General features: G+C 59.0%; 48 protein-coding genes and 3 tRNA genes (1 of these 51 only partly in view). 2 read left to right on the top strand and 49 right to left on the bottom strand.

Translation table 11 applies throughout. From position 1 onward, the window contains the following. From ABD890_RS25225 to ABD890_RS25460, 49 genes are all read right to left on the bottom strand, one after another. Nucleotides 1–277: the 5' portion of an HK97-gp10 family putative phage morphogenesis protein gene (locus ABD890_RS25225; RefSeq protein ID WP_345095824.1), read on the bottom strand. Its footprint begins 263 nt before the window's first position; 277 of the gene's 540 nt are visible here — the first part of the coding sequence; it begins with the start codon at nt 275–277; its stop codon lies off the left edge, out of view. Between the two features lie 2 nt (nt 278–279). Then, nucleotides 280–603, bottom strand: coding sequence for a phage head closure protein (locus ABD890_RS25230; RefSeq protein ID WP_345095825.1), 324 nt, complete (start codon nt 601–603; stop codon nt 280–282). Beyond that, the gene (locus ABD890_RS25235) at nt 603–1172 is read right to left on the bottom strand and encodes a head-tail connector protein (RefSeq protein ID WP_345095826.1); all 570 of its coding nucleotides are present in this window, start codon (nt 1170–1172) and stop codon (nt 603–605) included. Before ABD890_RS25235 ends, ABD890_RS25230 begins: the two co-directional genes overlap by 1 nt. A 4-nt stretch (nt 1173–1176) precedes the next feature. Then, the gene (locus tag ABD890_RS25240) at nt 1177–1623 is read right to left on the bottom strand and encodes a hypothetical protein (protein WP_345095827.1); all 447 of its coding nucleotides are present in this window, start codon (nt 1621–1623) and stop codon (nt 1177–1179) included. A gap of 3 nt (nt 1624–1626) precedes the next feature. Further along, nucleotides 1627–2004, bottom strand: a complete 378-nt coding sequence (locus ABD890_RS25245; protein WP_345095828.1) for a hypothetical protein — start codon at nt 2002–2004, stop codon at nt 1627–1629. A 58-nt stretch (nt 2005–2062) separates the two neighbouring features. Continuing rightward, nucleotides 2063–3424, bottom strand: coding sequence for a phage major capsid protein (locus ABD890_RS25250; protein WP_345095829.1), 1362 nt, complete (start codon nt 3422–3424; stop codon nt 2063–2065). 195 nt (nt 3425–3619) lie between these two features. Further along, nucleotides 3620–4567 carry a S49 family peptidase gene (locus ABD890_RS25255; RefSeq protein WP_345095830.1) on the bottom strand — a complete coding sequence of 316 codons (948 nt, stop codon included), beginning with the start codon at nt 4565–4567 and terminating at the stop codon, nt 3620–3622. Further along, nucleotides 4551–6233 (bottom strand): phage portal protein, encoded by a 1683-nt coding sequence (locus tag ABD890_RS25260; protein ID WP_345095831.1) that lies wholly within the window; start codon nt 6231–6233, stop codon nt 4551–4553. The genes ABD890_RS25255 and ABD890_RS25260 overlap by 17 nt, the downstream gene beginning before the upstream one ends. After that, on the bottom strand, nt 6230–7924 hold the full coding sequence (locus ABD890_RS25265) for a terminase large subunit (RefSeq protein ID WP_345095832.1): 1695 nt from the start codon (nt 7922–7924) through the stop codon (nt 6230–6232). The genes ABD890_RS25260 and ABD890_RS25265 overlap by 4 nt, the downstream gene beginning before the upstream one ends. Then, the gene (locus ABD890_RS25270; RefSeq protein ID WP_345095833.1) at nt 7911–8402 is read right to left on the bottom strand and encodes a P27 family phage terminase small subunit; all 492 of its coding nucleotides are present in this window, start codon (nt 8400–8402) and stop codon (nt 7911–7913) included. Before ABD890_RS25270 ends, ABD890_RS25265 begins: the two co-directional genes overlap by 14 nt. Before the next feature lie 203 nt (nt 8403–8605). Further along, nucleotides 8606–9358 (bottom strand): HNH endonuclease, encoded by a 753-nt coding sequence (locus ABD890_RS25275; RefSeq protein WP_345095834.1) that lies wholly within the window; start codon nt 9356–9358, stop codon nt 8606–8608. Continuing rightward, nucleotides 9358–9720 (bottom strand): hypothetical protein, encoded by a 363-nt coding sequence (locus tag ABD890_RS25280; RefSeq protein WP_345095835.1) that lies wholly within the window; start codon nt 9718–9720, stop codon nt 9358–9360. Before ABD890_RS25280 ends, ABD890_RS25275 begins: the two co-directional genes overlap by 1 nt. Then, the gene (locus tag ABD890_RS25285; RefSeq protein ID WP_345095836.1) at nt 9717–11204 is read right to left on the bottom strand and encodes a hypothetical protein; all 1488 of its coding nucleotides are present in this window, start codon (nt 11202–11204) and stop codon (nt 9717–9719) included. Before ABD890_RS25285 ends, ABD890_RS25280 begins: the two co-directional genes overlap by 4 nt. Before the next feature lie 5 nt (nt 11205–11209). Beyond that, nucleotides 11210–12148, bottom strand: a complete 939-nt coding sequence (locus ABD890_RS25290) for a hypothetical protein (protein WP_345095837.1) — start codon at nt 12146–12148, stop codon at nt 11210–11212. 3 nt (nt 12149–12151) lie between these two features. Continuing rightward, nucleotides 12152–12487 (bottom strand): hypothetical protein, encoded by a 336-nt coding sequence (locus tag ABD890_RS25295; protein WP_345095838.1) that lies wholly within the window; start codon nt 12485–12487, stop codon nt 12152–12154. Between the two features lie 72 nt (nt 12488–12559). Continuing rightward, entirely contained in the window at nt 12560–13174 is a 615-nt protein-coding gene (locus ABD890_RS25300; protein ID WP_345095839.1) for a hypothetical protein, read from the bottom strand. Nucleotides 13175–13270: 96 nt separating this feature from the next. Further along, complete coding sequence (locus tag ABD890_RS25305) at nt 13271–13717, bottom strand: hypothetical protein (protein ID WP_345095840.1); 447 nt, start codon at nt 13715–13717, stop codon at nt 13271–13273. A gap of 15 nt (nt 13718–13732) precedes the next feature. Beyond that, entirely contained in the window at nt 13733–14068 is a 336-nt protein-coding gene (locus ABD890_RS25310) for a DUF3310 domain-containing protein (RefSeq protein WP_345095841.1), read from the bottom strand. A gap of 397 nt (nt 14069–14465) precedes the next feature. Next, the gene (locus tag ABD890_RS25315) at nt 14466–15068 is read right to left on the bottom strand and encodes a hypothetical protein (protein WP_345095842.1); all 603 of its coding nucleotides are present in this window, start codon (nt 15066–15068) and stop codon (nt 14466–14468) included. Next, entirely contained in the window at nt 15065–15373 is a 309-nt protein-coding gene (locus tag ABD890_RS25320) for a hypothetical protein (protein ID WP_345095843.1), read from the bottom strand. The genes ABD890_RS25315 and ABD890_RS25320 overlap by 4 nt, the downstream gene beginning before the upstream one ends. Nucleotides 15374–15409: 36 nt before the next feature. After that, nucleotides 15410–16408, bottom strand: a complete 999-nt coding sequence (locus ABD890_RS25325; protein ID WP_345095844.1) for a helix-turn-helix domain-containing protein — start codon at nt 16406–16408, stop codon at nt 15410–15412. Continuing rightward, nucleotides 16392–16901 carry a GNAT family N-acetyltransferase gene (locus ABD890_RS25330; protein ID WP_345095845.1) on the bottom strand — a complete coding sequence of 170 codons (510 nt, stop codon included), beginning with the start codon at nt 16899–16901 and terminating at the stop codon, nt 16392–16394. Before ABD890_RS25330 ends, ABD890_RS25325 begins: the two co-directional genes overlap by 17 nt. After that, nucleotides 16898–17191 (bottom strand): hypothetical protein, encoded by a 294-nt coding sequence (locus tag ABD890_RS25335; RefSeq protein ID WP_345095846.1) that lies wholly within the window; start codon nt 17189–17191, stop codon nt 16898–16900. Before ABD890_RS25335 ends, ABD890_RS25330 begins: the two co-directional genes overlap by 4 nt. A gap of 2 nt (nt 17192–17193) precedes the next feature. Continuing rightward, complete coding sequence (locus tag ABD890_RS25340) at nt 17194–17751, bottom strand: hypothetical protein (RefSeq protein ID WP_345095847.1); 558 nt, start codon at nt 17749–17751, stop codon at nt 17194–17196. Beyond that, nucleotides 17748–18221 carry a hypothetical protein gene (locus ABD890_RS25345; RefSeq protein ID WP_345095848.1) on the bottom strand — a complete coding sequence of 158 codons (474 nt, stop codon included), beginning with the start codon at nt 18219–18221 and terminating at the stop codon, nt 17748–17750. The genes ABD890_RS25340 and ABD890_RS25345 overlap by 4 nt, the downstream gene beginning before the upstream one ends. 17 nt (nt 18222–18238) lie before the next feature. Then, nucleotides 18239–18469, bottom strand: coding sequence for a hypothetical protein (locus ABD890_RS25350; RefSeq protein ID WP_345095849.1), 231 nt, complete (start codon nt 18467–18469; stop codon nt 18239–18241). Nucleotides 18470–18518: 49 nt separating this feature from the next. Beyond that, nucleotides 18519–19232 (bottom strand): sigma-70 family RNA polymerase sigma factor, encoded by a 714-nt coding sequence (locus ABD890_RS25355; protein ID WP_345095850.1) that lies wholly within the window; start codon nt 19230–19232, stop codon nt 18519–18521. Nucleotides 19233–19247: 15 nt separating this feature from the next. Further along, complete coding sequence (locus tag ABD890_RS25360) at nt 19248–19745, bottom strand: prefoldin domain-containing protein (RefSeq protein ID WP_345095851.1); 498 nt, start codon at nt 19743–19745, stop codon at nt 19248–19250. Next, on the bottom strand, nt 19742–20086 hold the full coding sequence (locus tag ABD890_RS25365; protein ID WP_345095852.1) for a hypothetical protein: 345 nt from the start codon (nt 20084–20086) through the stop codon (nt 19742–19744). The genes ABD890_RS25360 and ABD890_RS25365 overlap by 4 nt, the downstream gene beginning before the upstream one ends. Before the next feature lie 74 nt (nt 20087–20160). Beyond that, nucleotides 20161–20370: a carbon storage regulator gene (locus tag ABD890_RS25370; RefSeq protein WP_345095853.1), complete on the bottom strand. Its 210-nt coding sequence runs from the start codon at nt 20368–20370 to the stop codon at nt 20161–20163. Between the two features lie 48 nt (nt 20371–20418). Beyond that, nucleotides 20419–20670: a hypothetical protein gene (locus tag ABD890_RS25375; protein WP_345095854.1), complete on the bottom strand. Its 252-nt coding sequence runs from the start codon at nt 20668–20670 to the stop codon at nt 20419–20421. Continuing rightward, nucleotides 20667–21851 (bottom strand): hypothetical protein, encoded by a 1185-nt coding sequence (locus ABD890_RS25380; protein ID WP_345095855.1) that lies wholly within the window; start codon nt 21849–21851, stop codon nt 20667–20669. Before ABD890_RS25380 ends, ABD890_RS25375 begins: the two co-directional genes overlap by 4 nt. A gap of 283 nt (nt 21852–22134) precedes the next feature. After that, nucleotides 22135–22347, bottom strand: coding sequence for a helix-turn-helix domain-containing protein (locus tag ABD890_RS25600; RefSeq protein WP_425548512.1), 213 nt, complete (start codon nt 22345–22347; stop codon nt 22135–22137). A gap of 225 nt (nt 22348–22572) precedes the next feature. Next, a tRNA-Val gene (locus ABD890_RS25385) sits at nt 22573–22646 on the bottom strand. A 50-nt stretch (nt 22647–22696) separates the two neighbouring features. Continuing rightward, the gene (locus tag ABD890_RS25390; protein WP_345095856.1) at nt 22697–23047 is read right to left on the bottom strand and encodes a Sec-independent protein translocase subunit TatA/TatB; all 351 of its coding nucleotides are present in this window, start codon (nt 23045–23047) and stop codon (nt 22697–22699) included. A gap of 104 nt (nt 23048–23151) precedes the next feature. Continuing rightward, nucleotides 23152–23364 (bottom strand): twin-arginine translocase TatA/TatE family subunit, encoded by a 213-nt coding sequence (gene tatA / locus ABD890_RS25395; protein WP_345095857.1) that lies wholly within the window; start codon nt 23362–23364, stop codon nt 23152–23154. A gap of 208 nt (nt 23365–23572) precedes the next feature. Continuing rightward, a complete protein-coding gene (locus tag ABD890_RS25400) occupies nt 23573–25645 on the bottom strand; it encodes a hypothetical protein (RefSeq protein ID WP_345095858.1) in 2073 nt (690 codons plus the stop codon). Nucleotides 25646–25681: 36 nt separating this feature from the next. After that, complete coding sequence (locus tag ABD890_RS25405) at nt 25682–26101, bottom strand: ExbD/TolR family protein (protein ID WP_345095859.1); 420 nt, start codon at nt 26099–26101, stop codon at nt 25682–25684. Between the two features lie 24 nt (nt 26102–26125). After that, nucleotides 26126–26989 carry a MotA/TolQ/ExbB proton channel family protein gene (locus ABD890_RS25410; protein ID WP_345095860.1) on the bottom strand — a complete coding sequence of 288 codons (864 nt, stop codon included), beginning with the start codon at nt 26987–26989 and terminating at the stop codon, nt 26126–26128. Next, nucleotides 26990–29944, bottom strand: a complete 2955-nt coding sequence (locus ABD890_RS25415) for a tetratricopeptide repeat protein (protein WP_345095861.1) — start codon at nt 29942–29944, stop codon at nt 26990–26992. Nucleotides 29945–30326: 382 nt separating this feature from the next. Beyond that, nucleotides 30327–30989: a 3-keto-disaccharide hydrolase gene (locus ABD890_RS25420; RefSeq protein ID WP_345095862.1), complete on the bottom strand. Its 663-nt coding sequence runs from the start codon at nt 30987–30989 to the stop codon at nt 30327–30329. Nucleotides 30990–31196: 207 nt separating this feature from the next. Continuing rightward, nucleotides 31197–32138, bottom strand: a complete 942-nt coding sequence (locus ABD890_RS25425; RefSeq protein ID WP_345095863.1) for a helix-turn-helix domain-containing protein — start codon at nt 32136–32138, stop codon at nt 31197–31199. 107 nt (nt 32139–32245) lie between these two features. After that, the gene (locus tag ABD890_RS25430; RefSeq protein WP_345095864.1) at nt 32246–32836 is read right to left on the bottom strand and encodes a hypothetical protein; all 591 of its coding nucleotides are present in this window, start codon (nt 32834–32836) and stop codon (nt 32246–32248) included. A gap of 343 nt (nt 32837–33179) precedes the next feature. Continuing rightward, on the bottom strand, nt 33180–34172 hold the full coding sequence (locus tag ABD890_RS25435) for a BON domain-containing protein (RefSeq protein ID WP_345095865.1): 993 nt from the start codon (nt 34170–34172) through the stop codon (nt 33180–33182). Nucleotides 34173–34490: 318 nt separating this feature from the next. Beyond that, a complete protein-coding gene (locus tag ABD890_RS25440) occupies nt 34491–34979 on the bottom strand; it encodes a hypothetical protein (RefSeq protein ID WP_345095866.1) in 489 nt (162 codons plus the stop codon). Nucleotides 34980–35414: 435 nt separating this feature from the next. Continuing rightward, on the bottom strand, nt 35415–35855 hold the full coding sequence (locus ABD890_RS25445; RefSeq protein ID WP_345095867.1) for a carboxypeptidase-like regulatory domain-containing protein: 441 nt from the start codon (nt 35853–35855) through the stop codon (nt 35415–35417). A 161-nt stretch (nt 35856–36016) separates the two neighbouring features. Further along, the gene (locus ABD890_RS25450) at nt 36017–37090 is read right to left on the bottom strand and encodes a DUF1559 family PulG-like putative transporter (protein ID WP_345095869.1); all 1074 of its coding nucleotides are present in this window, start codon (nt 37088–37090) and stop codon (nt 36017–36019) included. A gap of 481 nt (nt 37091–37571) precedes the next feature. Next, on the bottom strand, nt 37572–37853 hold the full coding sequence (locus ABD890_RS25455) for a hypothetical protein (protein ID WP_345095870.1): 282 nt from the start codon (nt 37851–37853) through the stop codon (nt 37572–37574). A gap of 172 nt (nt 37854–38025) precedes the next feature. Further along, entirely contained in the window at nt 38026–39933 is a 1908-nt protein-coding gene (locus ABD890_RS25460) for a redoxin domain-containing protein (RefSeq protein ID WP_345095871.1), read from the bottom strand. 299 nt (nt 39934–40232) lie between these two features. Between ABD890_RS25460 and ABD890_RS25465 the strand changes: the two genes are divergently transcribed. Both ABD890_RS25465 and ABD890_RS25470 read left to right on the top strand, forming a co-directional pair. Then, nucleotides 40233–40306, top strand: a tRNA-Ile gene (locus tag ABD890_RS25465). Nucleotides 40307–40352: 46 nt separating this feature from the next. Next, nucleotides 40353–40425, top strand: a tRNA-Ala gene (locus tag ABD890_RS25470). Nucleotides 40426–40710: the final 285 nt, after the last annotated feature.

The following is a 40710-nucleotide window of genomic DNA, read 5'->3' on the forward strand; positions in this document are numbered from 1 at the left end:
TCCACGTCGACCGCGACTTGCCATCCTGGCGTTTCTTGGCTCCAACAATTCCAACCTGCGTGCCACTGTTGGCATAGAACTTTTGCTTCTGGGTCAGATCTCGTTTCAGATCGCCCGAGTCTTTAGGAGCGTTTCGTTTAGCCGCCTTCACCAGCGGAGCGGTGCCTGCCCGGGTCGCCTTGCGGAGCACACGTTTGCCCGCCTTCTTTCCCAAGTGTTCGAACTTCCGGAGCAGTTCCTTATCACCCGTCAGGTCGGCGGTTACCTGGTTGTTCATGATCACGTCACCTCACTGGCAATAATGCGCAATTCCCGATTGGCCATCCCCACGTTCTCGACATAGCTAATCTCGAGAACGGAATCTCGCGTATAGATTCGCTGCCCGCGTTGGATGCGTGGCGAGTAGTGACAAACCAGCACGTAGTTGCTCGTGCCTTGCTGCTGCCTGGCCACCGTCGTTTCACCGCCGCCGGTTGGATCGATCCCAAACCAGACGGTGCAGACCTTTTCCCATTCGCCTGATCGCTGGCCGCGACTATCGAGCTGGGTCGGTGGGCATTTGACGATGCCTCGGTTTCGGAGCTGTCCCGCCTGCAGGGCCATCAGTACCTCGGTTCCACCCAGGGTGCCAGGTACGCCTCGACGGTCATCTTCACCTCGGCCGAGATCGATCCGTTGATCACCGCCTCGCGGTTGGCGTAGTTGTGCCCAAACAGAAACAGGCACGCCTGCTTGATGTCCGCGGGCACCAGGTCCGGCGATGTCCAGCCAGTCGTAAAGCTGATCGTCACCGCATTCACCTGGTGCAGGGTGCAGGGCCACAGCCGGCCGCTGTTGAGGAAGACAATCCCTCGATCGCTATCGAAGCCGTACACCTCCGGGGCGAGTGTCTGCAGACTGCCTGCCGGATCGAGGTAAGTGATGCTGGCGACACTTTGCCAGGGTGGATAGTCGAGTTGGATCTCGTCACAGGCGGGAAACCCACGGAGGGTCAATCGCCGGACGGTCGTCAGGAAGTTGCGGCGGCAGTACCGTTCACAGAACTGCACGGCCGCCGCTGCCTTACGATCCGCGTCGGCCTGGTCGTCGACCTCGACGAACCGCAGATGATCACGCAGTTCGTCGAACGAAAACAGCTTGGTGGACGCAGGAGTGACGAGATACGACTGCATGGGCCTACGCGATCCGATCGGTCGTGTTGCCATCCTTGCGAATGGTTGGTTCCAGGACGTAGGTCAACAGGCCTTCGTCTGTCGCCGTGGCCAGTTCAACATTCGCCGAGAAGTACTGCAGGTCGATGCCGGCTTTCGCGCCGAGTGCGGCGATTTCCTCGACCGAGCATTCCAGCCAGATCTGATCGTTGATCGCGTCGGGCTGGCTGGCGAGCGGGTGGGCCTTGATCTCGACATCGGTACCGCCCCCATCGGAGGCAGCATTGGCCAGGATCTTGAACGCGTCGACGTTGCCGGTGCCGACCGTGCGGGTGAACCCGATCAAGATCCGCTTGATGTCGCGGACGCTACGCCAGGCTACGTCGACCGGATTAACACCATCCGGGTCGAACTTGTAGTTCTGGACGATCAGGTTGCTCCGCAGGTGATTGGTTTCGACTGGCGATGCCATGGATTACTTACCTTTTCTGCGCGGCCGGCGTCGTGCCTGGCTAGGAGTCGATTGGGTTACTTCCGGGGCAGGGGGCTCCGGATCCGAGCTGGCGTCATGCTCGACGCCTTGGCCCTGCTCGCCTTCTGGTGGTAACGGCGGGCCAGTTGGTTCATCAGGGGCACTGTCATCGCCTGACTCGTCCTCGGGGAGCTCTTCGCCCTCCGATTCAGGCTCCGCACCAGGTGCCGTGAGCGGTGTCGACGGGTCGACCAGCTCGATCGCTTTGCGGCGTTGCCAGCGAGCCATCAGTTTGTCGGATAGCTCGACGACCGTTCCTTTCACGATCCGTTCGGGCCACTCGTATTGGTCGGTGTCCCGAATGAATTTGACTTTCGGCATGAGGTTACTTCTCAACTACGTCGCTTGATGGGCGACTGGGTTACCGATTTCTGGCGGACTAGCGAGCTTCCAGGGTCACAAACGGTGAAATGGTCACGTCGCTTTTCTTGGGCGTGAGAGGCACTTGCCACCATGGCTTGCCGTCGTTCATTTCCCAGAACATGAAGACCTGCTCCCGCTCCAGGAAGCGGACATGGATCGAGGTGTCCATTCGCATGTCCCGGTACTTGCCGAACAGGTACTCCGACCACACCCCGCACAGCAGGTCGCCTCGGCTACCCAATGTGTTCATGTGCTCGATGAAGTAGGCTGGACGACCGAGAATGCGATCGGGGACGTCGGAGCCGTTGCCAGGGGCAAACAGCGGGATGTCGCTGTTGGTCAGGGCCAGGTGAGCCCGGCAAAGCTGGTCGTAACAATCGGAGTTCGCCAGCCAGATCGCCCGCGACGAGTACTTCCAGACGCGGCTGCGCATCTTGGTAAGGTTGTCCCCCACGATCGTGTCGGGGTCCTGGCCGTCTTCCTTGGCCACGGTGATCGTGCAGCCCGCGTTCATGACACCGGTCATCTGGCCGCCGCCGGTACCGAACAGCTTTTCCTGCAGGCGGTAGCTGGGGAATTCCTCGTTCATCCCCATCTGGATCAGCATTGCCACGTTGACCATGGCCCCTTCGGCCAGTTCGCGGGTCACAAACGTGTAGCCCCCCAGTTCCTTAGCATCGAGCTGCAACTGGCCGAATTCTTGCCGAGTACCTTCTGGGGCCTGGGTTTCCTGGATCCGTCCCACCCGCAGGCCACCCGAGACGCTGCTGCTGTGATCCTTGTCCACGCGATAGGGGATCTTGTGCGTATCGGTCGGCATCGTGATTTCACGTACCAGGCTGGCCGTGGGATCTTCATCCGAAGAAACCGTCAGCACTTCGTTGGAAAGCGACGACGGCATGAGGAAGCCGCCATGGGGATCGGAGTAACGTCCTTGCTCGTCGCTGCCGGCGGTCATCGCTCGAAGCCGGTCGGGCATCTCTCCGGTTGTGTTCGAGATACGCACATCGCGGAGGAAGTCCTGGACGTTCCGGTAGCCAAACCGGGGATCATTCTGGCGATTGTCGCGGACGGTAACCGTGGTCGACGAACCACCACCGCTGCCTTGATCATCGGTCGGGTTCCAGTTGGCACTGGAGCGACGGCCGTTGCCTTGCGTGGCAGAGGCCTGCAATTCATTCGCAACACGAACGCGTTCGGCGTCGGCCGCTTGTTGTTCTTCCGCGGCCTTGATCTCTGCCTGGAGATCTTTGGCTTCCTTCTCCAGCTTGTCGAACTCGTCCCGCTCTTCATCGGTCCAGCCATTGTCCTGAGCTTTGCCAGCCAGCTCCGACAACCGGGCCAGGATCTTTTTTAACTTCTCGCGCTTCAGCTTCATTTGATACCTTCCTTGAATCCACAGGGAGCCGCCAACGCGGCCAGGTGACATCACAATTCCACAGCCAGCCGAGCGCGACGGCGCTAGCCGAGAGGGAAGCCGGGCCCGGAACGACGGCTCCGTGTGGGCCCAACCTTTCGCGGCGGTTTTGGTAGAGCGGCGCACAACTGTCAACGGCACCGATTCAGCAAGGATTTATTGGGACAATCGCCAGAGGGCGGCTCGAGCTCGGTCCGCGTCTGCCTGGTGTTGGTCCTGGCATTCGACCAGTTCGACGGTCGCTTCCTCGTCCCAGATGGTCTGCAGGTAAGCCGACAGGTCGGCGTCGGCGTGCCGATCCCGAGTCCCCGGAGCATCAGCCCCCATCTTGATCAGCAGGTTATTGAGCGAGATCACCCCGTCGATCATGCCGACCTGGGCGGCCTTGCTGGCGATCAACGTCCGTCCCTGGCCCCACGTCTCGCCGGTGACCACCGATTTCTTGACGCCCCGATTCCGAGCCACGGCCGACATGAACGCATCGTTCACCTCGTCCACTTCCTGTTGGGCATGCTCGATCGTTTCCTGCTGCAGCTTGTGATAGGGGGACCACTCGACTTTATTCTTCCCCGCATGAATGAAGGTCACCTTGATCCCGGCTTGCTTCATCATCTCGGAGTAGTCGACGTGGATCTGGTAGGTCCCCAGGCTGCCGACGTCGCCCGAGGGCGTGGCATACACCTGGCTGGCGGCACTGCCGATCCACATCGCGGCCGAGGCCATCAGCGGATTGCTGATCGCCACGATCGGTTTCTTCGCATTGCGGGCAGCGAAGATACGGTCCGATAGTTCCTGCGTGCCGTAGCTGGTACCGCCGGGGCTGTCGACATCGAGCACCACTCCTTTGATCCGGGGGTTATCGATGGCCGCCTCGATCACGTTGCCGAGGCGATTCGTGTTGACCCCCATCCACGAATCGAAATAGAGAATCATCCCTTCCACCGGAATGACCGCGACCGCTCCGTTGACGCGGGGAATTTTAGGAGTGGCAGTTTCCCGGCGTGAGGCGTCCGCCAGGAATCGCCCCAGGTGTTGCTCCGATACCAGGAGCGGCCCCGATTGGGCCAACTGCGTCAGGGCGGTGCGTTCAATTGGTTGCGACATGCGTACGTCCCTCCATGGATCGTAAGGTTTGCGAAAGTCTGTCCTCGGGCCACGAATCGACCTCGGCGGCAATCATGGCGGCGAATTGATCGCCGGCTGCCGCAGGATCAATCGCCTCGAGCCGCTGGCGAGACTGAGCGACCAGGTCGCTCGGATAGGCGATCGCCAGGTCGAGCAGGACCGCTAGACGGTTGAATGGCCCGACCGCCTCGAGCAGGACAGCCTGGTGCGAATCGTAGAAAGTCGAAAGCCACTCGGAAAAGGTCTCGGGGTTCTTCGCGGCGCGTTTGGCTGCGTTTCCTTCCTTGGTCCACATCCGCCGCAGGACGTCGGCCAATATCTGGCGAGCCGCTTGCTGGCGGTCGTTCTGATTTTGATCGCCGCTAGAACTAGCGGGCATGGTGGCCTGCTGCTTTTCCGCCTCGGCCGTGCCAGCTCGTGCTGCGGTGGTGACGTTCAGCGGAACGAAGTGTTTGTCCCCATCCGGACCGATCGGGTTGTAATCTTCCAGCTCCCGGATCTCGTTGATGGTGATCGCCCCCAGGCCCCACAGCAACCGATAGAATTCGCCTCGGGCCTTGCTGTCACCTCGGAGCAAACCATTTACGTTGTGCTTCACAAAATAGCCAGAGGCAACCTCGGCCGGCGTGAGCAACGAGGTTTCAACCACCTGGTCCCACATCTCGATCCAAGGGACCAACGAGTAGACGACGAACTCGGTCGACTGCATTTCGATGTTATTGAAGGTCGCCCGTTTCAGGATCTGGATCATATGGGGCGGCACGCCATACCAGCGGGCCACGTCTTCGTCGTTGTATTCGAGCGTGCCGAGGAACTGGCTATCCTCGTTGTTCCAACTGAACTGCTGCAGCTCCATGGTGCCGTCGAGCAGGATCGGCTTACCGCGCTGCGGTCCCGTCGTGGCCTCGGCCCACTCCTTTCGGAACCGAGCCCGAGTATCGTTTTCGAGTTTCGTCTTGTTGAGCTTCACGGCCACGGTGGGGCGGCAACCATTGGCAAACGTCTTGGCTCCATGCTCGCGGACCGCCATCCCCATCCCGATCGTCTCTCGGGCTTTCGAGATCGTGCCCATCCCACCAATGCCATCCTCGGCAGGATAGATCGACGGAATGTGCAACAGCTCGCAGCGGGTTGCCAGGTCGGGGCCGTTGGTGAACTCCACCACGCTCCCGCCATTGTTCTGAACGGTGTAGACAACCGAGCCGTCTGCCTGCTCCTGGTAGGTCACTCGGGAAGCGTGGATGGGATAGAGAGCGACCACCTCGCCGAACTGGTTTCGATCGACTTCCGCATAGAAGTTTCCCCAGTTGATCTGCTGCGCGAGCCCGTAAAGCCGGAAGTACATCGACGTCATTCTGGGATTCGGACGACGGTGCAAGATCCGATAGAGCGGATGCTCGGTAGCGTTGAGCGAGCCGCCACCCTCTTTCGGTCGCTTCAGATTCCAGGGCAGGACAGCCCCAGACGACGACAGAATCCGCGTACAAGCGAACGCGGCGGAGTGGTTCATGGCGTTGCGTTCGTCGACGCGGGGACCAGCGGCCGTCGGCAGTCCCATGAACTGCAGCATTGTCTGGCCGAACCACGAACCTCCGAAACTGCTCAACAGCTTGCCGGCGGCCCAACTTCCCAGGCGTTTGATCACAGTTCCAGTCCCTCTCCATCTTGATCGTAGATACTCTTCTGCCGTGGCTCCGCCACTGCTGCCAGGCCCCGGGCGATCGCACTGGCCATGGCGCCGTCGATCTTCCCCTTCGAGCTTTCCTTATCGAATCGGATATAGTCTTCGTTGGATCGTTTATCAGCGGCGGCATTTCGCATGCACCAGGTCAGGACCGGATTCCCTTCGTGCTCGATCCGTTTCTCTTCGATGTCGTCGAGCAGGAACTTGGTGCCGATGGTCATGCCTCGCAGCGTCTGCTGCACTTCCACCACGTCGACGTCGACCTCGATCTGCTGCACGATCGCCTCTGCGTTCCATTTGTCGTAGCCGATCAGCGCGATGTCGTATAGCTCTACGAATTCCTGCAGGTCGGCCACGATCGTTGGGTGATGGATTCGCTTCCCGGGAGTCACGCGGAGCCATCCATCATCGGCCCATTGTTTGTAGTGCAGCTTGCCGGCACGTTCTCGCTCGAGCAGCTTTTCTTCCGGACACCAGAACGTTGCAATCAGGAATCCCTTTTCGCCGAGCTCCAGATCAGGCTCGAAGTAAAGCACGAACGCAGTGAGATCCTCGACGCTGGCCAGGTCGAGGCCTCCGAACGCCCGGCGATCCTCAAGCCGATCAGGATCCTCCGCCTCGCACGCGTGCCACATCGCCATGTTGACGATGCGGTTGATCTGCGACGTGGGCAAACCGAATCGGTACCGGAGCAGGTTGTTGACTTTGCGGGGGCTGTTCTTCGCCTCGATCACCGCGGCCGTCAACTCGGCCGAGGTTAAACAGCCTGGTTCATCGAGCGATGGGTTCGCCTTCTTTTGCTGCACCGGGTCGAGCAGCATGTCGAGGTTATCGCGACACTCTTCATCGGCCTGGGCGATGTAAGCAAAGAAAGAATGGTCGGTGATTTCCCCCGCGAGCACACGCTTGGCATAGTCGTACTGCTCCCACCAAATCGCTTCCTCGTCCCAGACACCCACTGTCGAGATCGACAGAATCAGGGCTTCATCCTGCGCGGCGCAGGCGTAGGTAATCGCGTCCCATAGGTCGCGTTTCTTCTGGACGTGCAACTCGTCGAAGATCACCAGGACCGGATTGATACCCTCGGCCGATTCTTTGCCCGCTTCCCCTTCGCGAGCTTCAAAGAACGAATCGAGGTAGGGGACCGATATCCGATTGGCGGTCGGCGTCGACTTCGAGGTGCTGTTGAGGAAGTCGGAACTCTTGAGAAACGCAGCCGCTTCGTTGAACACGATCCGCGCTTGCTTCGCAGTGAAAGCGAAACCATACGCCTCGGCACGTGGCCCTGATAGATGCAACGCATCATGCACGATGCCACCAGCAAGGGTCGACTTGCCGTTTTTCTTAGGTACCCAGATCGATCCCTTGCGGAATCTGCGGTAGCCGGTCTCGCGGTGTCTCCAGCCGTACAGCGGATAGATGACATCCTCGCGTTGCCACGGCAACAGCTTGAAAGGCTTCTTGGCCATCTTGCCGCGGGTATGCTTCAAGATGCTTTCAAAGAAACGGCAATGCATCTCGGCACGCTGGGTATCGAACCAATACCCAGCCTCGGCAGCTCGCTCGTCGCCGATCGTTTTGACGTAAGGGAGCCAGCCTTCTTTTTTCGCCTGCCGGTACCAGGCCTGCTGCGATCGCTTACCCGCTGCCACTCTTGCCGCTTCCCATCAGGATCTCGGCGAGCTGCTCGGCCGGGCTCTTCTTGCCTTCGTTGAAATTCAAACCAACGCGCGAAGCGGGGGACCATCCAAACAGCGGACCGAGTTTGTGGATCCGAGACCAGGCCTGGTTCCGCAAGGTAACCGCGGGATGCAAATAGACGCCACCCTTTTCCGAGTACACGAAGTACTCGCCTTTCAATTCGGAGACTTTCTTCTCGCCCACGAAGAAGTCGCTCCATGCCTGGCAGAACTGCCAGAGGGCCAGCGCATCGAATGGCTTGACGAGATCCTTCGGAGCGTTGTCGAGCATCAGCCGCCACACCTTCATGCCGATGCGATCGAGCTTGAAGGGAGGTTCCACTTTGCCAGCCGGCGGCGTCGGTTCGTCGGTTGGCAACGCTCGCTTACCCGGATTGCCCTCGAAGATTTTGAGCGCGGTGGGTTTCGGTTTTCGTCCTCGCTTCGCCATTGCAAACGCCTCTCTAGTTGGCTTCCCGCCAAATGGCCTCAACAGGAAGACCCCCCGTATCGAATTTCGCGAAAAAACGTGAACGCTTAGAAGGGCGGTCTTATGTTGTCGGCTGGGAGGATTTTGGCCGCCCTCCCCCAGGGGGCAGGGGCCTGCCACATTGGCACCTGCCATTTTGGCGTATCATCCTGATACATCAGCACTTACGTCGAGTTTTCGGCGAACCATTGAGCGATCCGACCCTCGATTCCTTCTCGGTCGGTTGCTCGCTCTGGGCTTGCCTCGAGGCGGGCCAGGCAGGTGGCCTGGTCGCTGTGGATCAGCACTTGCTGGGCGGTTAGTTCGCCGCACCAATAGCGGCGCCGAGCAGGGTCGGGCTCGGTCGTCTCGACATACACGACACCCGCAAACGGTTTCCGCTTCAGCTCCTTGATAGCCGTCGTCCACATCGCAATTGCCACCCGCAACGCTGCCTGGTTGGTGACGTGTAGTGGGTCGCCGGTGATCGCCTGCTTGATCCGATCGAGGTCAAGCACCAGGTCGCCTGGCTGTCGACGCTCGCTCACCCAGGTACTCTTGCCAGAGCAAGGAGGTCCCGCCACGACGTACGCCCTGGCGGGGCCATGCTGCGTCTCTCGCATCGACTTGCTGCTGTGGCATCTATCACACAACGTCTGCAGGTTGTCGAGGTCATCGGCACCCCCTTGCTCGCGAGGTACCACGTGGTCGGCATGAAACGATTTGCCGGCGGGCTTGCCGCACGCCTGGCAGACATATCGGTCTCGATCACCACACGCCGCACGCAGCGACTTCCAGGCGGCCGAGTTATAGAAGCTCTTCGCCTGCCGATTCCGCCGGGTGCGATCGTACTGCTGGTGTCTCGCCTTAGTGCAGTGAGGGCAACGCCGCGCGGAATGGGTTCGACCACAGCGGCCGCATTGAATCAGCCTGGCCACTAGTGTCCTTCCACAATGACCGACCACTTGGCAACGACCGGGTTGCCAGAGGTCGGGGTGAAGGTGACGACGACGGTGAACGCGTCCTCCTGGGGGAAGAGCGTGTGCGGAGCGTCCCACTCGAAGTTGTAGCCGGTCTTATCAGGCTTCCAGCGAGCGTCGGTCTGCAGCACGTTGTGAATCACCTCGGCCGCCTCGAGCTCGTCGCTGCCGACCGCGTTCACGCCCCGCAACACCAGGTACTCGATTTTCTCGAGATCGGCCTGCTGGACGAGGCTACCGGAATTCAGGCCAATGCGGCCGAGCAGGACCGGGCCGCCTCCCAGCGGCACGCAAACGGCTTGCGCTTCGCAGCAACTCATGATCGATCGACTCCCTGGGTTAAGGCCTCACCATGATAGGCACCGCTGGCCTCCGGGCCACCGACGAACGTTCCTTGTTCGACCGCACCACCGACATAGACGCCGATCGCCTGGATCACCAGCTGCTTGGCACGCGTTCCACCGGCGGGCGTTTCCGCCAGTTGCCCATGCGGACCAGCGTCGATCGACAGCCAATGCGCCTGCCGCAGTCCACCGACCAGCGCGACCAGGTCATGTCGACAGGTCGCAGCGGCGAGCGAATGCGACTGAACCAAACGAGCAACCTGGCACGCCTGGCGATGTGTTCCCGAGGCGACCGCACCGACGATCGCCACCAGGCCGAGCGGCGTTTCGATCGCCTGCCCATGCTGGCAAACCGAGGCTACCAGCTGGTGAGCCTGGTCGAGCGTCACCACCGGTACCTGGCAGCGATGGGACAGCGGCTCGATCGGCAACGTATGTTGCTGCAGCAGACCAGGCACCGCGGCCGTTTGCGGCATCGCTCCCGCTTCGGCCGGCAGTCGCTGTTCCTGGAATAGGTGGGAAGCCGGAAACGCCAGGTGGTGCGATCCCACGTCCGCCCATCCTTGCACGCCCGTTTTGCCGGCGACCTCGTCTGCCTGGCTGCGGTGCTGGGTCGGATCGGCGACCAGGGGATGGTTTTGCCGCGTCGTTGGCAGATCACCTCCCAGACGATGACTCGCGCCGTCGACCGCCAGGGGATGATGCTGCGTCACGGCCGGCGACTCGGCCGCCTGGTCATGCCAGGCCGAAACGCTTACCAGGTGGTGCTCTTGCGACAAGGGAACCGCGTCGACCAGCTGGCCATGGCTTCCCGCCTCGGCCGACAGTTGAAAATGAACCTGCAGCAAGACACCCGGCACCGCCTGGCGATGTTGTCCCGAGTCGACGTCGACGACGTGGTGCTGCGTCAGGCTCGCCGCGGCCACCTGGTGCCGGTGTTGATCGATTGGTTCTTCCAGCTGGTGTTGCTGAATCAGGCCCACGACGTCGGCCGTCTTGCGGTGCTCGCCAGCGTCGACAGGCCCCGTCGATCCAATCGAGCCGTTCAGTTCGTCCGATCGCCAGGCGTGGGCGGCCGATTCGACATCAAGACGTTGCTGCTGGAAGAGCAGGGGAGCGACGGTCGTTTGCCGGTGCTGGTCGATCGACTCTCCCAGCCGATGGTTTTGCGTGAGCGACGGCGAGTCCGTTTCCGCGGGATGCAATCCGTCAGCGGCTACCAGCGAATGAGCTTGCGAAAGAAGCGGCCCCTCGGCGATCTGGCGATGCTGGCCGGCAGCAACGGCACCTCCGATCCCCAGGCTGCCGCTCGGCGTGTCGGCCGCCTGACGATGCCTGGCCGCATCGACCGCTCCGCTGTACTCGATCGAGGGCTCATACCAGCCACCGTACAGCGAGACGTCGGTTGTGCTGCCGGCAGTGGGCGAGGCCCAGGCACAGTAGAGATAAAAGGTGCTCATGATGGCTACACTTCCGCGGTAAGCCCTCGCAGCACCGCGCCCCCTCCCGCGACGTTATTCAGGTTGAAGTCTCCGGCGGCGGCGTTGTCGTAAGGGTCGGCGGTTAAGCTAGTCACGCTAATCGGTGCTCCAGCGTTGGTGTTCCCCGACGTGTTCCCATAGCCGGCGCAGCCGCGCATCACGATGCTTGTTTGGGCAACATTGAAGCCGTACGCCCCATTGCCCACCGCACAACAGGCGATCGTCTGCGCATTGGCTACCTGCAGAAAGAAGCCGTTGCTCCCATAGCCGTAGGCATGACAAAACGCCAACAGGGGTGCGTACTCGGTCGTCAGGCTGCTGCCCGTCAAAAAGCCGTTGCCCGATCCTCCTTCGGCAATGCAACTGACCACCTGCAGACGACTCCCAAACAGGGCGAAACCAACCGGACAGTTCCGGGCATGGCAGAGGGTCGCATTGCAGTTTTGAAAGCCGCGGCTCGAGCAACTATCGGCCAACGACTCTAAGGCGTTGACCTGGTTGAAACCAAAGACGCAGCGGGTTGCCACGCACCGCTCGACGAGATCCCGGAACGATGCCGCGAAGCCATGCACGCCACTATTGCTGTTTCCGTCGACCTTCAGGTTGCGGCAGCGACTGACCGAGAGGCTCCCGGCAGCCGAGACCAGGTTGACCGACGTAATCGCCCCGGCGAAGATCACCGGCGGCGTCCCCAGGTCCCCCGGCGTAATCTGGTACCCTTCCATGATGACACCTTGCGGCAGCGAAACCGGACCACCGGAACCGGCCGTCGAGGTGGTCAGCGTGTAGGTGCCACTCTTCACGTAGCAGACATCGCCGGTCGACATCTGCGAGGCAGCGTAGCCAGGATTGGCCCACGCCGCGCCTTCGCTGGTGCCGGCGTTGCCATTCGATCCCGAGGTGGTGACGTAATAGGTCGCCATGGATTACTCCACGACCGGGCGCACGCATAGCTTCAAGATCACCGGCAGCTGGGCGGCAAACGAATTGGCCTCGGTCACATCGGCAAACGTCCCGTTCTGAAACTTGACCAGGCCGTTGATAAACGCATTCCAGGCGAGCACGTCCGTCGGCGTGGCGAGGTGGGGCGGATGATCGTCCCGGCCATCGGTCCAGTCGGGAGCATCGGTCAGGTTGGCATAGATATCATCGATCGATGCGATGTTATCTTCCGACTGCGTGAAAAGGGCCCGGATCGCTTCACATGCAGGGCGAACCCGCTGATCCACATACTGCTGCACCTGCTCATTCGTCGCTGCCATTTTTAATGCGTTCCGCGTGGGTTAAAAAAATGAAAATCAGGTCAAACGTTCCAAAAGCGATCGGATACGAGGTTACGGGGCGGCGTCTTCGATCTCGATGTCCCAGGCGTCCAGGCCGAACGTGTTGCCGATGGTGACCTGCTGGCCGTAGATCTTGAACAGGCTGGTGGCCGTGGGATTATTGGCCCAGGCCGAGTTGACCGTGGCCACCTTGGTTGCCCCGACGTAATCGGTGATCAGCTTGGTCTCGACGTTGATCGGGTTGCCGTTGCCGTCGACGTTCCACTTCACGATCGAGCAGTTGTTGTAGAGGTCGTCCGTGGCACTGGCCCCCGCGTCGAGCGTGATGGCCGACGCCGCGCCGGCCTGGGCCGTATTGCTGCGGACCTGGTAGCAAGGGGTGACGTAGAGCAGCTTCGAGTTGCCACTATCCAAGAGGGCAACGTGATTGGCGTTGCCGCTCCCATCGACATCGGCCCCACTGATCGCGTCGACGGTCAGCTTGCGGCCGCTCACGTCCCCATCGGCCGGACCGGTGAAAGTGGGAACCGCATCGCCGAGGGCGTAGGTGGTGTTTGCCTCGGTGTAGGTCGTCGGAGCTCGCGAACAGATGGTCAGCTTGTCGCAGTTCGACTCGATGACAGCGAGAGCAGCGTCGAGAACATCGTTGTGGACGATCTTGGCCATGGTCGAGGCCTCCGGGTGAAGTGGCAGGGCGTGAAACCGAAAGCCGCCAGGGTGGTCCGCCGGTGCGAATCTGGCAACCTCATCGATCCGGCCCGCTTACTTCGCGAGATCTCGCTGGTCCTGCTCCAGCCGCCAGGCGACATAATGCTTGGCGATCGTCTCGACGTCGGCCCGGATCCGAATCAAACGCCGGCGACTGATCCCCTGAAGCGAGCAGAGTTCGGCATCGCTCGCCTGGTCGATATTCCCAACCGTCAGATAGCCGGCCACTTCCAACAGTTCCCGGCAGCGAGGATCCATATCGGTGATCGCCAGCGGCACGTCCCGCAGATAACGGTACTCAGACCAGCGAACCTGCGGATTCTCGAGCTGCCGAATGAATTCCTTGTGGGCTTCCAACGATTCGGCCAGAGCCCCCTGACGCAGCAAGATCTCGAGACGGCGACAGAGCTGCCCCGCCGCTTCCCGAGTCGCGGCGATTTTCTTGCGCGAAGGGCGGGGCGTTGGTTTCGCAGCCGTGCGTGTTTTTCGCTTCCGCTTCATGCGGTCACCGTTAGCCTAAGCTTCTGGTCGTTGACTGCCCTGTTTCCATCGGTGCATCTGGGCCACGATCTCGGCCGTATTCACCCCAGGGTAAAGGTCTCCTAGCAGGCAGAGAACTACCTCGGTCAGCTTCTCCTGGTCGGCCTTCTCGATGAGTCGATGGACGTACCAGGCCGCCTTCATCAGATCGGTCACGCCTCCTTTGTCCGGGTGGCGTGCCAGGTACTTGAGAGCGTTCCCCTCGCAGAACCCCAGGCCCAGACCTTCGATCGCGTCGATCACTTCCATGCTGCCGCGATTGTAGTGGTCTGGATGGTGGACCAGTTCCGGAGCGTTATGCTGAGGAGTCATCTAGCGGACCTCGTACCTGGTTGAAATTGGCTTGCGATGGATGTCGACGGGAAAAAACCAGGCGGCGGAGTTGCTGGTGATCCGCCGCCTGGCCCTATGGAGAGTGCAACACACTCGTTCAAAGCCAGGTTACCGGCGACCTGGTCACGCCACCCATTCCGCTTGCCTGGTTCGCCGGATTGGTAGCGAGCGAAGCGATCAGGGCCAGGGGCGGGCCAACAAAATAAAGCGAGGCGGTTAGGCGGATAACCACCTCGCCTATCTTGTGATCGATCCAGAACGCGGCATGCTCATCGCCCCAAAACGGGAAGATGTGGACTACGCACACGCGACTGTCCGAACGGCCGAATCATGGAAAAGCGGAAAGCATCTGTCTAGTCGCTGGGCGGTTTTTCTATCAAGCTTGCTCCTTGATTCGTTGCACCCGTTTGAAGTCTTCCGCACTGCCACCAGCGTCGGGATGCGTGATCCGTTCCGCCTGGCGAATCGCCACGGCCAGGTTGTAAGGTCCGGTGATTTCCGACGCTTGCACTCCGACCAGCTTCGCGAGCCACAAGACATCGGCGACCATGTCGGCCGTGGGTGCTGTGGTTGGTGGTGGAAGCCTCGACCAGCCCCGGTACTGCTCATTGCCTCGCGTGACTCCGTACCGGTCGACCATTCGCAACGCTTCCAGGCTCTTGGCGATTGCCCGCACGTTGTCCTGCCAGTTGGTGAACCGATCGCATGGAAACGACAGGGCACCTTTCGGCGTGTTAAAAGAGAGGACCACGGCCGACGATCTAGGGCGGGAGTTGGCTCGAATTTGGCCGTCCAGTCGGATATCCGAGGGGGTCACGTCGAGTTGCATCACGACCTGCGTGGCGCGTAGCTTCTGCAGTTCCGATTCCAGCAACGTGAGAGTCGCGGTCCAAGTGGAATCGAAGCGGCTTCGCTGCTGTTGATGGCGCGGCGTTCGCGTGCCGGGCCAGTCTTCAATGGGAGCGCACGTGATGTTCATTTCGCCCCCAAGGTCCCGAGGGTATCGATCGCCAGCTTGGCACGCTCCATGCCTCCGAACTGCTGCACGAATTTCTTCGTGGCCAGCAGGTCGTCGCTGGTCAACGGGCCCCGCGGAATGGTCTTGCCCGCCTTTCGTTTGTCCATCGACTTGATCGTGCTGACATATTGCGGGGTGACATCCTTGTAGCCCGCTTTGACCAGGGCTTCGGCCGTCACGGCCGGAGATACGCCTGGGTTCTCGGTCAGGTGCTTGCGAATGGCGTCCGCCTTGCTGAGTTTGAATTGTTTGGTTGGTTTGGTCATTGATTGACTTTCTGCGAAAGAAGTTTCAGGGTGAAATTACGTCGGTGAATCGATTTCCGCGCCGGCCGCCAGTTGAAACCAGGCACGGGCGACTTCGCGGGTTGTGAAAGGGCAGCCGTAGCGTGCTGCGATCATCGCCTGGTCGGGCGGAGCTCGCTGCGGGTCGGTCTGGGCAATTCGCTCGAAGCGTTGCCGTAGGTTTTCGGTCCAGCCCTCGCCGGGGGAATGTTCGGCCAGGGCAGCCAGAAGCCGGCAGGCCTTCGCCTCGCGAGCGGTCAGGGGTCTTGGCGGGGGCCAGGCGTGGATCGCTTCCGGGGGGACGTGCGGCGATGCTTGCCGCAGACGTTCCAGCAGGGCGCCGCCACCAAAGGCACCGGCCGAGGCCTCGACCATCGCCACGCAGGCCAGGACGTACGCCGGGCCGACGCCGGCATGCTGAGCCCGGTCGATCGCCTCCCGGACCCTTCCCACGTCACAGCGAGCCACCGCCCCCTCCGCTTCGTGCCAGGTTGCTTCCGCTTCCAGAGGCGGAGGAGGAGGCGTTTCTTGTTTCGTTTCGAAATACGCTTCTGTCGATCGGACATGGCGTCCTATCTGATCGGACACGGTGTCCACTCTGATCGGACATGGCGTCCTATCTGATCGGACATGGTGTCCGCTCTGATCGGACACGGCCGCCTCTTCGCGGGCCACCACGCGGGGAACATGCGACTGCAGGTTGGGCCACGAAATCTGATACATCGAGCTGCGACCAGTTCGCTTGCGGGTCACCACACCCAGCTCCTCCAGGGAAGCCAAGGCGCGACGAACCGAACGCGAGGTGGTGTTCACCTTGGCGGCGATCGTATCGCTCCGGACGCGGCAGCTGGTTTGCTCGCGGCAGTGACTTTCCAGACATCGCAAGACGGCCAGCATTTTCGCCGGCGTCGTGCCCGGCATCTTGGGAAGTTCCAACTCGTCCAAAAACTTCAACCGCTGGGCTCGGGTCCAGTCGATGGTCGTCTGTCGGGGATCGCTTCTAGCTTCCTTGCTCACTTTGGCTCCTGGGTGGGATTCGAGGTTGATCGGCATGCCAGACGAATCGAAAGGCATCTTCGTCCGGATCTTGGTAGTGGTCGCGCAGCACCTCGACCGCCTGGAAACCGGCCGCCTGGAAGAAGAGCTGCGAGGGCAAGTTCCGCTCGGGAACTTCGACGCGAATCGACCGGCGGGATTTGTGCAGGGTGCATTGCCGGGCCAGGTGGGCCATCATTTTCCGGCCGAGTCCCTGCCGGCGATGCACTTCCGCCACCGCCAGGCTGACCAGGTGATACTGCTCGGCCGAGATCTCGTAGAGCATGAATGCCAACGGTCCGCCGGTTTCCGCCAGGAGCACCTGGCCGATCCCTTCTCGCCGGGAAAGGAACTGGCGGAAGTGATCGCGGGCCCAGGGAACGCGGAACGATTCCCGCTCGATCGCGAGAATGCCGGCCATATCCTGAGCATGGATCCAGCGCATACGGGCCACGCGGGGTGTGATCTCGTTCATGCGTCTCCCTTGTCTGCGGCGGGATTTTCGGCGGCTGGCTCGGCGTACCGACGAGCCTGTTCGACAAGCATCTGCCGCACGTTGCCTTGCGCCGACTCCGATAGCTGGTCGATCCCTTGGTCCGGAATCGCCATCAAGATTCGGATCACGCTCGACAACACGTTGGCGATCAGGTGTCGATTCTCGGCGTCGGGGCCTTGGATACGGCCAGACAGTTCGCCGAGGACATCCTCGATGCGGACCTCGACCTCGCATTCAACGACGTCGGTCGTCCAGGTAGTGATTCGCATGGCTAGGCACCCCACTTGTCCGGATTGTCGGTCCCCAGGATCATGCGGGCCTGGTCGTACGCGTTGCGGGTGAGACCTCCCTCGGCAAAGACCTTGGTCAGCAGCTGCTCGATCGCCTCGACTCGATGGCGATGAATGAGGACCTCGGCCGTCGTCAGCTCCCCTTGCCGGCGACGGCGTTCGTCGTCCCGCATCATCGCGGCAGAAAGCTTTTCTTCCACGTCGTCGGCGCTGGTACCGAGCCGCTGGGCCTCGGCAACCAGGCAGAGACGTAGCGTTTCGGTCCCAGCCATCAGCCAGCTGAAATCACGCGAGGTTGCCACCCGCTGCAATATTTTGAGCACGGCCGTCTCGGCTGCGGTCATATTGCCTTCGTTGCTCGAGGGGGCCTGGCATCGCTGCAGGATCAGGCCGACCACCTGATGGGCTTTGTCGATCGCGGCCTCTTCGGTCGGAAGCGATTCCGAACCGACCTTCTCGAGATAGCCCGGCAGCAGCCGCGCGAGAAAGTAGCTGTGCAGCGTGTCGGGCTGCGTGTTCGTGGCGGTCTTGGCTTTCATTGCAATCTCCTTGCCAGGGTTAGAAGGTTGGCTGCAGGGCGTTCATGAACCAGGTACGCCGGCAGCCAGTGCGACGTGCGGGTGAAGTTGTGAGGGATCCCGCTCATCCGAAAGCAGACCAGCAGCTCGGAGCGATCGGGCAGGGCGGCGATGATGTCACCATTGCGGCGTCCCCGAGCATCGAAGTCGATCTCGGCGACCGGTGGGGGATCGTAGATGTAGCCAGCCTGGACCAGGCAAGCGAAGCAATGCCCCAGGACGACCGCTCCGCATTGGCCGCACCGCTGCCGCACGCCGCATCCGTGCGGCCCTCCGGCGAGTGGATTCTTTCCTAGTGCGGCAACGACCTGCGGGACCGTTCGCTGAAATTTGCTCGCGACCGCTTCGAGCGAGTTGCCGGCAGCGCGATGCGATCGCATTCGGAGCAGTTCAGCCGCTAAGATCTCGGAGGATGAATTGGGGATTCGCATAGCTTCTCCGGCCGGCATCAGCGAGCGTGACGAGGTGCGGCCAGAGCCCGCCGCAGGTCGCCTGCGTACTGGGGCAACTTGGCGGTCAGGCTGCCGTCGAGATCTTTTCCTTCCTGGATCAGCTCGATGGCCAGGCGATAGCCAAACAGCAGCGATTTCACGTTGTGGATATTGGCCCCGGTGGTCATCGTCTCCGCCTCGACGATCAGGGCCCGGTCGATCACGACCGCGGTGCAAGTGGTTGTCACGGTTTATCTCCATGGAAAAGTTAAAGGGAGTTGGCGAGGGGTGGCCTCGTTACGGTGGTTGTCGGTTCGCGGAATAGCGGTCGCGGGCGAGCTGCAGGGCGTGGGCAATCAACTGGCACGCTCGCGACTCGGAAACGCCCAGCAGCGTGCCGATCTGTTTAAGGTCGAGCCCGCTCACAAATCGAAGCCAGACCGCCATTGCCGACCGGAAGTCGACCGTGCGAACCATCTCGGCAACGCCCGCCCCGGTGTCGGAGTCGGCCGGCCGATCGGTGAGCAGATCGGCATACGTATCGCCCCAGGCCCCAGGCACCGGGTCGTCCAGGCTGATCAGTCGCAGCTCGGCCACGTTCCGCAGTTCGTCGGTCAGGGCGTCCTCGATATCGGCCTGGCATGCCTGGCCGCGGGATGCTTGTCGCAGCTCGTCGACCAGGCTCGATCGCTGTTTGACACGTGACCGGCTCTCTTGCGACAGCGGATCGAGATCTCGCAGGTGATCGAGGAACGCCCCACGCAGCCGGCACGTTGCAAACTGCTCGAACGATTCCCGTCCTGGGTCATACCGAGGCAGGGCGAGCAACAGCCGCTGCATGCCGACGGTCACCAGGTCCGCCTCGAGCTCGACCAGGTGAGGCAGCCGGCGAGCCATCCGCCGGGCCAGTCGCTGAGCCAAATCGAGATAGAGGACCAGGACCTGATTGCGGTGGTCGTCGCTGGGGTCGGCAAAGTAGGCCGCCCATGCTTTGCGTTTGTCATCATCCATGAACGTTCGCCTTGCTTAGCTGTAATCGATCGAGATCATGCCCGTTTTCGCTCGCGAGAATCGGGAGCAATTCGTCACGCAGTTCACGACCGACGCCGGTGTCGCGGCGACCTTGGCTGCGATCGTGGCGGCCGTCTGCGGTCCCCCTTTCTGCAGCACGGTGAAGACGCGTCGCTCGAAGTCGGACATCCCGTCGTCCGGAGCAGCGGTCTTAGGTGCCGCTGATGGTGCCGGCGGCTGAGGAGCGGAAACTTCTGGAGCGACAGGCCCGGGCGTTGTGTGCCCGGTTCCGCTCGCCTCTCGCCCCTTGCGAGGCTGACGCGGTTTTCGCTGCGGCTTGCCATGCAGCCGTACGTCGATCACCCGCCGAACCTTCTGGAGGGCGTCGATCTGGTTCTGCAAGTTGACTTGCTTCGCCTCGAGGTCGGCGATCTTGGCGTCGATGTCCTTCAGTTCATCTGGGCCGGCACCGCAGATCTGATCGACCAACGATGGCGAGGGGGTAGCGGTCATGGTTCACTCCGTGAAAAGGAAGGGGAGGGGACAAAGTCGGCTAGCGTGTACCAGTTGATGCAAACGGTCATCTGGCCTCCGCTTCGCATGCGAGTGATCACGCGTAGCGATTCGAGGGCGATGATCGCCTTGGTCACGACACGCCTGGCGGTACCGATCGACTTGGCGATTCGCAATTCGTCGAGCGGACGAAACTTCGACTGCAAGCCATCCCGCACGGTCCTGGCCGCCAATGCTTCCAGCACTTGTCGCATCGATCGCGACGTGGTGCCGGCGATCTTGGGGAATCTCGCCTTTTCCAGAATCGCCTGGCGGTTGTGGCAGTGAAGGGCTGCATTCATCGAGCATCTCCTGCGATGAATCGTGAAGTTCACCCTGCGGCTACTAGCAGCCGCAGGGTCGATTGACGTGGGACCTACGCGGCAACGAGATCAGCCGGGGGAGGCAGCTGGGGAACGGGAGCGGGCCGGGCAGGTTGGTTGCCGTCGGCATCGTCGCGGCGGATCGGTATTTCGCGAGGGGCTTCAATACCGAGCTTGATACGGCCCCCTGGGCCTTTCAGCACAAAGACGCGGGCATTGCCGATGGTCACTGATTGGCCGAGGTTGCGAGTAATGATCAACATGGGACTCTCCGAAAAAAGGAACGGGGAAAACGGAATGGGCATGAGCGGCTACAAGCTCCGCTCGGTGGGGACAGCCCGCATCTCGCGGAGACGCCTGAGTCCGATCTGGCGATCGCTGGCGGCCCCGACGGTGTCTTGCGGGTTGTCGGCGTTATCGAGGGCGGCGATCTGCAGCCAGGTGACCGCGTGCCACTTGCGGCAGCGGTACCCACGCATGCGAATCCCTTGGGCGGTGATCTCGATCACCAGCTTGCCGATACGTCGTCGCAGCGGCTGTTCGATCTTGGTAACGCGGCTCATCGAAATAGCCTCATCTGCTGGGCGTGATGGATCTGGGCGAAGGCAGAGGGCTGCGGAAATCGCTCGACCGCTTCGACCAGGCGGCGTTCCCGATTGGCATAGTGCTTGCCGCTGACCGATCGCTCGGCATGCCCGGTGATGATCTCGCCAATGCCGGCTCGGCCGTCCCCTCGTGAGTGCTTGTCGTGCCACGTCTCGCAGCTCTTCCGAAATATTTTGATGTTGAGGGGCGGCCGATCGCCCGTCTCCAGGTCCTGCTTCAGCCGGGCACCGGAGGCGGCGACGATGGCACGCCAGGTGGCATAGAACGAGTCACGACTGAAGGGGGCCGGAAAGATTCGCCCGTCGAGATCGAGCTCGCCGGGCGGCATGATCGATCGCAGATGCTCGGCCGTGGTTCGATTGAGCGGCAGCACGAGGGGAGCGGGTTTCTTACGGCGTTGTTTTTGGGGGACGTAAAAGAACCAGCCGGCATCATTCTGGGCACTTCCTTCCGGAGCTGGGGTCTCCGCTTCCCAGCTCACTTGCCGCCAGGTGAGGGTTCGCTGGTGGCGGCCGTAACTCCAAAGCTCCTCGGTCCGCTGTCCGTAGTTGAACTGCAGGACGATGAACGCTCGCCAGTAGGTCGGCGCTGAATGTGGGAGCGATTGGCCATGGCGATCGACGGCGGGCCACTGGGCCACGTCGCACGCCTGGTAGAGGGCGTTGACCTGGTCGTAGGTCAGGTAGGATTTCTGGGCGGCCGCTTGGTGCTCGAGCGGCTTAATGCGGGGCGGGCTGTCGTGGGCGTCATGTTCGCCGGCGGTGGCCAGGATCGACTGGATGGAGCCGACATGTTTGTTGGCGGAGCGGTTGGTCGAGGCGATCTCGTGGGCGAGCAGCCAGCTCCGCCAATCCCTCAGATCGGTGGCGAATATGGCCGAAATCGGAAGTACCGGATTACTTATCCGGTACTTTTGCTGCCACTCGAGCCAGCGCGCGACGTGCAGGCGATAGGTGGCGATGGTATCGGGAGAGCGTCCCTGCTCGAGCAGCTCGGGCTCTTTGTGCTGGGTGTAGAACTGGGGGAGAGAAAGGGATCGGATCGCGTGCGAGCGGTTGCCCTGGTTTGGGATCCGGCCGGCGCCCCAGCCTTCTGTCTGGGCGCGCACATCCAAGAGAAATCGCGGCTGCGAAATCATAGCGCATCATCCTTTGACATCTTCAGCGCAGCGACCAGTCCACCGGTCACGGCATGAAAAAGCCCGCGACAGGTCAGGGCAGAGCCTATCGCGGGCACAACGAAGCCAGCGCAAGCGCGACGGCTCGAAACGTGTTTTGAGTTGTGCCCTGATTAACGGAGAGCATCCGAGCCAGAAATGGCCGAGACGCCGGCGGTTGACTCACCGACGATCATTTAGAAAGCCGGCTTGTTGTTTACGCCGGCCAATTTACACGAGCACGTAAAAATTGCAAATGGGATTTTTACGACTTCGAATCTTTCTGCAGATTTGGGTTTCCACGCGGGCGTGGCGCGAAGTGCTCTAGGTCAGCTCGAAGGATGTACTTACGACCTCTTTCGTCGATCGCTTCGAGCTGTCCGCTTCGGATGTAATGTCGAACGCATTCTTCGCTCTTGCCAAGAATTTCTGCCGCTTCTTTTGTTGTAGCGTAGTTTTCAAATGTTGACATTATCATGCCTTCAATTATAACGAGCACGTAAAAATTGAAACGCAAAAGAAGCCCGCTCCGTTGTAAACAACAAGCCGGGAAGGTTTGTTCGGAGCGGGCCACTGACTCGTCGAGTTGTCATACAAACGCCGGTTAGGGGTTTGCTCGACGAGACAATTTTCGATCTGAATGCAACAATCGAGATCTCCAAACACCCCTTGTTTTCAGGGTGAAAGTGATCTCGATTTGAAGTGGGCGATATTGGATTCGAACCAACGACCCCTGCCGTGTGAAGACAGTGCTCTAACCAACTGAGCTAATCGCCCGACGTATTTAACTTGTAAGTCGGACTTTACGTCCGAAAGGTTCGCCAGAATCAGGCAAGTTCCGATTTCTCCGAACTCGACGATTGGGGTGGGGGCTCGAACTTAGGCGCCGAGGCCTCCTCGAAATCGTCGTAGTCGTCGAACTGCGCCGGCGAACTCTTGGAACTATACCCGCCGTTGACCGAATCCTCAACCTCCCTTGTGGCATGGTTGAACTCGTTTTGGATATCGGACAGGCCGCGTTTAAAGTCGCCGTAGTGCTTTCCAAGGGTTTTCGCCACGCCGGGGAGGTTCTTGCCAAACAAAAGAATGGCAATAACTCCGATGATGGCCATCTCCTGGAAGCCCATCGAGCCGAAAAAGCCCAGTAGTGCTGCTGATGTGCCTATTTCATGCAACATGGTGATGATCTCTCAACTCCATGGAGAAGCGACCGCCAAAACCGCGGCCGCTGGGTCCATTGAATGCTTGCACGGGAAAAAGAAGAACGCCGAATCGAGCTCGCTTAGTGCGTTTCACTCTTTTCGTGGTCGGAAGTATCGTCCGACTGATCGTTCATTCCCCGCTTGAATTCGTTCACGCTCTGTCCCATGCTCCGCATCAAACCGGGCAACTTGGACGAGCCAAACAGAAGCAAGCAGATCACCAGGATAATGGCGAGTTCCTGGACGCCTGGCATACCAAAACCGAGCATCGCTAAATCATTCATACCGATCATGCTATATCCTCACACTCAAATGGAGAGCATTGAAAATACACGCAAACAAGTCGGCGAAAGCGAGCCAGCACCCAGGAGGGTCTAACCAGAACCAAACTCGTGCGGTTCCCAAGACAGAAAGCGGAAAGTGTTAGATTGAATTCCGACTCCCTATTCTATGCAGGGAGCCATCTATGTCAAAGGGATGAAATTCGCCCCATCCCCAAGGCTACCGCGGAATTGCGACCGATGGTGACGGTTTTTCGGCAACGCGCGGCTCTTCAGCCTCTAATTCCCGGTAAATCGGCAGGTAGCGGAAGTAGACTTCCAGCGAAAGAGTTGCCATGGCGGTCGAGTAGACCCGGCCTCCGTAGCCCCCCCAACGACACCTGGGGTCCCAGCTTCCGGTCAAATGACCATCTTTCCGCTGCATCTCCAACAGCTTCGGTTGCAGCTTGTCGGCCCATTTTCGCCAGGCGTCGTCCTGCATCTGATACATGGCCAACGTGCCGTAGTACCAATAATAGAGGTCGATATCGGCCTGGGCGGGCTCGTTCAGCATGACAAAATCGGTCGCTTCTTCGATCTGCCGGGGGGAATTCTCGATTCCTAAAAAGAAGCGGCACGTCAACGCTTCGGCAGTCATCGTGGGGTTGGCTTTCTCGCCAGGGCGATAGGCCGCCAAACCATGCGAAGGGCCAGCCGAGGCCTGATCGAGAAACCGCGTCATCAGTTCGCGGGTCTGCTTATCGATCTCGATTCCGGATAGGGCGGCGCTGTGCAACGCCAAAACCTGCCAACCAAACTGGCTCATGTCTCCCTGATCGCCGGGACTATATCGCCAGCCGCCGGTGCGTGGATGCTGGGCCGTTATGGTGTAAGCCAGCCCGCGATCGAGAAACGGTCGGATGCGTTCGTCCTTAGTCATCGCGTACGCCTCGCTGATCGCCAGCAAGGCCATCGCGTGGCAATACATCTTGGCGTACATCCCGGCCTGACCACCCAGGCAGCCGTCGTGCTGCTGATGGTTCACCAGGTACTCGAGCGCCTTCTGAACGCAGATTCGGTGTTTGCCTTCCAGATGTGTGTGTCCCTTGCCCAGAAACGCCAGCGTTGCCAGGCCGGTGATTCCCATGTCGGCATTGTTGCCAGCCCCCTGACGATCGTGACCGGCGACCTTGTTTTCCTGGCCGGCACCATGCTTCACCGCATCCCAGCGGCCATCGTCTTCCTGATTGGAAGCCAACCATTCGAGCGCCGAGTTAACCGCCGGTTCGATTTCCTTCGAGCCCCCCATCATCTCGATCCACGCACTCGAATCTTCCACAACGCGAGCCTGCATGATCAGTGGCAACGGCTGGGTGTCCATCCGGGTACGTGTGGTGCGGGGCAAAGGCAAATTGCGAGCCGCCATTCGGCTGGCCCACAACTCTTGCATTTGATTGCCCTTCAGCGAAGCAAGCGTCGCATCGAGCGCAGTCGAACTTGTCCGAGCACCTTCTCCGCGAGCCATTGCTTCTAGCTGGTTAGTCGAAGCCAACAGCTGATCGCGTTCCCCTGGCAATGCATCGGCGGCTTCGGTCGAGTTGATCGGATCGCGAAGCATCTGCAAATCGTTCGACGGATCGGTTGCCATCTCGGTCGGCTGTGGCAGGCTACGAAGCTGCGGCATGGCAGACTCGATTCGCTCTAACTGCGGCATCGGTAGCGGAGCCGGCATGCTCTGGGCCTGGGCGGTTGCGGAAGGCGTCGCCGGCGGAGCAATCGCCTTGGCTTCCAGCGGCCTGGCGTTGTTCTCGGCTTCCAGTTGCGGACCGGTGGCTGGCAACTGGCTTTCCGCGATCTGTTGCGGTGGCAACTGCGGTAGCGGCAAGTCCCACGGTCGCTGCGACTCGCTTGGTTGCGGCAACTGAGGCATCGTCGGGGCAGGGCGGTCGAGGGCCGGCATATCGACCCGTTCGAGCGGCGTCATCAGCCCTTCAACCGGCGCTGGCGACATCGCCAGTTGATCCCAAGGCTTGACTTCCTTCTGTGATTTGGAATCTTCGCTTGGCTGAAATTCGATCTGGCTGAGACGAATGTTCAGCGGTGCCGAAACACCCGGCGATGGAGGTGCGAAGAGATCGGTGATTTGGGCATAGGTCATTAGCAGAAGGTGCGCGAAGATCGACAACACGACACACTTCGAGACCGGGCGAGCCTGCCCCCAGCGCGTCTGCATCAAGATCAGCAGCGACAGCGTAATGAACGCTAAGCCACCCCAAAGGATGCCCCACACGACCTGTGAGGTGGTTTGGCTCATTTCTGCAATCAGACCGAGCGAACCTCCAGGCACAGGCTACCTCCGTTCGTTCGCAAGACGAACCGAAATAGCCATCTCGGCAATCCCTGCCTGCCGGACCGTGGTCAGCACCGTGGCAACTTGTTGAAACGGAACGTCGCTATCGCCGCGTACCAGAACACCAAGATCCTGGTACTGTGCCTGCGAGGTGGAGAGTTCCGTTTTCAGATCTTCCAGGCTGACGACCTGGGTTCCGAGCATCACGCGGCCATCGCGGAAGATGTTGATCACCTTCTTTTCCGGCGCGGCGGTCAAAGCCCCAAGATCGTTGACTTGCGGCACGTCGAGATCAACCGAACGTTCCATCTCGGTGAACTTCGATCCCACCATGAAGAATATGATCAACAAGAACAGAATGTCGATCATCGGCGTCAGGTTCAGCGCCGGAGCGTCTTCGGGGTGCGTTTTAAGCGGCATGACCTTCTCCCTGACTGGGCCTGGTTAAGCCGCTTTCGCGGTGGATCGGCTGGCACGACGCGACGCCGGTTTGCGTTTATCTTTCCAACCGTCCGAGGCGATCGCATTGACCACATCCTGACTGTGGGCGTCGATCTCGAGGATCAAACGATCGACCCGCCCCGAGAAGAACAGGTACGCGATCAACGCCGGCAGAGCGACCGTCAAACCAGCCGCCGTCGTCAGCAGGGCCTGGCTGATACCGCTGGCCAGCAGTTCGCGCTGACCGGCCGCTTCGCCCTGGGCGGCAATCGCATTGAAGGCACTGATCATGCCGAGCACTGTCCCGAGCAGCCCGAGCAGGGGACTGATGGTGCTGATCCCGTTGAACAGTCGCAGGTATTGGCGAAGACGCGACGTGACACGCTCGCCAGAGTCGAGAATCGCTTGCTCGACTTCAACGCAACTGCGTCCCCATTTTTTGACCGCAGCCGCGAACACTTCCGCCACGGGGCTTTGGTTTTCTTCGCACAAGGCGAGGGCCTGATCCTGGTCGAGACGACCATCTTTGACTTGTTCGATGAAGCGTTTGACGAAGGGACGCGGAATCACGCGACCACGACGCAGGCTGATTGCTCGTTCAAAAACGAACACCATCAGAATGATCGAGCAAAGCCCGATCGGATACATCAGCAAGCCGCCATCACGAAAGACCTGCAACAGGTTTTTCGTGGGGATCGGGTCCCCTTCGGTCAGACTTGGCAGCGTCGGCAGTGGTGCCGGTTGCCCAGGCCCTTGAGCCCACACATCCGCGGCGAAGCAGCTCGCCACGATCAATAACAGCGCACCCCAAGCCAGAGACCGGTAAGTGATTGAGGCGCGAATCCATTCTACCCCAGAGATGGTCATTTATTTGGTCCTTGTTGTTCCTTCTACCTGAGCTTGCTGGGTGCGTTGCCGCACGACACTCAGCCGCAGTTCCGCCTCTGGGGCAAAGGGCGTCGCTTCGTAGTCAGTACGTACTTCCGTGTAGTACTGGCTCGCTTTCTCCCAGTCCTCTTGGACTTCGTGGCACTTACCAATCTGCAGCAGAGCAGCGGCTTGCCACTTCGAGAAGTTTTCGTAATGGGTGGCAACCTTCGCGTAGGCACGGATGGCTGCGTCGTAGTTCTTTTGATGGAAGTAGGTTTCGCCGATCATCCACTGAGCCATCGCAGCCGTTTCGCTTTGGCCGGCGACGTTCGACTGGCAAACCTTGTTGTAAGCCGCCCGGGCTTCCTGGAACTTGCCTTGGCGTGCCAGGCAACGTCCCATCAGGTATTCCAGTTCGTGGACCTGCGAGAACTGGGGATAGTTCTTGCCGATTTCGACGGCTCGCTCGTAAGCGAGATCCCAGTTCCCCTGATGGGCCTGGATCTGAGCCAATCGCATTTCAGCGACCGGCAATGTTTCCAGCGGACGTCCCATGTTCTCGGTCAGCATTTGCTCGAAACGCTTTTGGGCGTCGGCAAACTTTTCGCTACGGAAACGGGCTTCGCCACCCCAGAACATCGCCATGCTATGCAGTGGTTCGTCCGAGATCGAATCGGCGACTTGATCCATCTGCGGAATCGCAGCTTCCCAGTTGCCGCTCTGTACTTCGACCTGTCCCAGCATATAGCGACCAAACATGGCCACCTTGCTTTCGGAGTTCACTTCCAGCAGCTTCTGCAGATACTTGCGAGCTTGATCGAGCTTGCCCGCTTTTAGGGCCGCTTCGGCCAGACGATAGGTCGAATCTTCCCAGATGGCACCATCCAGGAATCGCTGATGGATCTGCTGGAACGCTTCGAGGGCTTCCTTTTCCTTCTTCTGATCGAGTCGGACCCAGGCCAGACGGTACCAAAGGTCTTCGGCAGCCAAACCAGCCGGCGGATTCTTGGCCATATCGACGAGGATCACTTCCGCTTCGCTATCCCGGCTGAGCTGATCCAGGATGGTCGCACAACGCAAACGAGCATGGGCGGCAAGTGGATCCTTTGGATGATGTTCGGCCAACTGGCGATAACGGGTCATCGCCAAATCGACGTCGGTTGCTTCCAATTGCTGAGCTTGCTGGAACAACGCTCCGACAGCCAAAGGACTGCCAGGGTTCTTTTCCATCAACTCGTCGAGCGTCTTGTTCGCGGCGTCAGGATCGGCCGTCGCCAGTTGGCACCAGGCCAAACCGGCCAGACCTTGTTCGATGAAACGCTCTGGGTTGTCCCCTTGAGCCATCTCTTGATAAAGCGATTCGGCCCAGGCGATCTCGCCCTTGCGATACGCCGTGCCAGCGATGTGCGAAACTTCGGTCAGGTAGTTGTCGACCGAGAGTCGCGAACGATCGACCTGGCTCCAGGCCTGCTTGGCATCGGCAATCCGATCGCAGTGGAGCAGGGCATTGGTACTTCGCAACTGGGCAATCGTGCGATGCTCGGAAGTCGAGATCTCTTCGATCGCTCCATTCAAAGCGGCAACCGTGCTGCCCCAATCTTCATTCTGACTGTGGATCATACCCAGCAGCATCAGCGACATACCACGGTAATTTCCATGGCGGTCGGCGGCCGTGTCGACGATCAACTGCTTTGCTTCTTCGGTCTGTTTCAAAGCGAACAGCGAAACCGCTTTCAGGTAGACGTAACGATCGGCCTGACTTGCTTCGCCGTCGAGCTCTGGGAAGGTCACGGCCAGGACCTGGAGAGCCTTCTGGTGTTCGTCCTTCTGCTGCAGCGCGGAGACGAGAGCCAGTTGAGCTCGAACCGTTAGTGCGGTGGCTGGCGTGCACTTAGCCAGGCGATTCCAAGTCTTTTCGGCCTGATCCAGGTTATCCTGCTGCAGGCGAATATTGAGAAGTTGATAGAGTGCTTCGTCGGTCCAGGTCGAGTTCGGCCAGGTTTCGAGCTGATCTTGCAGGACGGCAACGGCCTGGCTGGCGTTGCCTTGTTCGATGGCAATCTTCGCGATCAGATAGTGGATCTCGTCCTGGAAGTCGGGCAGTGCCTGGGTGGTTTTGAGCGAGGTCAAGCGATCCAACGCATTCGGCCAGTCACGCACCTGATAGTAAGTCTTGGCAATCCAGAAGCTGGTTTGATCGTTCAGCTTGGGATCTTGCGTCGCTGCCAACTCGAAACGTGCCACGGCGCGGCGGTAGCTGCCTGCCTTGAATTCCGCGATACCGGCTTCGAGTGCGATCGAACCGGCCGGGTACTTGCCTGGCAGTTCTTTCAGGTCGATCAGCAACTGTTCGTAAGTGAGGCCGGCTTCCTTCCAGCGATTCGATTCGCCATAGGCCCGGGCCAACCCGAGTCGCGATTCCGCCGTGGTGGCAGGCGAAGCGGCCAGCTTGACCGACTTGTTGTACATCAATACCGCTTCGTCCCAGTTCTTCTGCTTAGCAGCGATCTCGGCGAGGTATGGATAGATGTGGGGAGTCAGTTTGCTCCCTTTATGTTTCGATTGGAATATCTCGAAGGCGTTCTTTGCGGCATCCAACTGATTGTTCAACGCATAGCACTCGGCCACGCGGAACTCGGCATGCTCGGCAAAGCTGTGTCCTGGTGCCTTACTCAAGAAGAGCGTGTAGGCCCGCAGGGCTTCGTCGTGACGATTCAACTGAATCAGCGACTCGCCGCGATAGAAGTGGATCAGTCCGATACGTTCGTGATCGGGATGATCCACCAGGAACCGGTCGAACGAATCGACCGCCTGACTCCAATCGCCTCGCGAATAGTGAAACGACCCCACGCGATACTGCTCGGCAGCATCTTCGGCGAAGGCCATAGGACTCCACGTCGCAGCGAGGGCGAGAACGGTAATCAACAAATGCTTATGAAAAGGGGGTTTCATTCCTTGAACCCGTGCGGCAGTCTCGATCCTTGAGAACTGAATGCTAGTGTTGCGGCGAATCATATCCGCAAGCGTCGCCTCAGGTGAATAGCGGTCCCCAACCAAGAACGGGACCCAACCTGTATCCTTGTTAAAAATCGACCTGCCTGAACACCGGAGTTTACCTGAATTGCCCGACGGATCTTCGATTTCAGAGATCACCGTGAAAACCGAAGCTAACGCTAGCGATCGACTGCGAAATCATCCCACTCTCAGGACGTAATCTGCCAGCACATTAGATTCTCGATTGATGATCTGTGCGTGCTCTATGACAGCATAAAAAAAGCAGCCCATGGAATTCACCACAGGCTGCTTCGCTGGAGAGCTCGGTTTGCTGGCAAGCTTATTTCGCTGGCAGCTCTTTGATTCGCAGGTTCTTGAACTCGACTTTGTCGCCATGTCCCAGGAAACCGATGTGGCCGGTTTCGCGATCCAGACCTGGATGCTTCTGGCCATCGAGAGTTGGCTTGCTGCGGATTTCATCGAGATCGACGTCAAGGATCGTGGTACCGTTCAGCACAACAGTGATCTGGTTGCCGTCGACGGTCACTTCCTGATGGTTCCATTCACCGATCGGCTTCTGGAAACCACGCTTGGCTGGAGCCAAGCCATAGAGCGAACCGTGATACTGGTAAGGGGCCAGCTTTTCGTAGATCTTCGCTTTGTTATCGAGGATCTGCAGCTCGAAGCCGGCGTAGGCAGCGTTGCCTTCCAGCGGAGCACGGATGCCGAGACCATTGTTGGCACCTTCGGGAAGTTTGAAATCAAACCGCAGTACGAAGTTCGGGTATTCCTTCTCGGTGTAGATGTTGCCACCGCCAGCGGTCGGATCGCAAACGATCGCACCATCTTCGACTTTGTAGCCAGCCGTGTTACCGACCCAGCCTTCGAAGTTCTTACCGTTGAAGATCGAAACGAAGCCCTCTTCGGTTTCCGCGGCCGAGGTCAGCGAGGCAGGCAGGGCGACCATCAGGCCCAGAACAAGTGAAGCCAACAGTTTTCGCATAGTGTGGTTCTCGTCAGGAGGTGTGAGATTGGAAGGCAGGATCAGAATGCCTTCTTATTCTGCACGAGATATCAGGTGCCGTCAAAGTAGTTCGTGCCCTCATTTTTAACCTTTACGACTTCGTTTTCGCTAACACACCAGCCCCATGCGCAGCGGCAGCTCAGACGAAGGAGGTGATTTGCCACGAATAAAACGGAAGCGATGCGTTTAGTCGGCGCGGGAACGTCGCCAGGCACTTGGCGTAACATCGCGCATCTTGCGGAAAGCGCGGTAGAAGGTCGAGAGTTCAGCGAAACCACACTCGAACGCGATCGAAGTGATCGGCCGATCGGTCGTTTCGAGCAACTTACAGGCATGCTCGACGCGAAGTTCCTGGACGTAGTTCAACCAGGTCTGGCCAGTCACGCCACGGAACAACTGCGTAAATCGCCGTCGCGGAATACCGACACTACTCGAGGCTTCGTCGATTGTGGTGGCTTCAAAGAAGTGTGTGTCGAGGTGGCGGATGTACGCGACCATTTCGTCGACGCCTGGCTCTTGCGACAGATCGGCCAAGCCTTCGGTCTTCTCAACGCGATGGTTGGCGATCAGCGAGAGGATCTCCAGCCCGTTGGAAACCATGGCCAGCGGAGTCAGCGGGCTGTTCTGTAGTTGCTGATACAACAAACGGCGAAGGCGGCGTTCGATCCGCTGAGCAAAGTGAGCCTGGCGAGGGAGCAGCCCCAAGGGCAGGGCCGAGATAGCCTGAGGATCGAACGTCAACAACGATCGATGCACGCACAAGACATAGCACGAGATCGGCGAATTCGGCGAATCTTCGATCCGGTTCTTTCGCCCAGGCAGCACCACCACCATATCGCGGGGGCTTACTTCGTAACGATCTTCACCGACATGAACCGACCCACTTCCGGAAATGACATACAGCACCTTCACGAAGTCATGGACCCGAAACTCCATTTCAAAGTCGGGACCGTGATGACTTTCCAGGATAAGCACACCCCACGACGGAAGGGTCTCATCCAGAGGGCGATTTGTCAATGAAGGGGTCAAATTCAGCATGGGCCCTAAATGGCTCGATGGGGAGTAAGTTTCCCTAACCTGTTTCAAATCGGGATTACTATAACCCAGATTAGGCGACAGATGAAACATCGAGGAAACGTTTTCCGGAAGATAAATCGCCCCTGTTTACGAAAAAAGCGTCGCATCCGCGGGGGATACGACGCTCTTTTGGGGATCAGATTCCGACCGGGCCTGAACTACAGAGCCATTTGGGTCGGACCAACCGGGCCTGGCAGGTCTTCTTGGACGTTGCCAACTCGGTGGAGGTGGTTATGGTCGATGTAGATGACCTCTTGGGTGTCCTCGTCACGCAGGGTGTGAGGGAAAGGCCAGCCTACTCGGACGATTTCGGTGTAGTAAATCGTGCACTTGTAGTGAGCGTGGTGCAGTTGAACGGGACCAACCAGTGGCATCACACGTGGAGGATCGACGTAGTCGGCGATCTTTTCCTTCTTGATGCGGACGTTGTTCCGCTGCACTTCATGCAGGAACGGCAGGCCACCCTGAACCGGGCGAGCACGTTCCAAGGCACGCATCACTTCGTCATCACTTGGCGGATCGAGTGCCACATGCGGAGCACCAGGCGGAATCGCTGGCAGAACCGGGGCACGATCGTATCGCTCGTGATCGTGAAACTCGTCTTCCTTCTGCTTCATATGGTAAGGAGAGACGGGAATAGGAAACAGCAGCGGGCCAAGATACGGCCCCTGGGTCGTGCAACCAGTGCTGCTCATGGCGGCCAACCCGACACCCAAGATTAAGCTGAGCTTCAGAATGCTTCGTTTCATCGTTTTCCTCAATGCCTTCCAGGGCGATTTAGGGCTGGGCCCCTATGAATCCGACCCACCGGACAACCACTTCCTCCATGAAGTGGGCGCTTATCTGTACTTAGTTATCGTGTGAAGCTGTAACAAACTTGCGGCTTTTTCCGGCTGGTCCGAAATTTCCAGCAATGATGCCGCTAGCTTGCCTTGCTCCACCTGCTATCCATACCGCTGGGCGGCCTGGGCGAGCCTCTGGCAGCTGGCGCCCAGGCAACAAAAAAGCCTCCGCCGAGTCGCGAAGGCTTTTGAGGGGATCGGATGTGCCAAGGCTTGCCCGCAGTCACGAGCGAGCCCTGGCCTCTCTTCTTTAGAAGGAGTTGTGACGGCGGGCCTTGAAGTCCAGCGTCCACCAGCCATTTTTCCATTCCATTTCGACCTTACGCCATCCCAGTGGGACTTGTGGGTAAGGATAGAATGGGCCGATGTATGGCCAAGCCTGTGGCGAGTACTGACGTGGGTAGGTCACCGCGGCGTAGTTCGGATGAGCCGCGTAAGCTGGCCATGCGTAGCCAGGCATACGTGGGTGATCGTAGCGAACTGGGCGGTAGTAACCACCGTAGCCGTACTGGGCTGGGTAGTAAGCTGGAGGAGCGACCATTGGCTGCTGGGCAGCGTTCATGTTCGCGTTCATCGCAGCGGCGTTGTTGTTGTTCGCGGCAACCTGGTAGGCAGGTGCAGCAGCCGGCATTGGGCGTGGTTGAGCAGCCGGAACTGGCTTCAACTGACGCAGTGGCGCGGCAGGTGTTGGTTCGCCAGTCATTGCCGACTGATCGGCACTTGGGCGTTCTGCACTCGCAGGCATGACCGGCGAGAAGCTGAAATCGCCCTGCGGTTCCAGGGTGACTTCTTCCAGCATCTGCGGAACGGCAGGGACCTGCTGAGCGTAAGCTTCTTCGATCACTGGCTGCGTTGCAGGTTCCAGCGAAGGAGTATACTTAGGAGCTGGCTGGGTGATATCGCCAGCAGCCAGATCGCGAGGAGCAGTAACTGGGCCGGCCAGTTCTGGACCACCAGCGGTGCCTTCGATCCGGATGCCATCGACGACGCGGGCAACACCCGAGACGCGACGAGCAACGTCGATCGCCATGTCGTGCTGTTCTGGGCTGGAAACATGTCCTTCCAGCAGCACAACCCCTTCTTCAACTCGCAGACCAATATTAAAGCCCTTCAGGCTTCCTTCGGCTTTCTTGGCTTGCAGCTGCTTCACAATGGACTGGGCAATTTCGGTATCGCCACCCATCGCGATCGCAGGCACAGCCATAAAGGCAGCCATGATCGCCAAATGCATTAGACGTGACATCGTCCCCCCTCCTAGGAAATTCATCTTCACGCGTTGATTGCTGTAAACCCGGACGTTCTCGGTTTTGCTACGGGAAGCAGGAGAAGCCGGAATCGCTTTTCAATCGAACGGTATCTGCCAGTAATGACGCAGACACCGATCACAACGGTTCTGCCTTCCCTTCATTCGGCTAACGATTGGTCTTAAAGGCAGTGTTTTTTCGATTTTGCCAGTTAAAACGCCCGAAACTCGCCGCCGAATCTTACGTAACCGGAACAACCGGCGCATTAAAAAAGCCCTCGCAAACCAGGGCGAGGGCTTTGATATTTTGATCGAAGCTTAGTGATGCTTCGCTTTCTTGTTCGACATGAAGTCGAGGTACCAGTAGCCATCATCCCATTCCAGGGCGACCTTCTTCCAGCCTGGCGGGATCTGTGGGTACGGGTAATAAGAACCCGTGTACGGCCACACAGCCGGAGCCTGTTGAGGCGGATAGTTCATCGCACCAAAGTTAGGATTGCCACCGTAATTTGGTTGGGCGTATCCCGGCAGGTTCGACTGATGGTGGTGCTGGAACATGCCATGGTGGCCTTGCCCAGGTGGGCAGTAAGCCTGGCCGTAGCCTTGTGGCATGGCAGCTTCGTGATTCACCAGAACCGATTGCCCTGCGGCTTGCGGCATCATCGCCTGCTGCTGCATGGCTTGTTGCTGCATCGCCTGCTGTTGCATGACGTACTGAGGCATCGGCATGCCTTCTTGCGACATGGCTGTCGCTGGCAATGCGAAGGCACCCAGCACCAACGCGAATTGAAGGACCGACAAACGCATCGCATTCTCCCGATAGTGCGCGGCATAACTTGCGCGAAACCGAGCGTCTCAGGGCACACCTGCTGGCCATCGAAACCAGCCAATCACCACCGCTCGGGTCATAGACATAAATTGACCTAGAGGGTGTTTCGGCAAAAAGAAGCTGCCGAAAGAAGGAAATTTTCCAATTCTGCCAGTCGTAACACAATTTCCGGCCGCGGGACCAACAACGACTCGCTTGATCGGCGGAGCAGGGGAGGCCGAGAAGCCGCCAGGCCCAGGACGCTAGCAGAGATGCCAGCCAGCTGAAGAATCCCGCGAGCAAGCAGGCCCGCATCGAAGCAAAGCGAGAGGCGGCCTTAAACCAAGCTCATCACCAGAAAGCAGGTCAACCGAAGCAACCTGCTTCCTGGTGATCGTATCATTCGCTTGGTGAACTAACAGCCAGAGCCTCGATTAGCGGCTCTTCGCTTCTTTCAAATCGAACGAGAGGTCGTTCATGCCGTCGGCAACGTCGACCGTCGTCGGCCAGGAGTATTGCTTGGGAATTGCTGGCATCGAGGTCTTGCTGACCTGATTCGGAGCCATGCCCCCTATCGGCTGCGGGGCCGACATCGACATCGTGCTGATTTGCACGTCATGCGAACCGACAACCGCGCCGGGAATCGATTCGCTGTATTTCAAGACATAGTGACCGTTCGAGTCGGTCGAGCCATACGAAGGACGGCCATCGGCTGGATAGAACGTCACCTTGGCATTAGGCACCGGCTTACCGTTATCCAGAACCGTTCCTTCCACCTGGCCCACCTTCGGACCAGCTGGTCCGAAGCAGCCAACCGCTGAAACCAGGACGGCTACTGCCAGGAACGCCATTGCAGGACGAAATTTGCCATTCATCGTGTAGATACCAGAGAAACAGATATAGATGGAAGCGAACTCGCACATTCGCTGGCCTGGGTAAAAACCGAGGCCAGCGAAACGCGAAGGGAGAAAGAATCCGTAAGAAACCGGAAGGAAGTGCCTGGACGTCGATCCGCTCCAGGCACACATGCCTTCGATTACTGGTTGCCCTGGACGTTACCGTCAGCTCGGTCCATCAGTGCGGTGTAGTTTCGGAAGCTGATCGTATCCGGAATGAAGCGAACCGAACCGTCGGTCATCGCGAACTGGGCACCACCTGGATGGGCGGAACGGAAAGCGGTGTTCACCCACGACTCGGTGTTGTCAAACCAACCACCGGTGCACCACCATTCTTCCCCCTTGTAGTTGATCGGGAACTCGGTAACTACGTGGTTCGAGATACTGACATCTGGAGTACCGGTACCGCATGACCACAGGCCGCCCGAAACTCGCGAAGCACGCGAATCTTTGTGATCGTTGTACGAGTTTTCGTGGAAGTCTCCCTGTTCGCCCAGCATGACGGTGTTCGAGGTTCCGTCGGTGACGTCCTTGAACCCGATCGTTCCGCCTGGGAACGCAGGAACTGGGTAGTCGCGATACTGCATCGTGATCACACCATTCTGGGCGTTATGCCCCGATCGAGCCCAGAAAGCTTCTGGATGAGGATCGAGCGTACCACCGATGTACGTGGTTCCGCCGTTGCCGGCATAGTCGGTCACCTGAATCGGAATTTCAGCAGGCGAACCGAGCGCCTGGGTACCGCCATTTACAGGCCAGGTCAGCTCGTTCGGCAGCGGGCTCGATGGACAATTGAAAACTGGAGCTCGCATGTTCATAGCGGCCGCCCAATGCTTGCCTGGGGCAGCCCAACCGGCGTTCACAAAGTCGAACGACGAGTTGACCATTGGGGCACCATCGTAGGCGGTCTTCAATTCCAGACCTGGCATGATGCGAACGATCCACGAAGCCTTACGGCCCCAACCTTCAGCCGTTGAGTTTTCGCCGAAACCGGAAGGTGGCAACTTGTTCGAGGTGTCGTGATAGATATGACAAGCCAATGCCATCTGCTTCAGATTATTGCTGCAAGACATGCGTCTAGCCGCTTCACGGGCCTGTTGGACGGCAGGCAAGAGCAGGGCGATCAGTGTACCGATAATGGCGATCACCACCAGCAATTCCACGAGGGTGAAACCGCGACGTTTTCGCCTATGACAGTCGATAGAAACAAACATAATAGACTCTCTCCCAGGACATCCGATGGATGAAAAATGAATAAACGGACGCCTCGCGAACGAGGCCCCAATGCATGATGGGGAAAGAACTTAGCGATTTGCTTGACGATGGGTGGTCGTCATTTGACGTTCACAATTTTGCATGAAAAATCGAACTTCGTCTTGAATGAAATCAACCTAGCCCATGCAGAATTAATACAAATTCGCACCTAAAGACGAACAATTTCACTGAGAACCAGCAGATCGGGTACGGCTAAAGAGGTTTGGATCAACCAACGCCGATTCGCCACAATTGCGGGGGAGGAGGGCGCATATCGAGCCCAATGTGCGAGAAAAGCAGCGAGGCATCGCTAAGCAAGAAAGAAGGCCCATCGGGCTAAATTGCGATGCCGAAACAACACAAGAGAAGCTGAAAGCACTCCTCAAATAAGCCAGTAGCGTTGAAAAATTGCATACTGGCCGAAGCAACGATCGCGGCGGCTTAGATATGGCGCGTCGGGCGATGGGGACCTGGCTCAAAGACGCAGATGACCGCGAGGATGACAAACACAATGCTTCCCGCCAGCCAGAATCCAGAACCGCTGGTGATCTCGTGTACTAAGTGAACCGTCAGCACTACGAAGCTGGTCACGGAAGCAACCTGAGCCAATTGCTGATTAGCGGTATCTCGGGCAAAACGAACCCAGATAACGCTCAGGATCGCACATGCGTACAAAATCGCAGCAAACCACCAAACCTGCAGTGGAATATGAAAGGGAAACATTCAGGGTCCAATCGTTGGAGCTATTTTTCGAATTCATTTCGAGAAGGCCAAGTTTTACTAAAGTCGACCCATTTTCCAAATACGAATTCGACAAGCTGGCATCCACAAAAAAAGGCACGTCCCGAACCACGAGACGTGCCCTATGTCATCTATCGACATTCGTCGTTGAAAACTATTTGATCAACTTGCCAAGCTCGGTGTCCAACTGCGAAATATGCAGGCTGCGGCTGACGACTTTGCCGTCCGGTCCAATCAAGATCATCGTTGGCAAAGTCAGCACGCCCATCTCCAAAGCGTAGCGGCTATCGAGGCCACCTTCTTCGTACAGTTGCGGCCACGACAAACGATTGGCAGTCAGAAACTGCTTCAGTTCGTCTTCCGACGAATCGAGGCTGACACCAACCAACTGGAAGCCACGAGCACCATACTTGGCCTGCATCTGACGCATGATGGCCATGTCGTCTTTGCAAGGCTCGCACCAGGTAGCCCAGTAGTGAACCAGAACAGGGCGGCCCTTGAAGGCGGACGAATCGAGGGCTTTACCATCCATCGTCTTGCCACGAATCGCGAATGGTTGCCCGACGGCATCCAGACGGCGGATCGCACCGTTGGCCTTATCGGCCAGGGCAGTGCCAGAGAACTCGCCACGAATTCGACCAAACCACTTCTTGGCATCGTCTTCTTCGCCTGCGAACTCGTGAGCGATTGCCAACTGCATCATCGCCTCAGCAGCTTCCGGGCTCTTAGGATAGGTTTCGATGAACCCTTCCAGCTTTTCGAGCCAAGCATCCTGAATCTTGGCGTAGTCTGCCTTCGGATCCTGGAACTGCAGCGCGTATTCCGCCGACATCTCGCGGAAGCGGACATAAGCCGCCAGTTCGGTCTTTGGTGCACGAGCTTCGACCTGATCGGCCAGCGATTGCAACTGATCGAGTCCTTGGGTCAACTCACCAGTCTGGATCCCGCCACTCAAGGCGTCGGCCAACTGCTTGATCCAGTTCTCTCGCATTTCATCGTCGTTGGCGGCAGCGATCACTTTCTTGATCACTTCCACACGCTGCAAAGCGATCTGCTCTCGCTGCTCAGGCGTCGCGGCCTGACCCATCTTTTGATCGAGGGTTTCCAGCGAGTTCAGGATCTCCTGCATTTCGGCGCCCATGCCCATGCCACCCTGACCAGCCGCCGGCGAACCGCTGTAACTGACCGAGAAGAAGTAGCCCTGCGTATTGGCAGCCACGTCGCCACTGCCACCGGTGTAGACCGGCGAACCGATCAAACGCCAGGCATCACCAACGCGAACCAACGTGCCAAGTTCGACCTGGCCATGCTCGCCACCACTTTCCAGCACGGCGATCGCGTTTTCGTAGACAACCAAATCCTGGGTGACGCCTTCGGCACCCGCAGGAACGACACCGGGACGCGTGGCCCCGAAGTGAACCCACTTGGTTCCCTTCCCAATGGCCTTTTGCTGACGTACCCAGGCCGAAAACTCCTGGACGCCGTTTTGAACCTTCTTAGTAACGTCTTGAGCTCGGGCACCGGTCAGGCCCAACGCCTTCAATTCCGAGTCGCTGGGCAGTAAAGCCGCAAATCGATCGGCATCGCCAGCCTTGGCCGCTTCGACCAGTTCCGCCGAGACTTCTTCGGCCGAAATCATCTTCCACTGGTCCACGACGCCATCTTCGTCTTTATCCAAACCCCAACGGGTTCCAGCCATGCCCAACCAGCGATACTGGTCTGCTTTGCCGTTGAAGTCGGTATCGATGTCACGATAGACCTCGACGCCGTCCTTATAGTACGACCAGAGATCGACCTTCTTATCGTTATTGGTATCGAGGAAGACCCGCAGCCGCTCGCCACTTGGCCCAGTCACGACCCAACCGGTCGCTTCCCCGACCTTTTCCGCGGCAATACTGCACTTCGGAATCTCGTTGGGCTCGGGCCGCTGAAAGTCGACGTTCGCTTGAATGGGCTGCAACGCTAAGGCCTGCTCAGCGGAAGGTCCGGCCGCGACGGCCGAAGAAGAGCAAACCATGCCTACGCCCAGGGCCATCGCCCATCGAGCCTTGTGACTCATCATTCCATACTTCCTTGTCTCTAAATGCCGCAAATGCTTTTGACAGCAACTGTTCATTGCTTGCGATAGCTGCAGGCAATTATCCATAAAACAGCCGGGGGAATCACCATCAGTTTTTTCGGCATCTCACTGGTGGTTTAGCCTGAACTTTTAAGCGGATTCAACCTCTATGGCAGTGTAGTTTCAGCCATTTCTAATCGCATTTTCCCGCAAGTGTCGCGAAAATGTCCAACCCCCGTTTGACAGACGCTTGGGGCTCGATAGAATTTGCTACTTCCCGTTGAGGCACTGTCCTCAACAGGGGGCATATAGCTCAGTTGGTTAGAGCGCGTCGCTGATAACGACGAGGTCCCAAGTTCGAATCTTGGTATGCCCACTAGCCTGACTTAGAAAAGTCTTCTAAGATAGGCGACCCGAGTTTAGGGGCTGTAGCTCAGCTGGGAGAGCATCTGCTTTGCAAGCAGAGGGTCGCAGGTTCGATCCCTGTCAGCTCCACTTTCGAGGCCAATAATCCAAGCGATTTGCGGCCTCGAAAAAATCTCTCGAAAGTTTTTCGAGGGGCCCTTTACAAAGCAAACTTGCTGAGTAAACTTTGGCACTTCCCCACTGGGAAACACTTTAACTGACCGCAATGAAACGGAGACCTTTGAGCTCCTTTTCATTCCGCTCAGCGGAAGACGACAAGGCCTAGCCGAGTCGAAAACGATCTTTGACAATTTGGTTGGTAGATGGCATTTTGCGTGACGAAGCGATGCCGGGTTTGAGGTTTTTGACCTCGGG

Source organism: Bremerella cremea, assembly GCF_039541315.1.
Classification (GTDB): Bacteria; Planctomycetota; Planctomycetia; order Pirellulales; family Pirellulaceae; genus Bremerella; species Bremerella cremea.

Excerpts from the sequence above, each read along its gene's own strand:
- ABD890_RS25340 (WP_345095847.1), bottom strand. The coding sequence starts at position 17,751 with ATGAAAGCCAAGACCGCCACGAACACGCAGCCCGACACGCTGCACAGC.
- ABD890_RS25355 (WP_345095850.1), bottom strand. The coding sequence starts at position 19,232 with ATGGATGATGACAAACGCAAAGCATGGGCGGCCTACTTTGCCGACCCC.
- ABD890_RS25370 (WP_345095853.1), bottom strand. The coding sequence starts at position 20,370 with ATGTTGATCATTACTCGCAACCTCGGCCAATCAGTGACCATCGGCAAT.
- ABD890_RS25255 (WP_345095830.1), bottom strand. The coding sequence starts at position 4,567 with ATGTCGCAACCAATTGAACGCACCGCCCTGACGCAGTTGGCCCAATCG.
- ABD890_RS25455 (WP_345095870.1), bottom strand. The coding sequence starts at position 37,853 with ATGTTTCCCTTTCATATTCCACTGCAGGTTTGGTGGTTTGCTGCGATT.
- ABD890_RS25270 (WP_345095833.1), bottom strand. The coding sequence starts at position 8,402 with ATGGCGAAGCGAGGACGAAAACCGAAACCCACCGCGCTCAAAATCTTC.
- ABD890_RS25600 (WP_425548512.1), bottom strand. The coding sequence starts at position 22,347 with ATGATAATGTCAACATTTGAAAACTACGCTACAACAAAAGAAGCGGCA.
- ABD890_RS25445 (WP_345095867.1), bottom strand. The coding sequence starts at position 35,855 with ATGAATGGCAAATTTCGTCCTGCAATGGCGTTCCTGGCAGTAGCCGTC.
- ABD890_RS25430 (WP_345095864.1), bottom strand. The coding sequence starts at position 32,836 with ATGAAACGAAGCATTCTGAAGCTCAGCTTAATCTTGGGTGTCGGGTTG.
- ABD890_RS25415 (WP_345095861.1), bottom strand. The coding sequence starts at position 29,944 with ATGAAACCCCCTTTTCATAAGCATTTGTTGATTACCGTTCTCGCCCTC.
- ABD890_RS25410 (WP_345095860.1), bottom strand. The coding sequence starts at position 26,989 with ATGACCATCTCTGGGGTAGAATGGATTCGCGCCTCAATCACTTACCGG.
- ABD890_RS25295 (WP_345095838.1), bottom strand. The coding sequence starts at position 12,487 with ATGGCAGCGACGAATGAGCAGGTGCAGCAGTATGTGGATCAGCGGGTT.
- ABD890_RS25450 (WP_345095869.1), bottom strand. The coding sequence starts at position 37,090 with ATGTTTGTTTCTATCGACTGTCATAGGCGAAAACGTCGCGGTTTCACC.
- ABD890_RS25405 (WP_345095859.1), bottom strand. The coding sequence starts at position 26,101 with ATGCCGCTTAAAACGCACCCCGAAGACGCTCCGGCGCTGAACCTGACG.
- ABD890_RS25290 (WP_345095837.1), bottom strand. The coding sequence starts at position 12,148 with ATGGCGACCTATTACGTCACCACCTCGGGATCGAATGGCAACGCCGGC.
- ABD890_RS25240 (WP_345095827.1), bottom strand. The coding sequence starts at position 1,623 with ATGGCATCGCCAGTCGAAACCAATCACCTGCGGAGCAACCTGATCGTC.
- ABD890_RS25245 (WP_345095828.1), bottom strand. The coding sequence starts at position 2,004 with ATGCCGAAAGTCAAATTCATTCGGGACACCGACCAATACGAGTGGCCC.
- ABD890_RS25345 (WP_345095848.1), bottom strand. The coding sequence starts at position 18,221 with ATGCGAATCCCCAATTCATCCTCCGAGATCTTAGCGGCTGAACTGCTC.
- ABD890_RS25360 (WP_345095851.1), bottom strand. The coding sequence starts at position 19,745 with ATGACCGCTACCCCCTCGCCATCGTTGGTCGATCAGATCTGCGGTGCC.
- ABD890_RS25335 (WP_345095846.1), bottom strand. The coding sequence starts at position 17,191 with ATGCGAATCACTACCTGGACGACCGACGTCGTTGAATGCGAGGTCGAG.
- ABD890_RS25305 (WP_345095840.1), bottom strand. The coding sequence starts at position 13,717 with ATGAAGCGGAAGCGAAAAACACGCACGGCTGCGAAACCAACGCCCCGC.
- ABD890_RS25315 (WP_345095842.1), bottom strand. The coding sequence starts at position 15,068 with ATGAACATCACGTGCGCTCCCATTGAAGACTGGCCCGGCACGCGAACG.
- ABD890_RS25420 (WP_345095862.1), bottom strand. The coding sequence starts at position 30,989 with ATGCGAAAACTGTTGGCTTCACTTGTTCTGGGCCTGATGGTCGCCCTG.
- ABD890_RS25250 (WP_345095829.1), bottom strand. The coding sequence starts at position 3,424 with ATGAAGCTGAAGCGCGAGAAGTTAAAAAAGATCCTGGCCCGGTTGTCG.
- ABD890_RS25330 (WP_345095845.1), bottom strand. The coding sequence starts at position 16,901 with ATGAACGAGATCACACCCCGCGTGGCCCGTATGCGCTGGATCCATGCT.
- ABD890_RS25285 (WP_345095836.1), bottom strand. The coding sequence starts at position 11,204 with ATGAGCACCTTTTATCTCTACTGTGCCTGGGCCTCGCCCACTGCCGGC.
- ABD890_RS25310 (WP_345095841.1), bottom strand. The coding sequence starts at position 14,068 with ATGACTCCTCAGCATAACGCTCCGGAACTGGTCCACCATCCAGACCAC.
- ABD890_RS25400 (WP_345095858.1), bottom strand. The coding sequence starts at position 25,645 with ATGAGCCAAACCACCTCACAGGTCGTGTGGGGCATCCTTTGGGGTGGC.
- ABD890_RS25375 (WP_345095854.1), bottom strand. The coding sequence starts at position 20,670 with ATGAGCCGCGTTACCAAGATCGAACAGCCGCTGCGACGACGTATCGGC.
- ABD890_RS25460 (WP_345095871.1), bottom strand. The coding sequence starts at position 39,933 with ATGATGAGTCACAAGGCTCGATGGGCGATGGCCCTGGGCGTAGGCATG.
- tatA (WP_345095857.1), bottom strand. The coding sequence starts at position 23,364 with ATGATCGGTATGAATGATTTAGCGATGCTCGGTTTTGGTATGCCAGGC.
- ABD890_RS25390 (WP_345095856.1), bottom strand. The coding sequence starts at position 23,047 with ATGTTGCATGAAATAGGCACATCAGCAGCACTACTGGGCTTTTTCGGC.
- ABD890_RS25280 (WP_345095835.1), bottom strand. The coding sequence starts at position 9,720 with ATGAGTTGCTGCGAAGCGCAAGCCGTTTGCGTGCCGCTGGGAGGCGGC.
- ABD890_RS25230 (WP_345095825.1), bottom strand. The coding sequence starts at position 603 with ATGGCCCTGCAGGCGGGACAGCTCCGAAACCGAGGCATCGTCAAATGC.
- ABD890_RS25320 (WP_345095843.1), bottom strand. The coding sequence starts at position 15,373 with ATGACCAAACCAACCAAACAATTCAAACTCAGCAAGGCGGACGCCATT.
- ABD890_RS25380 (WP_345095855.1), bottom strand. The coding sequence starts at position 21,851 with ATGATTTCGCAGCCGCGATTTCTCTTGGATGTGCGCGCCCAGACAGAA.
- ABD890_RS25425 (WP_345095863.1), bottom strand. The coding sequence starts at position 32,138 with ATGTTTCATCTGTCGCCTAATCTGGGTTATAGTAATCCCGATTTGAAA.
- ABD890_RS25300 (WP_345095839.1), bottom strand. The coding sequence starts at position 13,174 with ATGGCCAAGATCGTCCACAACGATGTTCTCGACGCTGCTCTCGCTGTC.
- ABD890_RS25440 (WP_345095866.1), bottom strand. The coding sequence starts at position 34,979 with ATGCGTTTGTCGGTCCTTCAATTCGCGTTGGTGCTGGGTGCCTTCGCA.
- ABD890_RS25235 (WP_345095826.1), bottom strand. The coding sequence starts at position 1,172 with ATGCAGTCGTATCTCGTCACTCCTGCGTCCACCAAGCTGTTTTCGTTC.
- ABD890_RS25365 (WP_345095852.1), bottom strand. The coding sequence starts at position 20,086 with ATGAATGCAGCCCTTCACTGCCACAACCGCCAGGCGATTCTGGAAAAG.
- ABD890_RS25435 (WP_345095865.1), bottom strand. The coding sequence starts at position 34,172 with ATGTCACGTCTAATGCATTTGGCGATCATGGCTGCCTTTATGGCTGTG.